Raw genomic sequence first — 54847 nt, forward strand, 5'->3', positions numbered from 1 at the left:
CAGCCCGGTCCCGGTCTTCGACTCCACCCGCATCCACGCCGAGCGCGCGGTGGACGGCGAGGCGCTGCCCGAGCGGCGCCCGCTGGTAGACGGCGGCGCGGATCAGCGGATGGCGGAAACGGATCGTGGTGCCGTCGGCGTCGCCGCGCAGCACCAGGCCGGCCCGCTCGGCCGGGGACAGGTCCTCGGCGGCCGCCCCCAGCGCGGCGGCGGCGCGCAGGATCACGGCCAGCTCACCGGTCCCGTCGGCCGCCGCCACCAGCAGCAGGCTCTGGCAGGCCTCCGGCATCCGGCTGACCTGGCCGTGGAAGGCCAGTTGCAGACGGCCGGTGAGGGGCAGCGCCCCCGGCGCGAACGCGCTGCCGCCCTCGGCGGCCAGGGCGAGCGGCAGCTCCAGCAGGGCCAGCGGGTTGCCGCCGGCCTCGGCGAGCAGGCGGTAGCGCACGGCGGGCGCGAGCGGGTGCCGGTCGAGCAGGGCCGCGGCCGCCTCCGGAGCCAGCCCGGACAGGCGCAGCTCCGCGAGGCCGGGGGCGGGGAAGGACCCCTCGCCGTCCCGGGCGGCGAAGACCATGACCACGCCCTCGGCGTGCAGGCGCCGGGCGGCGAACAGCAGCGCGTCGCGCGAGGCCCGGTCGAGCCACTGCGCGTCGTCGACGAGGCACAGCAGCCCCGTGCCCTCCGCGTGCTCCGCCAGCAGGGAGAGCACCGCCAGCCCCACCAGCATCGGCTCGGAGCCGGCCGCGGGCCCGAGCCCGAAGGCCGCCTCCAGGGCCTCGCGCTGCGGGCCGGGCAGCGCGGCGAGGGACCCGAGCGCCGGGCGCAGCAGCAGCTGCAGCCCCGAGAACGGCAGCTCCGCCTCGGACTCGATCCCCGTGCCGCGCAGCAGCCGCAGGTCGCCGGCCTCCGCCGCGGCGTGGTCGAGCAACGCCGTCTTGCCGATGCCCGGCTCACCGCGCAGCACCAGCGACGCGCTGGTGCCCGCCCGGGCCCCCGCCAGCAGCCCGGCGAGCGCGTCCTGTTCGGGCTTCCTGCCGTACAACTCCCCCGCGTCCATGATCCGATCCTGGCATCCGTCCGGGGATGCCGGGCACGGGCCCGTACCGTCCCTCCTTCTCGTCCCGCAGCGGCCCGCCGCTTCCGGCCCGGCGGGTTCAGCGGGCGAGCAGGTCCCGCAGCGCCCCGGCGACCACGCCGGGTGCCTCCTCGGCCATGAAGTGGCCGCAGGTGACGGTCGAGTGCCGCAGGTCCGGCGCCCAGGCGCGCCACAGCGCCGCCGCGTCGTAGCCGAGCGCGGCGCCCCAGTCCCGCTGGAGCACGGTGACCGGCATGCGCAGCCGGTTCCCGGCCTCCCGGTCCGCGCGGTCGTGGACGGCGTCGACCCCCGCGGAGGCCCGGTAGTCGGCGACGATCGAGGGGACCGCGGCCCGGCAGGCGTCCAGGTAGGCGGCGCGCACGCCGGCGGGGATCGCCGCCGCGTCACCGCACCACAGGTCCAGGAAATGGCCGAAGAAGTCGTCGGCGACCGCGGTGATCATCCGCTCGGGCAGGCCCGGGGGCTGGGCCATCAGATACAGGTGGAAGCCGACCGCTGCGGCGGTGCCGCGCATCACCTCCCACATGTCCAGGGTCGGCAGCACGTCGAGGCAGGCCAGGTGGGTGACCGCGTCCGGATGGTCGAGCCCGGCGCGGAAGGCCACCAGGGCGCCGCGGTCGTGCCCGGCCAGCGCGAAGCGCCCGTGCCCCAGCTCGCGGGCGAGCGCGACGACGTCGGCGGCCATGGTGCGCTTGGCGTAGGCGGTGCCGTCGGGGTCGGCGGGCTTGTCGCTGGCGCCGTAGCCGCGCAGGTCAGGGCAGATCACGGTGTGGTCGGCCGCGAGGTCGGCGGCGACGTGCCGCCACATCAGGTGGGTCTGCGGGAAGCCGTGCAGCAGCACGATCGGGCTGCCCGAGCCCGCGACGGCCGTGTGCAGGTGCACGCCGTCGGCGACGGGGACGCGCCGGTGGTCGAAGCCGGGGATGGCAGGCGTCATGGTGGTGTGCTCTCTTCCGTGGCTGCGGGGGCGTCCGGGCCCGGTGCCCGGATCACCCCTAGGCTGCCGGGCACCGATGAGCATCCGATCAGCGCGTACCGTTGCCGGGGGGCGGCGCGCCCCGGGCAGAGGCGGTCGCAACGCCGGGGAAGGACGGTCGGAGCGGGAGTGGAAGTCGCATTCGGGGTGCTGGGGCCGGTGTCGGCCTGGGACGGCGCCGGGGACACGATCGTCCTGAAGGGGCCGCGGCACCGTGCGGTGCTGGCCCGGCTGCTCGTCGCCCGCCGCCGCGTCGTCCCGGTCACCCGCCTGGCCGAGGACCTGTGGGAGGACCCGCCGCCGGGCGCGGTGGGCGCGGTCCGCACCTTCGTGGCGGCGCTGCGCCGCGCCCTGGAGCCGGAGCGTCCGCCCCGCGCCCCGGCCCGGCTGCTGGTCACCGAGGGGCCGGGGTACGCGCTGCGCGCCGAACCGGGCGCGGTGGACGCCTGGCGCTTCGAGCAGGCGGTGGCCGACGCCGCGGCGCTCCCGCCCGGGCGGGAGCTCGCCCGGCTGACCGAGGCGCTGGGGTGGTGGCGGGGCCCCGCCTACGCCGAGTTCACCGCCGAGGAGTGGATCCGCGCGGAGCGCTCCCGCCTGGCCGAGCTGCGGCTGCACGCCGTCGAGCGGCTGGCCGGGGCCCGCTTGGCCCTGGGCCGGGCCGCCGAGGCGGTGGCGGACCTGGACGCGCACGTGGCCGGGCACCCCTGGCGCGAGGACGCCTGGCGCCTGCTGGCGCTCGCGCTGTACCGGGCCGGCCGCCAGGGCGACGCGCTCGCGGTGCTGCGCCGGGCGCGCGCCCTCCTGGCCGAGCAGTTGGGCGTGGACCCGGGCCCGGTGCTGCGCCGCCTGGAGGCCGACATCCTGCGCCACGCGCCCGGCCTCGACCCCGGGCCCGCGCCCGCCGAGAGCGCGGCCCGGGTGTGGGCGCAGAGCGCCGCCGCCTACGACCGCGCCGTGCCGTACGGTGCCCGGGCCCGGCTGGAGTCGGCGGTGGACCTGCTGCGCACCCTCGCGGTGACCGGGGGCGGCGGGCTCCAGGACGCCCGGCGGCACCGCGTGGCGGCCGTCGCGGCGGCCGAGGAGCTGGGCGATCCGGAGCTGACCGCCCGCGTGATCGGCGCCTACGACGTCCCGGCGATCTGGACCCGTCTCGACGACCCTCCGCAGGCGGCGCGGATCGTCGCGGCGGCCGAGCGCGCCCTGGCCGCCCTGCCGTCCCGCACGCCCGAGGCGGTCCGGGCCCGGCTGCTGGCCACGATCGCGGTGGAGTCGCGCGGCACCCGCGCGGCGCGCGGCGCCGAGGCGGCCCGGGAGGCCGAGCGGATCGCCCGCCGCCTGGACGACCCCGCGCTGCTGGCCTTCGCGCTCAACGGGGTGTTCATGCAGAGCTTCCACCGCACGGGCCTGGCCCCGCGCCGCGACGCCGTCGGCGCCGAGCTGGTCGACCTGTCCGCCCGGCACGGCCTGGTCGTCTTCGAGGCGCTCGGGCACCTCGTCCGGTTGCAGGCCCGCAGCGCGCTGGCGGACTTCGCGGGGGCCGACGCGCACGCGGCCGCCGCCGACCGGCTGGCCGAGCGCCACGAGCTGCCGCTGCTGGGCGTGTTCACCCGCTGGTACCGGGCGCTGCGGCTGGACGCGGCGCAGGGCGCGCCGTACGGCGAGGCGGAGGCGGCCTACCGGGAGGCCGCCGCACACCTGGACGGCGCCGGCATGCCCGGGCTGGAGCACGGTCTGCCGGCGCTGGCGCTGCTGTGCCTGCGGCTGCGGCACGCGCCGCCCGGCCGGACCGGCGGGGGAGCCGGCCGGGGGAGCGGTCCCGCCGTCCGGAGCGCCCTCCGCGACACCCTCCGCGACACCCGCGGCGGCACCGGCTGGGGCACCGGCTGGGGCACCGGCGCCGACGCCGACTGGGGACCGTACGAGCCCTGGGCCCGTCCCCTGGTGCTGCTGGCCGGGGGCCGGGCCGCCGAGGCCGCGACGGCGCTGCGCGCGGTCCCCGACCCGGCCCCCGGCCTGCTCGCGGAGGCCCTGTGGTGCCTGGCCGCGCGGGCGGCCGTGGCCGTCGGCGACCGCCGGGTCATGGCGCGCGCCCGCGCCGCGCTCGCCCCCGAGGCGGCGGAGCTGGACGGGGCCGGCAGCGCCCTGCTCCCCGCCGGCCCCGTCTCCGCCCATCTCGCCGCCCTCGACGCCGCCCTCGCCGGTCCGGAAGGACCGTGAGGGCGGGGACGCGGCGGCTCACCCGGCGGGCCGGAGCGCGCGCCCCGGCTCATCCCGCGTACTCGGGGCTCATCGCGGCGGCGATGGCCAGGTGGGGGGCCGCCGCCTCCGCCTTGCCCTGTCTCTGCAACGTGCGTCCGAGCAGGTGGCGGGCGTACGAGTCGTCGGGCGCCTCGGCGACCAGGGGCTCCAGCGCGGCGGCGGCCCGGCCGAGCTGCGCGGAGGCGTAGTAGGCGCGGGCGGCGAGCAGGCGGATGCCGCGGTCCTCGCCGTGCTCGTCCAGCAGGGGGCGGAGCAGGGTGAGGGCGCCCAGCGGGTCGCGCCGGTCCAGCAGCGACTCGGCGTGCCGGAACCGCTCGACCTCCTCGGCGCCGCCGGCCAGCGCCTCGGCGGCGCCGGGGAACCCGGCCCCGTCCGCGGCGCGCTCCAGCACCCGAGGGTCGCTGATGTCGAGGGCGTCGATGAAGTAGGCGCGCAGGACGCCTTCGACCACCGCGTCCTGCAGGGCGGAGCCGCCGCGCTCGTAGGCGAGGGCCGCCAGGCGGTGCGCGTCGCGGCTGCCGGCCCGCCAGGCGGCGCCCCAGCGGGGGCCGAGCCCCTCGGCGGCGGCGATCTCGGCGATGCGCGCCCTGTTCTCCCGGGGGGACAGGCCCGGCGCGCAGGCGCGCAGCACCTCGTCGGCCCGCGGGTCGCGGAGCAGGTCCTCCATGGGGGTGCCGGGCACGGGCGCGGTGGGATCCATCAGGAAGGGCCGCCGGGACACGGGCCGGCGCGTGTGCCCGCACGCCGTCCCGGCCCGTGCCGCCGCGGGGCGCGTGCCCCTGCGGGCCGGATCGGCCCGGGCCCGCCTACAGCGCGGAGGCCGGCACGAAGGTGTAGCCGAGCCTCTTGATGCCGTCGACCGTCTCCAGCAGCCACTTCGTGCCCAGGTACGGGTGGTAGAAGAAGCTGGCCACGCCGTCGCGGACCACCAGGTTGGCCTCGGCCGCCTCGGCCAGGTCGCCCGGGAGCACCGACGGGTGGTTGTTGTAGCCCTTGGGGATCAGGTTGCCGATGTTCTCCGGGACCACCTTGGAGCCGTAGACGTCGGTGACGGTGTACGGGAAGAACTGCCCGGCCATGTGCTCGTACCGCACGGCCGTGCCGGACAGGGTGCCGGCGAAGTAGAGGCTGCGCTCGTAGCGGGCGGCGAACCCGGCCCGGCGCACGGCCTCGTAGTCGACGGCCGAGCCGGCGTAGTGCGGGAACTCGAAGTACCTCGGCACCGGCAGGCCGGCCCGCCGGAACTCCGTCTTCATCCTGCCGATCCGGTCCGCGGCCCAGGCCGGGGAGTCCTCGGCCACGGGGCCGTCGTAGCGGACGTAGTTCTGCTCGTCGACGTGGGCGGTGTAGAACTCGAAGTCGTCGCCGCTGGTGCCGTTGTAGGGGTTGGGGGCGTCGGTGTACTGGTGGGTGTAGCCGTGGGCGATCATCGTGCCGCCGTTGGCGAGCATGTACTTGATCGCCGCGACCACCAGGGGCCGCTGCCGGAGCGTGACGGTCGTGCCCGGCTCCTTGTAGACGGTGTAGACGCCGAAGGAGTAGGGGATCCTGCGCTTCTTCAGCTCCCGGGCGATCTTCAGCAGCTCGGCGGGGTCGGCGTTGGGGCCGATGTCCTCCAGGCGGACCAGGGCCCGGTGCCGTTCCTCGGTGCCCGGGGCGAGCACGTCGAACAGCAGGTCGGAGAAGGCCAGGTAGCGGTCGGTCGCCGTGGTGTAGGCGAAGGGGATCTCGCCGATGTAGGTGAGGTTGCGCGAGCGCAGCGCCCACGGGAACGTCGTGCCGTCGTCGCGCACCGCGGTGGCCAGCACCTCGGCCTTGCTCCGGTCGACGGCGGAGTAGTCCATCACGCCGGAGGCGTTGCGGGTGTCGCGGGTGACCTTGCGGTCCTTGTAGACGACCGTGCCGACGGCGCTGAAGTCGAACTGCCGCCACATCCAGCCGTAGTCGGCGGCGAAGGCGGGGGTGGAGGCGGTGAGCTGCCAGATGTTGTGGTTCATCCAGACCACCGGGCGCTCGGCGGAGCGCACGTCGGCCAGGAACGCCTCGGGCAGCGGCTCGTCGTAGGTGGAGCCGACGTAGACGACCGCGGTGAAGCCGTCCATCCTGCCGGCGGTGTACTCCCCGACCGGCAGCGCGGTGTAGGAGCCGAAGTGACCGGTGAGGTTGGCGGCCTGGGCGCCGTACAGCTCGCCCAGCCAGCCCCACGGGCCGGTGGTGTCGTACAGCACGAGCGTGGAGCGGCCGGTGCCGGCCTGCCCGCCGGTGAACCCCCCGGCCGCGGCGGCCGTCGAGGGCCGTGCCGCGGCGGAGGCGGCGGGCGGGGCCGCGGCGGCCGCCTGCGGGCCGAGACCGGTGACCAGCAGGAGGACGGCCGACAGGAGCACCGGCAGGGAGGACAGGGCGGCCCTGCGGCGGGACGGGACGGGCATACGGGAGGACCCCCACGACGGAAGTGAGCGGTGCCTGCGCCGGCACCGCGTGACTGGTCTGCGGGTCCGGTCTCGCCACTTGCTCCCCGGAACGGCTAGGCGGCCGAATTCCTACGTGCGCCGTGCGGCGCCGTTGAGGTCGTCCCGGATCATCACTCACCCTATGGATCGCACGGTATATGCCCCTACCTGCGATTTCTCCCCCAGGGTAACTTTCCGTCACCAAAGGAGCAAGTCGATCAGCGGATCCTTCACGGAGCGCGACGCGGGGTGCGGAGCGCGGCCCGCACCCGCGCTACATCGCGGAGGCCGGCACGAAGGTGTAGCCGAGCTTCTCGATGCCGTCGATGATCTCGATGAGCCGCCCGGTGCCCAGGTACGGGTGGTAGAAGAAGCTGGCCACGCCGTCGCGGACCACCAGGTTGGCCTCGGCCGCCTCGGCCAGGTCGCCCGGGAGCACCGACGGGTGGTTGTTGTAGCCCTTGGGGATCAGGTTGCCGATGTTCTCCGGGACCACCTTGGAGCCGTAGACGTCGGTGACGGTGTACGGGAAGAACTGCCCGGCCGCGTGCTCGTACCGCACGGCCGTGCCGGACAGGGTGCCCGCGAAGTACATGCCGCGCTCGTAGCGGACGGCGAAGCGCGAGCGGACCGCGCGGTAGTCCTCGGCGGACCCGGCGTAGTGCGGGAACTCGAAGATCGTCGGCACCGGCAGGCCGGCCGCGCGGAACTCCCGCGCCGCGGCGTCGAGCCGGCCCTGCGCCCAGGCGAAGGAGTCCCCGGCGACGGGACCGTCGTAGACGACGTAGTCGTCGTCGTCGACGTGCGTGGCGTAGAACTCGAAGTCGTCGCCGCTGGCGCCGTTGTAGGGGTTGGGGGCGTCGGTGTACTGGTGGGTGTAGCCATGCATGATCATCGTGCCGCCGCCCGCGAGCATGTACTCGATCGCCGCCACGACCTCCGGCCGGTCCCGCAGGCGGATCTCCACGCCGTTCTCCGGCTCCTTGTGCACCGGGTAGACGCCGAAGGAGTAGGGGATCCCGCGCTTCTTCAGCTCGGTGGCGATCGCCATCAGGTCCCCGGGGTCGGCGGCGGGGCCGATGTCCTCCAGGCGGACCAGGGCCCGGTGCCGCTCGGCCGTCTCCGGGGCGAGCGCGTCGAACAGCAGGTCGCAGAAGGCCAGGTAGCGGTCGGTGGCCGTGGTGTAGGCGAAGGGCATCTCGCCGACGTAGGTGAGGTTGCGCGAGCGCACCGCCCAGGGCAGGCGGGTGCCGTCGGCCCGCACGGCGGTGGCCGGCACCTCGGCCCTGCCCTCGTCGAGCACGGAGTAGGCCATCACCCCGGAGGGGTTGGATGCGTCCCGGGTGAGGGTGCGGCCCTTGTAGACGACCGTGCCGATCTCGCCCTCGTCGTAGCGGTACGGCATCCAGCCGTAGTCGGCGGCGAAGGTGGGGCTGGAGGCGGCCAGCCGCCAGATGTTGTGCCCGAGCCAGACCACCGGCCGCTCGGCGGAGCGCACGTCGGCCAGGAACGCCTCGGGCAGCGGCTCGTCGTAGGTGGAGCCGACGTAGACGACCGCGGTGAAGCCGTCCATCGTCCCGGCGGTGTACTCCCCGACCGGCAGCGCGGTGTAGGAGCCGAAGTGGCCGGCGAGGTTGGCGGCCTGGGTCGCGTACAGCTCCGCGGTGTGCGCCCACTCGCCGGTGGTGTCGTACAGCACGAGCGTGGAGCGGCCGGTGCCGGCCGGCCCGCCGGTGCGGCCCCCGGCCGGGCCGCTCTCCTGGGCGACGGCCACCGGCTGCCCGATCGGGCCGGCGAGCACCAGCAGCGCGGCGGACAGCGCCGCCAGCAGCAGCGGGACCACCGCGTGGGCGCGGAGGAAGATGCGTGACGATCGTGACGGTGCGGTCATGTCCATCCCGGTACGGAGCGGCGGTCGGGTCGGGGATCCGGGCCGCGCGGAGCGGCCGGGGCGGGCCGGGGATCCGGGCCGTGAGAGGCGGATCAGGGGTCCGGGCCGGGCGGGGCGGCCGGAGGCCGGTCAGGTGCGGGCGGTCTTGAGCCAGGTCTGGCGGCCGGAGGCGGCGCGTCCCACCGCCCACCAGCCCGCGGCGAACCACTGGTAGCCGTAGAGCACGAACGCGTGCCCCAGCAGCAGGCAGCGGAGCAGGCCGAGCTCGCGGTCGCGCCGCCAGTAGACGTAGCCGTAGACCAGGCCGACGCCGAACGACAGCGCGTACCAGACGGCGAACACGGCCGGGGAGACCACGCTCCCACCCGCCCGGACCGAGGCCAGGACCAGGGCCAGGCCGGAGGCGAGGAACGCCGGCGGCAGCAGCGAGGTCAGCAGCAGGAACCACGGGCTGAGCAGGTGGTAGACCAGGTCCGGCGCGGCCTTGGCCGGCGCGCGGCGCACCACGAGCGGCAGCAGCCTGCCGGCCTGCAGGTGGCCCTGGAACCAGCGCGAGCGCTGCCGCACCAGCCGCCTGGGCGACAGGACCGCCTGCTGGTGCACGGCGGTGGTGGGGCAGAAGCGGTTGCGCCGGCCGGTGGCGAGCATGCGCACGCCCAGGTCGAGGTCCTCCGTCAGGCAGTCGCTCCACGGGTCGGCGCCCAGCGCGGTGAGCGCGCTCAGCCGCATGAACTGGCCGTTGCCGCCGAGGCCGACGCTGTCCAGGTGGCGGCGGCCGTTCTGGAAGACGTCGGTGTAGACGACGAACTCCATGTCCTGCAGCCGGGCCAGCAGGCCGGCGTGCCGGTTGTACATCCGCACCCCGATCTGGACCGCGCCCGTGGCGGGGTCGGCGAAGTACGGCGTGACCTCGGCGAGCGCGTCGGTGTCCAGGCGCCCGTCGGCGTCGAGCACGCACACGACGACCTGGTCGGGGTCGCGGCCGGCCAGCAGGCCGGAGCCGAGCAGGTGGGCCAGGCCGGCGTTGAGGGCGGCGCCCTTGCCGCGGCGGGCCTCCGGCAGGGTGCGCCGCAGCAGCCAGATGCGCTCGTCCTCGGCGGCGGCGGCCCGGACGATGTCGGGGGTGGCGTCGGAGGAGGCGTCGTCGACGACCAGCACCGCGAGGTCGCCGGGCAGGGCGCGCAGCCGCTGCAGGCTGGCGGCGAGCACCTTCTCCTCGTCCAGGCAGGCCATGAGGAAGACGAAGAACGGCGCCGGCGCGGCGGGCGCGGCGGGGCGGCGCACACCCCGCGACAGCAGGAACATCACGCCGGTGTAGCCGAGCCCGAGCACGATGACCGCGGAGCTCAGCCACAGCAGGACGCTCGCCGCGGTCATCGCAGCGCCTCCGCACCGGCGCGGGTGCCGTCGGGGGTGACGGCGGCGTGCCGGGCGGCCGGCAGCGCGCGGCGCCGGCGGACGGCGTCGGCGCCGCGCAGCACGGCACCGGCGGCCAGCAGGGCGGTCATGACCAGCAGGAAGATCCCGAAGCCCGCGCCGGTGACCATGAGCAGGGCGCGGGCCGCGTCCACGGCGGCCGGCAGGACGGCGCCGGAGGTCCCGGCGGCCTGTTCGCCGGAGGGCAGGGCGGTCCAGGCGGCGGAGACCGCGCCCATCCCGGCCCCGGTGAACGCCAGGGCGCTGCCGGAGTACATCTCAGGCACCTCCGGCGGTCGCGCGGAGGGCGGAGGCGGGGCGCGGGGCGCGCGAGGGCGGCGCGGGGCGGGCGGGCATACGAGACTCCACGGCGGACGAACCCGGACGCCTCCGCGAGGAGGGAGGCGTCAGACGACTGACGGGTTCGGTCTCGCCATTGGCTCCCCGGAACGGCTAGGCGGCCGAATTCCTACGTGCGCCCGCAGGCGTCGTTGAGGCCGTCCCGGATCATCGCGTACCCGATGAACGCCGCAGGTATATGCCCCTACCTGCGGCTTCCCGGTCACACTAACTCTGCGTCACCAAAATCGCAAACCGGGCTCAAAAAATATCACGTAGCGTGATGAACACGCAGAGTGACAGATGGTGATCACTCGGAGCGTGGAGACGCGGCCGGGCAGGCCCGCCGCGGCCCGGCCGGAGGCACCACCGCAGGGCCGCCCGCGGCCCCCGAACACGCCGAGGTCCATGAGCCGGTCAGGCGTCCGTGCATGGCAGGCGGCCGGGGAGGCCGGTGAGGCGTTCGATGCGCAGCACCGTCTCGTCCGCCGTCGGCGACGGCTCACCGGTGACGAAGTCGACGCCGCGGTCCAGCCAGATGCCGGTGAGCCCGGCGAGGGCGGCCGCGTCCACGTCGCTTTCCAGCATGCCGCCCACGTTGACCGCCTGCGCGGGATCCGCCCGCATCCACCGGCAGGCCGCGGCGTAGGCGGCGGGCTTGGCCACCCCGAGCTCGGTCGGGGTCAGGACGGCGTCGAAGTACCCCAGGAGGCCGAAGCGGGTGAGCCTGGCGCGCTGCTGCCCGGGGTCCCCGTTGGCGAGAACGACCGGACGCGGCCGTCGGGGAAGCCGCTCCAGGGCCTGCAGGCAGGGCCGGAAGCGTCCACCACAGCGCCGCCGGCTCCTCCGGTGAAGCCGTCGCGTTCGGCGCGGCCCGGACGATCCGGCCGATCGCTTCCCGGACCGCGCTTCGATGGTCGACCAGAGCGCCGTCCAGATCGAAGAAGGTCACATCCGCCATGGAGTGATCCTCCCCGGCGCCCGCCCTCCCCGGCCGGCCGCGACCCCAGGGCGTGGACCACGCTCCCTCCTCGGCTCGGCGAGTCCCCGCCGAGTGCGCGAGAAGGCCCCGGCGGGCGTCAGGCGGCCAGGCGGTGCACGCCGGCCGCGGAGCCCCTGGCCTTGAGCGTCATCACGAAGGCCAGCACCTTGGCGACCGCGCCGTACATCTCGGCCGGGATCTCCTGGCCGATGTCGCAGGCCTTGTGCAGCGCACGGGCCAGCGGGACGTCCTGCACCATCGGCACGCGGTTCTCGGCGGCGATCTCGCGGATCTTCGCCGCGACGGCGCCGGCGCCCTTGGCGACCACGCGGGGCGCGCCCTTGGCCGGGTCGTAGCGCAGCGCCACCGCGACGTGGGTCGGGTTGACCAGGACCACGTCGGCGGTGGGCACGTCGGCCATCATGCGGTTGCGGGCCATCGCCTGCTGGCGGGCGCGGATCTGCCCCTTGACGTGCGGGTCGCCCTCGGAGCGCTTGTGCTCCTCCTTGACCTCCTGCTTGGTCATCTTCAGCTGCTTGCCGATGCGGCGGCGCGCCATCGCGTAGTCGGCGGCGGCCAGCGCCAGGCCGGCGGCGCCCGCCCAGCGCAGCAGCGACATGATGGCGTCGCCGGTGCTCGACAGCAGCACGCCCAGCGGCAGGGAACCGGAGGCCATCAGGACCGGGATCAGGTCGCGCACGGACATGTAGGCGATGCCGGTCAGCACCGCGGTCTTCAGCAGCGCCTTGGCGCTCTCCCACAGCGCCTGGCCGCCGAACATGCGCTTGATGCCCTGCAGCGGGTTGAGCCGCTTGAGCTGCGGCTTGAACAGCTTGCTGGCCGGCTTCAGACCGCCCTGGAACGCCGCGGCGGCGAGCGTCACGACGATGGTGGCCGCCGCGATCGGCGCGATCGCCAGCAGGGCGTCGCCGAGGCCGGCGATGAGGATCCTCAGGCCCACGGCCGGGTCGGGGTTCTCGACGACCTCGCCCACGCGGAGCATCATGTCCTCCGCGGCCCCGACCGCGTTCTCCAGCACCATCGGCAGGAGCAGGCCCGCCGCCAGCATCGACGCCCACGACCCGAAGTCCGGCGTCCGGGCGATCTGCCCTTCCTTCTGCGCGTCCTTCTTCTTCTTCGCTGTGGGCTGCTCGGTCTTCTCGCCGCCGCCGCTCATCCGTTCGCCAGTCCCGTCATCATGCGCACCGCGCGGTCGGTCAGCCCGTCGATCACACCGGGCAGCACCGAGATGGCGATGCCGGCCAGGGCCATGGTGAGGAAGATCTTGACCGGGAAGCCGATCGCGAAGATGTTCATCGCCGGGGCCGCCTTGCTGAGCAGGCCGAGCGCGGCGTCGGCGACGAACAGCACCGCGATGAGCGGCCCGGCGACCTGCAGCGCCGAGACGAACATCTCGGTCAGGCCGTCGGTGACCAGGTTGCTGAGGGTCTCCAGGGACAGGGTGCCGTCCAGCGGGAGCAGCCGGTACGTCTGGGTGAAGCCCAGCAGCACGAACTGGTAGCCGCCGCTGACCAGCAGCAGGGTGGTGCAGAGCAGCCCGTAGAACTTGCCGAACACCGAGTTGGCGGAGCCCGTCGCGGGGTCGAAGGCGGTGGCCAGGGAGAAACCGCCGAAGATGTCGATGAGGTCGCCCGCGGCCTGCACGGCGGCGAACACCAGCGCGGTGAGGAACCCGAAGGCGACACCCGCGACGACCTGCTCGACGGAGGCGACCAGCACGCCGGCGCCGGAGAGCTCGGGCAGGTCCCCGGCCAGCCGGGGGGCCAGCGGCAGCGCGATCGCCAGCGCCAGCAGCGCCTTGACCGCACCGGGGATCGCCCGGTTGCTGAACGGCGGGCTGACCAGCAGCCAGGCCGCCGAGCGGACCGAGGCCAGCAGCAGCGCCATCAGCATGTCCTGCGACAGCAACCCCTCCATCGGCTCAGCCGCCGTGGATGAGCTGCGGGACCTGGTCGAACAGCTGGGTGGTGAAGGCCACGGTCTCGTGCAGCATCCAGTTGCCGCTGAAGATCAGCGCCACCGCCACCCCGGCCGCCTTGGGCACGAAGGAGAGCGTGACCTCCTGGATCTGCGTCACCGACTGGAACAGCGAGATCAGGAAGCCGATGAGCAGCGCGGTCACCAAGATGGGGGCGCCCAGCTTGACGGCCAGCGTCATGGCCTGCGTGCCGATGTGCAGGACCTGGGTGTCGGTCACGGTCGTCGGATCCCTTGTCTACGCGGACGGCTACTGGTAACTGCCGACCAGGGACGTCACGATGAGTCCCCAGCCGTTGACGAGCACGAAGAGCAGGAGCTTGAAGGGCATCGCCACCGTGACCGGTGGGAGCATCATCATGCCCATCGACATCAGGGCCGCCGAGATGACCAGATCGATGATGAGGAACGGCACGTAGATGACGAAGCCGATGATGAACGCGGCCCGCAGCTCCGACAGCACGAACGCCGGGATGAGCGTGGTCATCGGCACCGCGTCGGCGTTGGCCGGCTTCGGCTGGTCGGCGATCTTGGTGAAGAGCGCCAGGTCGTCCTTGCGGGTGTGCTCGGTCAGGAACTCCCGGATCGGCGGGGTCGCGGCCTCGACGGCCTGCGAGACGCTCTTCTCACCCTTGAGGTAGGGCTGGACCGCCTTGTCGTTCACGTCCGAGGCGACCGGGCCCATGATGAACAGGCTGATGAAGATCGCCAGGCCGGCCAGGACCTGGTTCGGCGGGACGTTCGACAGGCCCAGGGCGTTGCGGGTGATGCTCAGCACCACGAAGATCTTGGTGAAGCTGGTGCAGAGCAGCAGGATCGCCGGCGCCACCGACAGCACCGTCAGCCCCAGCAGCAGGACGACCGACTGGCTGGGCTTGCCGCCCACCCCGTTGATGTCCACCGTGACCGAGTCCTCACCGGGACCGGTCGGGCCCTCGGGACCGGACGGGCCGGGCGTGGGCGCGGCCAGCGGGGCGAGCGCGAGCGCCCGCGCGGCGGAGGCCGTACCGGCCGGGACCGCGGAGACCTCGCCGGCGACCGCGGTGGCGGAGACCGGGGCGGTGGCGGGCCGCGCCGGCCCGGTGGCCGCCGAGGCCGCCGACGCGCCGAGCACGAGCGTGCCGGCCACGGCCAGGCCGGTCACGGCCAGGCTGAGGATGCGCTTCATGAGTTGCGAGCCGTCCGTTCGCGCAGGAGTTCCAGGGCGGTCTTCCAGGTCTGGGGCGACAGCGCCGACCCGGCCAGGGTGCCGGGGGCGGCCGGGCCGCCGCCGTCCGCGCCGGCCTTCACGCCCGCCTTCACAGCGGGCCTCGCGCCGGGCCGCAGGGCGGCCAGCGAGCGGGGCAGCGAGCCGATCCCCGGGCGGGGGCCCTGCCCGGCCGCCCCGCCGTCAACCGGAGAGGAGTCGGCTGACGGGAGGGCGACCGGCAGGGAGACGGGGACACGCTCCTCGGCCTGCTCGCCGTAGCGCTCCACCGCCGCCAGGTCCGCCTCCGCCAGGAGGGTGACCTGGCCGTCGGTCACGCCGAGCACCAGGGCCCGGTCGGTGACCCGGACGACCGCGACGGAGGAGTTGCGCGACAGCTGCTGGCGGGCCAGCACGCTGAGCACCCCGGCGCCCCGCCCCGACAGCGGCTTGCGCGCCATCTTCGACAGCCCCCACACCAGGAGCAGGACGACCAGGAGGGAGAAGGTGATCCTCAGAACGGTCTCGATCATTGCGGAGTGCTGCTCCTACGTCGGGACGGTCGCGGACGGCGGACGGGCGGCGCGGTTACTGCCGGTCCCCGGTGGGCGGGAGGATCTCGGTGACCCGGATGCCGAAGTTCTCGTCGATCACCACGACCTCGCCGCGGGCGATCAGGCGGCCGTTGACCAGCAGGTCGGCGGAGCTGCCCGCGGCGCGGTCCAGCTCCACCACCGCGCCCGGCGCCAGCGACAGCAGCTCGCGCACCGTCATCCGGGTCCGGCCGAGCTCGGCGGTGACGTCCATCTCCACGTCGTGCAGCAGGTCGAAGCGGGCCTTGGGGTTGGCCGCGGGCCGGGCGGAGGCGGGGGCCGGCCACGGGGCCGCCACCATCGCCAGCACCACCCGCACGACGCCCTCCTCCAGCAGCGGCACGAAGACCGCCTCGCCGCGGGTGGCGAGCGCGCCGAGGCCGACCTCCGGCTCGGCGGCCTGGGCCGGCTCCAGCACGACGGGGCCGAGCTTGCGGGCGGCCGCCTCCAGGGCGGGCTGCACGGCCTTGGTCAGGTCCAGCTCGCCGAGCGGGCTGTTGCGCAGGGCGTCGACCAGGTCCTGGCCGACGACGACGGCGACCTCGCCCTGGGTGGTGCCCGAGAAGCGGGCGCACACGGCCTGGCCCGCGGGCAGGTCCTGCGGGACGGAGAAGACGGGCACGCCGACCTCGAGGACGTCACCGGCCGGCAGCAGGGCCAGCGCGGCCTCGGCCGCCGACAGGGCGATTTCCACGCGGGGGGCGACGGTGATCGTGGTGGTCATCAGTGGGCTTCCGTTTCGTTCTGCGGCGTGGGCACGACGAGGCAGGCCAGGCGCGGGCCCTGGCTGCCGGGCACTGCGTGGGCGAAGGTGATGTCCGCGGACGTCACCGCGAGCGGCGCCGTCACGGGGTGGCCGAGCGGCACGACGTCACCCGGCTGCAGGGTGACGATCTGATCGGGGTGGAGCTTGATCGGGTTGAAGCGGACCGCCACCTCGATGGGCGTGGCGCCGAGCGCGGCGGCCATGTTGCGGTGGGCCTCCTCGCGGGCGGCGCGCTGGCCCGAGCTGAGCGTGACGTCGTTGTCGTTGCCCTGCAGCTTGGGGAAGATCGAGGCGAACGGCATGCAGACGGTGGCCAGGCACTCCTCGCTGCCGACCCGCATGTCGAACGAGGCGACGATGACGGCGTCGGCGGGCGCGGCCGCCTGCACGAACTGCGGGTTGTAGTCGATGACGCCCAGCTGGGGGCGGATCTCCGTGATCGACTCGAACGCGTAGTGCATCTCCTCCAGGACCCGGCTGAGCAGGTCGCGCAGGAGCGGGGTCTCCATGTCGGTCAGCGGGCGCTCGGGCTGCGGGCCGCCGGGGCCGCCCAGCATGTGGTCGATGCTGGCCATCGCGGTGGACAGCGAGAACTCCATGATCGCGGTGCCGGGCAGCGGCTCCAGGTCGACCGTGGCGACGATCGTCGGGTTGGACAGCGCCGAGATGTACTCGTCGTAGGTGAGCTGCTGGATCGAGACGAGCGAGACCTGCGACACGACGCGCAGGCTCGTGGTGAGCAGCGTGGTGAACTGCCGGGCGAACGTCTCGTAGGCGAGCTGGAGCGTGCGGACGTGCTCACGGGAGAGCTTGATGGGACGCCGGAAGTCGTAGGGCTGCGGCTCGGATGCCTTCGTCCGGCGGGACATCCGGCCGAGCAGACGGGGCGTTGATGCCGAAGGCTGCGACTGACTCACAGAATCCCCATCGGCCGCCCCCCGACCCGTATGAGGAAATGCCGGAAATCGGGTTCACCCCGTTACGGAGGCCCCGTCCCCGCGGGATCCGCGCCTGCGCGCTCCCCGCCGCTATCCGTGCCTGCGGCCGCCCTCCGGCGGCCCTGCGCTCACCTTGCTTCCGTGCTCTCCCCCCGCCCCGAGGCGGGTCCGGCGGTCCCTCGCCGGGGTACGGCGGGCACCCGGTGGGGCACCCGCAGGTCTTCCTCCACGGCCGGCCCGCCCCGCGGGCACGCCCGGCCGGTCCCCGCCCGGCGGCGCCACCCGCCGGGCGGCGCCGCCGGATCCCGGGGGCGGCGGTACGGCGGACGCCTACTGCATCACGAACTCGCGGAAGTAGATGTCCATGATCTCGCCCTCGTAGGCTTCCTCGATCTTCTTCAGCAGCTCCTGCTTGGCGAGGTTGCGCGCCTTGCCCGAGGACAGCTCGTCCATCGGCCGGTTGCTGAACTGGTCGATCGCCAGGTCCAGGGCCTTGCTGCCGTCGGGGGCCTCGGCGACCTCGGCGGTCGCCTGCAGCGCCAGCCCGAGCTTCAGGAAGTGCCCGTCGGCGAGGTTGATCGTGACGGCGTCGAGGGCGGCCACCGCGCCGGGCTCCGGCGCGGGCTCCTCCTCCGCGCCGCCCCCGGAGAACAGCAGGAAGTAGGCCGCCGCCGCGGCGACGACCAGCAGCAGCGCGCCTCCGGCGATGACGATCAGCTTCTTCTTCGGCTTCTTGCCGCCGTCCTTCGCCTCCTCGGCTTTCGGCGCGGCCTGCAGCTTCGCGGTGGCCATGGTCTGCGTCTCCTGTGGTCGGGGTGTGTCGGTTGTCGTCGGTTGTCGGAAGGCCGGCGGACGCCGGCCGGAGGGTCAGCCGTCGCCCGCCTCGCCCGCCGCCGACGGCAGCAGGGCCTTGGTCTGGGCCGGGAGGTCGGACAGGACGACCACCTCGACCCGGCGGTTCAGCGTCACCGACCGGGGGTCGGTGTCGGCGTACAGCGGGCGCTGGTCGGCGTAGCCGGCGGCGTTCAGCCGGCTCTCCGGGATGCCCTTGGCCGCCAGCCGCCGCACCACCGTGGAGGCGCGCGCGGTCGACAGCTCCCAGTTCGACGGGTACGGGCCCGACCGCACCGGCAGCCAGTTGGTGTGCCCGTCGACCTCGACGGCGTTCTTCTCGCCGCGCAGCGCCGGCGCGATCGAGTCGACGATCTTCCGGCCGTCGCGGAGCAGCTCGGCGCTGTTGTTGTCGAACACGACCGAACTGGTGACGACGGTGACGACCAGGCCGCGCTCGTCGATGCGGAAGTTCACGCCGTCGGCGACGCCGCTCTTGCGCAGCGCCTCCTGGATCTCCTTCTTGATCCGCTCGAACTTCTCGACCTCCTCCTCGGCGGCACGGGCGCGGGCCGAGGCCTGGGCGCGCTCGATCGCGGCGAGGGCCTGGCGGGCCTGCTGCTCGGCCTCGCCGGAGGCCTCCTCGCCCTTGCCCACCACCGACGACAGGTCCAGCGGGGCGGGCTCCGCGCCGCCGGCGTCGCCGGCCAGCGCCGTGCCCTGCGCGGTGAAGGTCACCGTGGGCTGGCCGAAGGCCATCGACAGGCTCGACTTGAGCGCGTTGAACTTGTTCTGGTCGACCTGGCTCATCGCGAACAGCACGATGAACAGCGCCATGAGCACGGTGAGCATGTCGCCGTAGGTGACCAGCCAGCGCTCGTCGGCGTGGCCGCCCTCGTCGTGGTCACCGCCGTGTTTCTTGCGGCGGCGGTGCACCTTGGTGCTCATCAGGCGGCCTTCTTCTCGCTGCTGAGCTCGCCGGGCGGGAGCAGGCTCTTGAGCTTCTGCGAGACCAGGCGCGGGTTGGTGCCCGCCTGGATGTTCGCGATGCCCTCGATCGTGAGCTCCATCTGCGCGCACTCCAACTCACTGAGGCGCTTGAGGCGGTTGCCGATGGGCAGCCAGATCACGTTGGCGCTGGCCACGCCCCACAGGGTGGCGACGAACGCGGCGCCGATCATGTGGCCGAGCTTCTCGGGCTCGCTGAGGTTCTCCAGCACGTGCACGAGGCTGACGACGGTGCCGATGATGCCGATCGTGGGGGCGTAACCGCCCATGTCGGTGAAGATCTTCACGCCGGACTTGTCCTCCCGGCGCTTGGCGTCGACCTCGGCCTCCAGGATCTCCCGGAGCTCCTCGGGGTCGGTGCCGTCGATGGCCAGCTCCAGGCCGCGGCGGAGGAAGGGGTCCTCGACCTCCTTGACCGCGTCCTCCAGGGCCAGCAGGCCCTCGCGGCGGGCGCGCTCCGACAGCTTCACGATCGAGTCGACCAGCTCGGTGCTCGCCGCGGGCTTGGCGGTGAAGGCCCGCTTGATCTGGCCGAACATGCCGGTGGTGTCGCGCAGGACGCCGCCGGCCATCGCCACGCCGAAGGTGCCGCCGAAGACGAGGATCATCGGGGCGATCAGCATGATCGACATCGGGTTGGAGCCCTCGAGGATCATCATCACGAAGATGGAGACGACCGCGATGCCGATGCCCGCCAGGGTTGCCGGATCCATTTAGCGCTCCTGCCGGTGGAGACGGACGACGCGCTGCTGCTCGGCACCGGCGGCGCCCGTGGTGGGGGGACGGTGCGTGCCCGAGGAGACCATGATCTCCGCGTCGGCGATCAGTTCCGCGCGGTACCGGCGCACCAGCGCCATGAACTCGCTGAGGGACTCGGCGATGATGTACTTGGTCCCGTCCACGAGAGTGATCACCGTGTCGGGGGTCTGGTCGGCCCGCTCGATCAGGTCGGGGTTGAGCGCGAACTCCGGGCCGTTCAGGCGCGTGAGAAGGATCACCGAGGTACGTCCTTGGGTCGTCAGCGGTCGACGGGCGGTGGGCCGCGTTACTCCCCTTCCATCGGCCGTATCCCGCCCCGCCTGAGGAAACCTCCGGGACCAAGGTCCTCCTTTCGGAGGGCGGCCCGGGCGCGTCCAGGGGCAGGACCTCCGTGTCCGGGTACGGCGCGGGGCCGGGAGCGCGCCGCATGCGCTCCCGGCCCCTGGCGGGTCGTTCACCGGCCGGACGGCCGGTCGTCCGCCGTCAGACGCGGAACCGCCCGACCAGCGCGTTGAGGTGCGCGGAGTTCTGCGCCAGTTCCTCCGACGCCCGCCGCACCTCGCCGATGCTGCCCACCGTCGCGTGCGCGGTGGCGGCGATCTCCTAGACGCTCTGGGCGATGGCGGTCGCGCCGGAGGCGGCCTCGGAGATGTTGCCCGCCATGCCGTCGGTGGTGCTGCTCTGCTCCTCCACCGCGCTGGCGATGCTGCCCTGGTGGTCGTTGACCTCGCCGATCACCAGGGCGGTCGTGGAGATCGACGCGACGGCCGCGGCCACGTCGGCCTGGATGGCGGTGATGCGCGCGGTGATGTCCTCGGTGGCCTTGGCGGTCTCCTGGGCCAGGTCCTTGACCTCGGAGGCGACCACGGCGAAGCCCTTGCCGGCGTCCCCGGCCCGGGCGGCCTCGATGGTGGCGTTGAGCGCGAGCAGGTTGGTCTGCTCGGCGATCGAGTTGATCATCGCGACGACGCTGCTGACGGCCTCGGACGACTCGCCCAGCCGGGTGATGGCGGTGCCGGCCTCGGCGGCGCGGGTCACCGCGGTGTGGCCGGCGGTGCTGGCCTCGGCGGCGCTGCGGGAGATCTCGCGGATGGAGGCGCCCATCTCCTCGCTGGCGGTGGCCACCGTCTGCACGTTGGTCGAGACCTGCTCGGCGGCGGCCGCGGCGTTGGTGGCCTGGGTCGAGGCCTTGTCGGTCTGCTGGCCGATCTCCGTGCTGATGGCCGACAGCTCCTGCGCCGCGGCGGAGGAGGAGGCGGCCGACTCGTTGATCTGGCGGACCAGGTTGGCGATGTTGCCGACGAACTGGTTGAACAGCTTGCCCAGGGTGCCGATCTCGTCGCGGCGGGACTCGTCGACCCGCTGGGTCAGGTCGCCGTCGCCGTCGGCGATCTCGCGCAGGCGCCGCGCCAGCGCGTCGACGGGCCGGGTGATGCTGCGGGTCAGCGTCCAGCCCATGCCCAGCAGCACGACCGCGGCCAGCGAGGTGCCGAACAGCACGACGTTCTTGGTCGTCGACGCGGTGGAGTCCGCCTCGGCGGCCCGTACGGTCAGCAGGCTCTCCTCGGCCTGGTGCATCTCGGTCAGGGTGGCGCGGATCTCGTCCATGACCGCCTTGCCCTTGTCGGACAGCACGACGGCGCGGGCGGCCTCGAAGCCCTCGGCGCGGCGCAGGTCGATGGTCTGCTGCATCTCGGTGAACTTGGCGTCGATCAGCGAGCGCAGCGAGGCGATGCGCTTCTGCTGGGCGGCGTTGTCGGCGGTGAGGGTCGCGGTCTCGTCCAGTAGCGTGCCGACGCGGTCCTTGGCCTCGGTGTAGGGGGCCAGGTAGGTGTCCTCACCCGTGATCAGGTAGCCGCGCTGGCCGGTCTCGCCGTCCTTGAGCGTCGACAGCACGCCGTCGAGCTTGTTGAGGACCTCGTGGGTGTGCGCCACCCACTTCTCGTTGTCGACGAGGTCGATGGTGTTGTCGTAGGAGACGGCGCCGATGACGCCCATCATGGCCAGGGCGGCCGCGAATCCGGCCACCAGGCGTCGTCCGATGGTCCAGTTCCAGCGCTGCGGGCCGTCGGCGGTCGCTCCCGTCGCCTGGTCGGGCTTGTCGTTCATCAGGCGTCCCCTCCATTGCGGCCGTGGTCGTCATCCGATCCATCGGCCGCGAAATGGATTACTTAGTTTCCTTCCCGTCGGAACCCCTTACGGCGTGGAAAGGAAACCGAGGCTCCCGGTGCCCGTCCCGGGCGGCGGACACGCCTTCCGGCCCACCCGTTCCGCCCCTGCTCCACGGCCGTCTCCTGCGTCCTCCGCCGGACGCCTCCAGGGAGCCGCCGTCTGTCACCGTGCGCACCTGGATTCCGCATCCTCACCGGCATACGATGATTCCTATGAGGATTTCCAAGACCTATACCGTGGACGAAGATATCGTGGCGGCCGTGGAAACCGAAGCGAGGCAGAACGGCACCAGTGCCAGCGAACTCGTCAACACCCTGCTGCAGCGAGGCCTGCGGGCGCGGCGTTTCGCACGCATCGCCGCCCGCCACAATCACCATCTGGACCCCGCCTACCTCGACGCGGCCCTCGCCGAGCGCGAGCAGACCCGCACGGCATGACCGGCCCCGTCCCCAGATTCGGCGACGTCTGGACGATCAAGCACAGCCTGGTCCTGCCGCCGGAGCCCCGCCTGATCGTCTCCGCTGACGACTTCAACGAGGAGTTCCACGTCGTCCTCACGGCTCGCATCAAGGACGTGGACCTTCCGGAGGACGAGCTCACCGAGCCGATCCGCGGGTACGGTGCCGCGCTGCTGTACATGGTGGAGTGGCTGCCGCGCACATCCCTGCACGAGCTGGTCGCCGCCGTCCCCGCCAGCCGTCATGAACTTCTCGGGCGACGTGTGCGCGTGCCCTTCGGCCCCTGAGCCGAGCCGGTCCGCCGTTTCCAGGAGACGGGACACCGTGTCCCGGACGCGTGACAGCCATGGGGGCGCCGGGGCAAGGTGACGGAATGACCGTGGAGATCTCGATCAGCCTGTCCGGCGAGGTGTACCAGGAGGCCAGGGCGGCCGCGGCGCAGCAGGCATGACGCTGTCCGCGTGGTTCGCCGGCCTCGCCCGGGAGCGGCTCGGCACCGACCGCCGTTCCCGTGCCGCCCTCGCCGAGGCGATCGCACGCGACCGGGCCGCCGATCCCGAGGGCGATGCCCGGATGACCGCCGAGCTGCGGCGGATGCGCGAGGCCCGGCCCGCCGCCCGGCGCAAGGCCGCCGAGGTCCGCTCCCGAAACCGGCCGTGGCCCCGCGTCGGCCGGCACCGTGCGGCACGGGCGTGCAGGAGCGGGACACGGAAGGGCCCGGGCACGACCGTCGTCGTGCCCGGGCCCTTCCCGGGTGGGGCCGCCGGAGGGCGGGACCCCGTTAGCGCTTGAGGTTGACCAGGTCGTTCAGCAGCTCGTCGGAGGTGCTGATGACCTTGGTGTTGGCCTGGAAGCCGCGCTGGGCGATGATCAGGTTGGTGAACTCCTGGCCCAGGTCGACGTTGGACATCTCCAGCGCGCCGGACTGCAGCGCGCCGAAGCCGCCGGTGCCCGCGGTGCCGATGGCGACGGCGCCGGAGTTCACGGTGGCGCGGTAGGTCGAGTTGCCGGCCTTCTCCAGACCGCCGGGGTTCACGAAGTTCGCCATGGCGATCTGGGCGAACGTCCGCTTGGTGCCGTCGGCGAGCACGCCGACGAAGGAGCCGTCGGGGGAGACCGTGTAGGACTCGACGTCGGCCGGGAGCGTGACGGGCACGGGGGCGCCGGTGGGCGGGACGGGCACGTCGCCGGTCGCGGCGTTCCAGCCGAGCACGAAGTTGCCGTCGGCGGTGACCAGGGCGCCGCTGGCGTCGAAGTTGAACGCGCCGGCCCGGGTGTAGAGCTGCTCGTTGCCGTTCTGCACCGCGAAGAAGCCGTCGCCCTGGATCATCATGTCGAGGCTGCGGCTGGTGGTCTGCGCGGCGCCCTGGCCGAAGTTGGTCTGGATGCCGGCCAGGCGCACGCCGAGGCCGATCTGGGCGGGGTTGGTGCCGCCCGCGGCGCCGGCCTGCGGGGCGCCCGCGCCCTGCAGCATCTGGCTGAGGGTGTCCTGGAAGAGGGTCTGGGAGCCCTTGAAGCCGGTGGTGTTGACGTTGGCGATGTTGTTGCCGGTGACGTCCATCATGTTCTGGTGGACGCGCAGGCCGCTGATGCCGGAGTAGAGGGAGCGCAGCATGTCACTTTCCTTCGGTGGGTTCGGTGCCGGACTCGCCGGCGTTGCGGACTTCCTTGACCGAGGACAGCGGTACATCCGTGTTCCCGACCCGCACGGTCGGGGTGCTGCCGAGGGAGGCGGAGGTGACCACACCGACGGCGTCCATGCCGTCTGGTCCGGTGTAGCCGACGGTCTTGCCGACGAGGCCGGCGGCCGACAGGCGGAGCTGGGCCGCCAGCAGGTCTCCCTGCTGCTTGACGAGCTCCTCCATCTTCTCCACCTCGGTGAACTGCGCGGTCTGCGTCATGAAGGCGGAGGTGTCGGTGGGCTTGCTCGGGTCCTGGTAGCGCATCTGCGCCACCAGGAGCTGCAGGAACGTGTCCTTGTCGAAGCTGGCGTTCGACGTGCCGGACACGCTGGTCGCGGTGGTGGCGGCGCCGCTGCCGGCGGCGCCGCTCACGGGGTTGGTCACGTGCGGGTTCCTTCTCCGAGGCGGTTCTACAGGCGGACGTTGAGCAGCCGGGAGCCGGGCCGGTCGGCCGGGAGGTCGGCGGCGGGGGCTCCCTGGTAGGCGTCTCCGACGCGGCCGGGGCCGGCGGGGGCGGATCCCTGGTGCCCCTGCTGGGGGAGGTTCTGGCGCGGCTCGCCGTACGGGCCGGTCCCGTCGCCGGGGGCCTCGCGCTGCAGGTCGAGCGTGCAGGCGGCGAAGCCGCCGTCCTCCAGCTCCTGGCGGAGTGCGGGCAGCGCCGAGCGCAGCGTGTCGTAGGCGGCGTCGTTCGCCCCGGCGAGCTGCAGGTGCACGGTGCCGTTGCGCAGTTCGGCGACGATGCTGACCGGGCCGAGGTCGACCGGGTTGAGGTGGACGGTGAGCCGGTGCACGCCGTCGGGGTCCCGCCGCAGCGGCAGCACGTGGACGGCGATCTGGGAGGCGGGCGGGGCGGGCTGCTGGGCGGGGGCGGCGACGCGCTCCGTCCCGGCGGGCTGCGTGGTCGCGGTGACCTGCGGTACGGCCTGCGCGTCGGCGGCCGCCGGGTCGTCGGTCTCGGCGGGGGCGGCGGTGCCGGACTGCCGGGAGCCGGTCTCGCCGCCGGTTCCGCCCGTGCCGGTGCCCGGGGCGCCGGCGGCCGGGGGCTGGCCCGCGGTGCCCTGCGGTTCCTGCGTGCCCGCCGGGGCGGCGGTCTCGGGGGTCGTTCCGGAGGCGGGGTCCGCGGTGGGGGCGGCGGTCGCGGTCCGCGCGTCCGCGGCGGGGGCGGTCTCCGCGGCGGCCGGGGCGGTGAGGCCCGCGGTGCCGGCCGTACCGGCCGGAAGCGCCGCGGCCGGTACGGCCGGGTCCTGCGCCGGTGCGAGCGGCAGGCCCTGCGGGGCGGGCGGCGTCTGCACCGGCTGTCCCTGGGCGCCCGCCAGTCCTGTCGGGCCCGTCGGGCCCGTCGGGCCCGTCGGGCCATCGGCCTGTGCCTGGGCGGCGGTTCCCGCCGCGGCCTGCGGCAGGCCCGGCGCGCCGGCCGGCGGCTGGGCGGCCAGGAGGGCCTGGGCGGTGAGCGGGGCGCCTGCCGCGGCCGGCGGCGCCTGGCCCGGGGCGGCGGTGCCGGAGGGGGCGCCGGAGCCGGGCGGGGTGGTCTGCGGCAGTGCGGCTCCGCCCGCGAGCAGGGCGAGGAGGGCGGCGAAGGCGTCGCCGGTCCCGCTCTGACCCGCCTGACCGTCGCCGGCGCCGGAGGGGGCCGACGTGGCGGACGGGCTCCCCGCGAGGGGGATCGAAGGCACAGTCAAGATCGTCTCTCCTGCTATCCGATGCCGTTCAGAGCCGACTGGATCACGTAGGCCTGGGCGGGGTCGAACAGGCCGTTGCCCACTCCATCGGCAGCCGCGGGCGAGAGCTGCGGCAAACCGGCCGACATCCCGGAACTCGTCAGGCCCGTGCCGTACCCGGTCTGGATCAGGGCCAGCGCGGCCAGCAGCTCGGCGCTCACACCGGTCCCGGCCGGCGTGCCCGCCGGTGAGGTGAGGCCGGCCGCCGGGAGGGCGGAGGCCGTGACCGGCCGGGCGGCCGGGGTCTCGGTGCCGGACGCCGTGGTGGACGCGGCGGCGGTGGCGGGCGCGGTGGACGCGGCGGCGGTGGCGGGCGCGGTGGACGCGGCGGCGGTGGCGGGCGCGGTGGCGCCGGCGCCCGCCGCCTCGTCGCTCAGGATGCGGCGGATGTCGGTCGGCGCGCGGTAGTAGTCGTCCAGGTCGACGATCTTGACGACGTCGCCGGTGCGGGGGGCGTGCAGCATCTTGCCGTCGCCGACGTAGATGCCGATGTGCGTCGCGGGGGAGCCGAAGGTCAGCAGGTCGCCGGGCTGCGCCTGCTTCAGGCTCGGGATGCTGCGGCCCTCGTTCTGCTGGTCCTGGGAGACGCGCGGCAGGGAGATGCCCAGCTTCTTGTAGACGAGCTGGACCAGGCCGGAGCAGTCCAGGCCCTTGCCCGGGTCGGTGCCGCCCCACAGGTACGGCACGCCGAGGTACTTGCGGGCCTGCGCGACGACGTCCCGGCCGGTGACCGCGGCGTCGACGGCGCCGGTGTCGGCGGCCTGGACGCCCTGGGTCGCGGCGGGGGACCGCACGGCGGCGGGCTGGGCGGTGGGCTGGGCGGCGGCGGGCTGGGCGGCGGGGGACCGCCGGGCCGTCTCCAGCGCCGCGGCGAAGTCCGCGGCCGAGGACGGGGAGGCGGCGGTGGTCGCGGGGGCGGCGGCGGTGCCGAACATCGCGTCCAGCTGGCCGATCCGCGCCACGGTGTCGGTGATGCTCATCGTCCGTCCTTCCCGCCGGCGGTCCGGCTGCCCGGGGAGAGGTCGTCCACGGTGCGCTGGTCGGCGTCCAGCTCGGCCTTGCGCGCGGCGGCCTGGTGGCGTTCGGCGAGCTTCTCCACCATCCGGCGGCGCTGCGAGGCGGCGCTCCAGGTGTCCACGCTGGCGGTGACCCGCCGGGAGGCCTCCTCGGCCTGCTGGCGCCGGAGCGCCAGCTCCCCGGCCAGCGCGCGCCGGGCGGCCATCGCGGCGACGAACGCGGCCGCGTCGGACGGGGCCGGCTCGATCATGCGGCCCTGGAGCTCGGCGTTCTTGTCCTCCGCGCGCCGGGCCGCGGCTCCGGCCTCGGCGCGGGCGCTCATCACCCGGCCCTTGGCGGCGTCCCGGCGCGCCCGGCGGGCGCGCGGGACGGCCGACAGCCGGAAACGTGGGCTCATCGGTCCTCCTCGTGGTCGGGGTTCCGTCGGGGACTGCGGCGCCGCGGGGCGGGCGCTCCGTGCGGGGGCGCCGCGCCGGCGGGCGCCTGCCGGTGCGCGGCGGCGCACCGCGGCGTGCGGCGGCGCCCGGGATCACGACGCGGGGGCCTGCCCCCCGGCCAGCAGGGCCTGCAGCGACTCCCACGCCTGCTCGGCGGTGGTCTGCTCGTCCATGTCCTGGCGCAGGAACGCCTCGATGCGCGGCCACAGCGCGCGGGCCAGGTCGGCGTCGGGGTTGGTGCCCGGCACGTACGCGCCGATCTCCACCAGTTCGCGGATGTCGCGGTGGGCGGCCATGAGGCGGCGCAGCGCGGTGGCGCCGGCGCGCTGCTCGCGGCTGGTCACCGCGCCGGCGACGCGGGAGACCGACTCCAGCACGTCGATCGTGGGGAAGTGCCCGGCGGTGGCCAGGCGGCGGTCGAGCACGACGTGGCCGTCGAGGATCGAGCGCGCCGCGTCGGCGATCGGCTCGTTGTGGTCGTCACCGTCGACGAGCACCGTGTACAGGCCGGTGATGCTGCCGTCCACGCCCGGTCCGGCCCGCTCCAGCAGCCGGGGGAGCATCGCGAACACCGACGGCGGGTAGCCGCGGGTGGCCGGGGGCTCGCCCGCCGACAGGCCGACCTCGCGCTGCGCCATGGCGGCCCGGGTGAGGCTGTCCATCAGCAGCAGGACGTCGCGGCCCTGGTCGCGGAACCACTCGGCGATCCGCGTGGCCGTGAAGCAGGCGCGCAGGCGGACCATCGGCGGCTGGTCGGAGGTGGCCACCACCACGACGGAGCGGGCCAGGCCCTCCGGTCCCAGGTCGTTCTCGATGAACTCGCGGACCTCGCGGCCGCGTTCGCCGACCAGCGCCACGACGGTGATCTCCGCCTCGGTGCCGCGGGTGATCATCGACATGAGGCTGGACTTGCCGACGCCGGAGCCGGCGAAGATGCCCAGGCGCTGCCCGCGCCCGGCGGTGATCAGGGTGTCCATGGCCCGCACGCCCAGCGGCATCGGCTGGTTGATGCGGCGCCGCCGCAGGGCGGGCGGCGGCTCGTTCTCCACCGGGACCATCTCCAGGCCGGCGAGGGAGGGGCCGTCGTCGAGCGGGCGGCCGAGGCCGTCCAGGATGCGGCCGCGCAGCGCGTCGCCGACCGCGACGCGCAGCGCGTCACCGGTGGGCATGACCGGGCTGCCGACCCCGATGCCGGTCAGGGTGCCCAGCGGCAGGCAGCTGAGCCGATCCCCGTCGAGCGCGACCACCTCGGCCGGTACGGCGCCGCGGCCGGTGCCGAGCATGACCAGGTCGCCGACCTTGCCGGGCACGCCCTCCACGGTGACCGAGAGGCCGACCACGGCGGAGACCCGGCCGGCGAGCACGGGCCGGGCGGCGCGGGCGACGGCGGCGAGGCGGGAGTCGAGCAGGGGGATCACAGGCCCAGGGCCTCCTTGACGCGGTCCATGGCGGTGGAAAGGCGGGCGTCGACGGCGGTGGCGTCGCTCTCGGCGACGGCGTCGCCGGGCTTCAGCCGGGCGTCGACGACCATGGTCACGCTCCGGCCGTCGACCTCGAAGGTGTTCTGTCCCGCGCCGACCATGGCGGCGTGGTCGGCGGGGCTCAGGCGGACGAGCACGGGGCGGTTGCCGGGCACCAGCTCCAGCGCGCGGGCCAGGGCCTCGCGGCCGGGCTCGGGGCTGTGGGCGACCTCGCGGCCGAGCACCGCCTCGGCGATGGCGTAGGCGGTGCCCACCACGAGGTCCTCCAGCTCGGCGGCGCCCGGGGCGGTCTGCTGCTCCAGCCGGGAGGCCGAGGCGGCGATCGCCGACAGGGCGCTCTCCAGCCGGGCCAGCTTGCGGGCCTCGGTCCGGGCGACGCGCTCGGCCTCGTCCCGGACCTCGGCCGCGGCGGCCCGGCGGGCCTCCTCGCGGCCCTGCGCCCAGCCCTCGGCGTAGCCGGTGGCCCGCGCCTCGGCCCGGGCCCGCTCCAGGATCTCGGCCGGCACGTTCGCCACCGTGCTGAAGTCGGTGACGAACCGGGCGGCGCTGACGGTGCGGGCGTCCGCGCCGCGCAGCACCGCCTCAGGCGACGAACTCATCCTCGTCCCCTCTGCGGATCACGATCTGGCCGGACTCCTCCAGGGCCCGGATCGCGTGCACGATCTTGGCCTGGGCCTCCTCGACGGTGCGCAGCCGCACCGGGCCGAGCAGCTCGATCTCCTCCAGGAGGTTGGCGGCGGCCCGCTCGGACAGGTTCCGCGTGATCTTGTTGAGCACGTCCTGGCCGACGCCCTTGAGGGCGGTCGCGAGGTCGGCGGTCTCGACCTGCCGGACCACGAGCTGCACGGCGCGGTCGTCGAGGTGCACGATGTCCTCGAACATGAACATCCTGCTGCGCACCTCCTCGGCGAGTTCGGGGCTGCGTCCCTCCAGCCCCTCGAGGATGAGGCGCTCGGTGACGCGGTCGGCACGGTTGATGATGTCGACCAGCGGTTGCAGACCGCCCACGGCGGAGAGGTCGGACGGTTGCAGAACCGACGAGAGCTTGCGCTCCAGCAGGCCCTCCACCTGGCGGATGATGTCGGGCGAGGTGCGGTCCATCACCGCGATCCGGTGCGCCACGTCGGCCTGCAGGGCCGGGTTGAGGCCCGACAGGATCTGCGAGGCCAGGTGCGCCGGCAGGTGCGCCAGCACCAGCGCGATGAGCTGCGGGTGCTCGTCCTGGACGAAGCCCAGCACCTGGCGGGGGTCGGCCCGCTGCAGGAAGCTGAAGGGCATGTCGACCAGCGACGCCGACAGGCGCTCGACGATCTGGCTGGCCCGCTCGCGGCCCAGCGTCGCCTCCAGCACCTCCCGGGCGAAGTCCATGCCGCCCTGGCCGGCGTAGCGGTAGGCGGTCGCCAGGTCGCGGAACTCCGTCAGGATGTCCACCGCGTCCTGGGGGTCGATGGCGCCCAGCCGCACGATCTCGGCGGTCAGCTCCTCGACCTCGGGCTCGCGCAGCTGCGCGAGCACCTTCGCCGAGTCCTCCTTGCCCATCTGGACCAGGAGCACGGCGGCCTTGCGCAGGCCGCTCATGGTCTCGGCCATCGCCATCAGCTCCTCCTGTCGGCGAGCCAGCCGCGCAGCAGCTGGGCCACTTCCTCGGGCTGCCGGTCCACCAGACCGGAGATCTCGTCGCGCAGCTCCTCGCGCCTGCCGTCGGACTCGGCCGGGGCGGGCGCGGGCTCACCGGTGCCGGCGGGCAGGGCCTCGCGCTCGGCGGCCTCCAGCTCGGCCTGGGCGCGCACCCGCTCCAGCTCGGCCTGGAGCGCCTCGATCTGCTCCAGCTCCTTCTTGCTCAGCTGCGTGCGGCGCTTCTTGCGCCGGCCGCGCAGCAGGGCGATGAGGAACAGCAGCCCGATGCCCAGGGCCAGCGCGCCGGTCTTGACGAGTTCCATCGTGCGGGTGTCCTGCTCGGCCTTCTGCGCCGCGGCGAGGTCCGCCGCCGCCTGCTCGGCCGCGCTGTCGTCGAACGGCATCGCCGAGACGGCGATGGTGTCGCCGCGCTGGGCGTCGATGCCGGCGGCCGACGAGACGATGCGCTGGATCTCCGCGGTGTCCACCCCGGCGGCGGCCTGGCCGTCGACCAGGACGGCGACGTCGAGCTTGCGGACCTTGCCGGGGGCGGTCTTGCGGGTCTCGGTGACCAGGCCGACGGCGTTGTCGCGGGTCTCGGTGGTCGACTTGTAGTCGTTGCCGGCCGCGCCCGTCGGCACCTGGATGTTGTCCGGGCCGAGGACGCCTCCGGTGGGGGTGCCGCCCCCGGTGTAGGTCTCCTCCTTGGTCGTCTGCGACAGCGGAGGCAGGTTCGGGTCGCTGACGTACTGCTGGCTGGTGGTCTCGGTCTGGTCGAAGTCGAGGTCGGCGGTGACCTTGACGACGGCCTTGTCCGGTCCGAGGACCTGGGTCAGCATCTGCTGGATGGAGCCGCCCATCCGCTGCTCGAACGACTGGGTCTGCTGCTCGCGCTCGTCGCCGGCGCCGGTGAGCGCCTGCTCGCCGGCGGCGGACAGCACCTTGCCGGTGGAGTCGGCCAGGGTGACGTCGGCCGGGCTCATGCCCTCCACGCTGGAGCTGACGAGGTTCACCACGGCCTTGACCTGGCTGTTGTTCAGCGGCTTGTCGGGGGTGGTGCCCACCAGGACCGAGGCGGTCGGCTTGGCGGCGTCGTCGGCGAAGACGTCCTTCTGCGGGATCGCCAGGTGCACGCTGGCCGAGGTCACGCCCTCGATCGACTTGATCGTGTTGGCGAGCTCGCCCTCCAGCGCGCGCTGGTAGCCGACGTGCTGCATGAAGTCGGAGGTGGTGACCCCCTGCTTGTCCAGCAGGGCGTAGCCGCCGCCGTCGGCCTGGGTCGGCAGGCCCTGGCCGCTCATCTTCAGCCGCAGCTCGTAGACCTGCTCCTGCGGCACCTGGATCGTGGCGCCGCCGTCGGTGAGCTGGTACGGCACGCCGTCGGCGGTGAGCTGCTCGACGATCGCGCTGCCGTCGGCACCCGACAGGTTGGAGTACAGCGTGCCGTACACGGGCTTGGACGACCACTGCATGAAGAAGAACCCGCCGACGGCGAGGGCGGCCACCAGGGAGATGGTGACGGCCTTCTGCCCGGTGCTGAACGAGGCGAACGAGGCCCGCGCCTTGCGGAGGGCGGCCAGTACGCGTTCCTGCATCAGCCCTGCAACCTCATGATCTCAGTGAAAGCGGCGACGGCCTTGTCGCGGATGGCGACGGTCATCTGGGTGGCGAGGGCGGCCTCGGTGCTGGCCGCCATGTAGTCGTGCGCGTCCTGCAGGTCGCCGGTGGCGGCCTGGACGGCCAGCGCGTCGGCGTTCGCCTGGGTCTGCTGCAGCGTGTCGACGCCCTGGGTGAGCAGGTTGCCGAAGACCTCGGCGGCGTTGCCCGGGGAGGCCGCCTCGACGCCTGCGGGGGCGGTGATGCGCAGGGGGCCCGCGACGGGGCCGATCGGCTGGATGCTCATGAGTTCCTCCCGAGCTGGAGCGCGGCCTGGTAGGCGTCGTAGGCGCGGTCGACGACGGAGAGGTTGGCCTGGTAGCCGCGCTGCGCCATCATCAGCTGGCTCATCTGGGAGCCGAGGTCGATGTCGGGGTAGCGCACGTACCCGTTCTCGTCGGCGAGCGGGTGGTCGGGCTCGTGGACGAGGCGCCCCTCGGCGCTGCCCAGTTCGATGCCGCCGACCTGGACGCCGCCGTTGCCCGACCCGTAGTCGACGGCCTGGGCGATCACGAACCGCTCGCGGAACGCCTCGCCGGCGGTGGTGGTGGCGTTGTTGAGGTTGGAGATGTTGTCGGAGACGGCGTCCAGCCACTTGCGGTAGACGGTCACACCGGTGCTGGCGATGCCGATGGCGCGGAAGGGTCCCCCGCTCATGGTCACGCACCTCCCCTGATGACGGAACGGAGCAGGCTGTACTTGGAGTCGAGGGCCTTGAGCATCGTCTGGTAGCGCAGGACCGTGTCCATGTGCGTGAGGGTCTCGTGGTCGAGGTTGACGTTGTTGCCGTTCTCCCGCGTGGGCTCCAGGGAGCGGGCGACCTCCGGGGTCACCTCCTGCGGGGACGTGCCGTCCTCGACGGCGGTGCGCAGGGCGTCTTCGAACTGGACGCGGCCGGCGAGGAACCGGGGGGTCTCCACGTTCGCGATGTTGTCCGCGATGACGCGCTGGCGCTGGGCCAGGCCCTTCAGGGCCACGCGTACCGCGCTGGACGCGACGTCGTCGAGCACGAGGGAACTCCGTTTCGCTTCACTACGGCCGCCGATCCATGGCGTAACGGGTCGAGCACTCCCTGCTCGTAGAGGCTCATCGGACGGTGCCCGTACGTCCTGAGGATTTATCCGGATGCGATCCGGGAGGCAGGCCCTCCGGTTCCGCGCGACTCCTCAGGTCGGGCCCGTCCGCTCCGATGGGCACGGTGCCCCCGTCCCGTTCCCGCGCCGGTCCGGCGCCAGGAGGAGAGCCCACGATGAGCGACGGCATCGCCGCGATCCAGGCGCGTGTGACCGCGCTGCAGAGTCGGCTCGCGGAGCTGGGGTCCGCCGGCGGCTCCTCCGGCCGGCAGTTCGCGGCCCGGCTCGCCGACGCGCGGGCGCAGCAGCCGGGCGGTACGGCCGCCGCCCCGGCGGTCCCGGCCGCCCCGGCGGCCCCGGCGGCCCCGGCCGTGTCCGCCTCCGGCGCCGCCTCCGCCCCGGCCTCCGCCGGCACCGCCGCGGCGCGGGAGCCGTCGAAGGTCCTGGGCGGCGGCGACCGCATCACCGGCACCCTGCGCGCCGCGATCGAGGAGGTCGACCGGAGGTTCGGGGGCTTCTCCGCGATCGGCGCCTGGCGGGCCGACGGCGGCGTGCCCGGCAGCGACCACCCCACCGGCAAGGCCGCGGACTTCATGATCACTTCGGGCGGGAAGATGCCCTCCGCCGCCAGGCTCAAGGAGGGCTGGGAGATCGCCAACTACCTCAAGGACAACGCCGACCGCCTCGGCGTCAAGTACGTGATCTTCGCCCAGCACATCTGGAACCCCTCCCGGGCCGGCGAGGGCTGGCGCCTGATGGAGGACCGCGGGGGCGTGACCGCCAACCACTTCGACCACGTGCACCTGTCGGTCGAGCGCTGACCCCGGGGCCGGTTCCCCTGCGGCCCCGGCGCACACCGGTCCCGGCCGGGCCCTCGGTTCCCCCGGCCGGGACCGCGCCCCGTCCCACCGGGTACGCCCCCGTGGGGCGGGGCGCCCACTCCCCACCGCCGCACCGGCGGCCGCCGACTCCCCTCCGCCGCACCGGCGGCCGCCGAACACGAAGGAGCAGGACATGCCGACCACCGCGTGCCGCGCGCGCAGGATGACGGGCGCGCTCGTCGCCCTCGCCGGGCTGCTCGCCCTGCTCGCCGTACCGGCCGGGGCGGCCGCCGGCCTGCCCGACCGGCGGGCCATGTGGCTCTGGCAGCGCGCCGACACCGCCGCGGTGGACTGGGCCGCGGCCAACGGCGTGCGGGAGGTCTTCGTCTACGTCCCGCCGCAGCTCACCAGGAGCGAGCTGAACCGGCTCCAGCGCCTCGCCAGGCGCGCCGGCGCCACCGGGGTCCGGCTGTCGGCCCTGGGCGGCGAGCCCGAGTGGACCTTCGACCACGCCGCAGCCCTGGCCTGGCAGCGCGCCGCGATGGGCGCCGGGCTGTTCCACACCGCCCACGTCGACGTCGAGCCGTACCAGCTGGAGCGCTGGCGCACCGACCAGGCGGGCACGGCCGCGGCGTTCCTGAGCCTGCTGGCGAAGCTGCGCGACGCCGACCCCCGGCCCCTCGAGGCCGACGTGCCGTTCTGGTACGGCACCGTCACCACCGCCGGCGGCGGCACCCTGGCCGACGAGGTGCTGGCCCGCGTCGACGCGGTCACCGTCATGAGCTACCGCGACCGGGCCACCGGGCCCGGGTCGATCATGGAGGTCGGCACGGACATGCTGGTCCGCGGCCACCGCGCGAACCGCCCGGTACGGCTGGGCGCCGAGACGCTCCGCCTGGCCGACTGCGCGTACTGCACCTTCCACGAGGAGGGCCGCCGCGCGCTGACCGGCGCCCTCGCGGCGGTCGACTCCGCCGGCGCCTCCTACCCCGCCTACGCCGGCATCGCCGTCCACGACTACGGCTCCTGGACCGCCCTGCGCCCCTGACGCGGCACACGCCACGGGCCCGCCGGTACGACCGGCGGGCCCGTGGCGTGTCGGGATGTGCGTCGCGGCGTACGCCGCGCCGATGTCAGAGCGCGGGCTCGTCCGCGACCGGGTCGGTCTCGGGAGCGGGCTCGTCCGCGACCGGGTCGGTCTCGGGAGCGGGCTCCTCCGCGACCGGGTCGGTCTCGGGAGCGGGCTCGGGCTCGGCCACCGGCTCGGGGCTGGTGGCGTTGACGTGCGCGGCGAACAGACCGGCGGCGGTCTTGACGCCGTTGACGGTGACCTTGTCCCCGGCGGCCAGCGCGTCCAGGGTCACCTTGGCGTCGTCCTTGGTGACCTTGGTGGTTGCCTGCACCCGGAAGACGGACTCGGTGCCGGCGACGAGCTTGGACCCGCTGGTCACCGCCACCGTGACGGTGCCGGCGGCGGGGTCCACCGCGGTGACGGCGCCGACCGCGGCGAAGGGCAGGACGGCCTTGGCGGCCTCGGCGGCCTTCTTCGCGGCGGCGGCCTTGGCGGCCGCGGCCTTGGCTGCGGCGGCCTTCTTCGCGGCGGCGGCCTTGGCTGCGGCGGCCGCCTTCTTCGCCGCGGCGGCCTGCTTGGCGGCCGCGGCCTTGGCCGAGGTGGTCTTGGCGGGCTTCTTCGGGGCGGCGTTCGCGGCGCCGGCGCTCACCGGCACGCTCACGGTCACGGCGGCGGCCACGGCCAGGGCGGCCCAGCTCTTCTTCATGTTCGACACTGCGTACTCCTACGGTCACCGGCAGCGATGGTGATCTCTCCATCGGCCGGCGCAGGCCTCACTGAAGGGAAAACCGGAAGAATTCCCGGCGGGCCGCTCAGAAGCGAGTGGCGCATCCGTTCCATCCGACCGGGCCTCCGCCCGCGAGCATGATGCGCCACGTCGACCGGCAGCTGATCGAGCACGGCTTCCCGGCGGCCACGGGTGAGTGACTTCAGCCCCACCCCGCACGTCCTCGACGTCAGCATCCTGACCGACGTCGCCCGCGGCGACGGCGACCTCAGCCGAGGACGGGCAGGCCGAGGACGCCCAGGCAGGGGTCGAGGAGGCGCTCCAGGAGCGCGGCGTCGAGCAGGTCGGCGACGGTGAGGGCGTGCACGGCGCCGCTGAGGAGGTTCCACACCCCGCCCGCGCGGTCGGCGACCGGGATCCCGGCGGCGTCGACCGCCTGGACGAGCTCGAACTGCGCGGTCGCCGCGGCCCGGATGCGGTCGGACATGTGGACCGCCCACGAGGCCTCGTGCACGGCCTGCGACCAGGAGGAGGAGTCCAGGCGGGTGCGGTCGCTGAGGACGGTCAGGCGCTCCAGGTCGGCGGCGCCGAGCGTCGCGACGCGCCGGCACAGCCCCGTGACGGCCTCGTGCTGGGGGCCGGTGTCCGCCGGGCGGTCGGGCAGCTCGCGCGTGGCGGCCAGCCAGGCGAGGGCCAGCCGGCGGCGGGTGTCGGCGGGCAGCAGCTCGCGCAGGTAGGTCGCCATCACCGCGTCGCAGACGACCGCGGTGGCGCGGGCGGCGGTGTCGTCCTGGGTGCGCGCGCCCCCGCCGTCCCGCCACGTCCAGCCGAGCACGTCGTGCCGCACGCAGTGCAGCAGCGCGTCGGGGGTGCCGATGGGCGCCCGCTCCAGCAGGGCGAGGGCCCCCTCGTCGTCCTGCTGGGAGAGGCTGCGCACGGTGGGGCGCAGGATGGTGGCGCCGTGGACGTCCTGCCACAGCTGGGCGCGGATCCCGTCGTCGGGCAGCCGCCGGGCCAGCGCCGGCAGGTCCCCCTCCTCGAGGCGGAGGGCGCGGGAAAGCACTGCGGCGGTCGCCGCTCCGCCGTCCAGCCGCGTGAGGTCGAAACCGAGGACTGGGGCGCTGACCAGGGAATACATAAAGCATTTTTACACCTGAGAATGGCGCTTAACCCAATCGATCACGCATTTTATTACCAAAAGTCACTGTGCGCTTTCAGTGCAACACTTTTAGTTGATAAAACCGGTCTTTTACGTGGTGAATGCCGGAGGGCCGCCCACGGTGATCCGTGGGCGCCCCTCGTACGGCCTGCGCTCCCGGCCGGGCGGCGGCGTCCCCACGGGGCGCCGGAGGCCGGCCGCGAGCGCGGGCGGTCAGTAGCGGAAGCCGGAGACCAGCTGGTGCAGCCGGTTCGACAGCTCGGCCAGGTCGGTCGCGGCCCGCCGGCTCTCGGTCACGCCCCCGGCCGTCACCTGCGCCGCGTCGGCCAGCGCCGCGATGTTCTCCGCGATGTCGGAGCTGCCCTTGGCGGCCTCCCCGACGTTGCGGTTCATCTCGTTGGTGGTGGCCGACTGCTCCTCCACCGCGCTGGCGATGGTCAGCTGGTAGTCGTTGATCTGCCCGATGATCTCGCTGATCTCGGCGATCGCCGCCACCGCGCTCTCGGTGTCGACCTGGATGGCCTCCACCCGCTTGGAGATGTCCTCGGTCGCCTTGGCGGTCTCCTGGGCCAGGTCCTTGACCTCGCCGGCCACGACCGCGAAGCCCTTGCCGGCGTCGCCGGCGCGCGCGGCCTCGATGGTGGCGTTGAGCGCCAGCAGGTTCGTCTGCTCGGCGATCGAGGTGATCGTCTTGATGACGGAGCCGATCTCGGCGCTGGAGGCGCCCAGCTTGGCGACGGTCTCGTTGGTCGACTCGGCCACCGTGACCGCCCGCGAGGCGACCTTGGCGCCCTCGTTGGCGTTGTGCGCGATCTCCCTGATGGAGGCGCCCATCTCCTCGCTGCCCGCCGCGACGGTCTGCACGTTCTGCGAGACCTGCTCGGCGGCCGCGGCGACGTTCCCGGCCTGCATGGACGCCTCGTCGGCCGAGGCGGCGATCCGGTCGCTGACCGCGGCCAGCTCACCGGAGCTCGCCGTCAGCGTGTCGGCGTTCTTGGCCAGGGCCTCCATCGTCTGCCCGATGGCGTCGTTGGCCTGGTTGACCGCCGCCGCCATCCGGCCGACCTCGTCGCGGGAGGCCACCTCGACCCGCCCGGTCAGGTCGCCCCGGGCCGTCGCGTCGAGCGTGCGGGAGACCGCGGCCAGCGGGCGGACGATCAGGCGCGACACGGTGAGCGCCAGCCCCGCCGCGACCAGCAGGCCCGCCGCGAGCAGCACCAGGATCTGGGTCCGGGCGGCGGCGTACTCGTCGGCGGCCGCCGCGGTCGCCTGCTCGGCGTCGGCCTTCTCGAACGCCGACATGCCGTCCATGGCGGCGTTCATCTGGAGGGCGGCCTTGGAGAACCGGTCCAGCACCACCTTGGTGTCGCTGCCGAGGGTGAACCCGGCCGGCGGGGCCTGCCCGAAGAGCACGACGTCGCGCAGGGTCTGGTACTCCGCCCAGCCCTCCTCGAAGGAGGCCGTCTGCTCCTTGGCCTCCGGGGCGTCGGGCAGGGCGGCCGAGTACTCCTCGAACGTCGCGGTCACCTCGTCGGCGAAACCGAGCATCTGCTGCTTCAGGCCGGCCCTGATGTCGGGCTCGGTGATGGCCACGAAGGCAGTGGTCGCGTTGAACATGTCGGCCATGTTCCCGCGCAGGTCGCCGAGGTCGGCCAGCCGCTCGATGTTGCCCTGCTTCATCGCGCGCAGGTCATCGTTGAGCCCGCTCATGCGGGCCAGCGCCATGCTTCCGGCGCCCGCGCCCACGACGCCCACGACGGCGACGACGGCGAAGATCTTGGTGTTGATACGGCGGTCGGCGAACCACCCCAGCAGACGGTTGCGGCGCACGCTCACGGCGGGGGGTGCGGCTTCCACGGGCGTGACGGTCACATCAGGTCCTTTCCAGTGCAAGACCGAGAGCTGCTGGAACCGGGTCGTCAGACAGCTTCTCCGCCTGCCCATCGGCACCGCGGAGCCCCTCCTGAGGGCATCCGGCGCGCTCCCGGCGGACGGCGCCGTCCGCCGGGAGCGCGCCGGATGCCCTCAGGAGGGGCTCCGCGGTGCCGATGGGCAGGCGGAGAAGCTGTCTGACGACCCGGTTCCAGCAGCTCTCGGTCTTGCACTGGAAAGGACCTGATGTGACCGTCACGCCCGTGGAAGCCGCACCCCCCGCCGTGAGCGTGCGCCGCAACCGTCTGCTGGGGTGGTTCGCCGACCGCCGTATCAACACCAAGATCTTCGCCGTCGTCGCCGTCGTGGGCGTCGTGGGCGCGGGCGCCGGAAGCATGGCGCTGGCCCGCATGAGCGGGCTCAACGATGACCTGCGCGCGATGAAGCAGGGCAACATCGAGCGGCTGGCCGACCTCGGCGACCTGCGCGGGAACATGGCCGACATGTTCAACGCGACCACTGCCTTCGTGGCCATCACCGAGCCCGACATCAGGGCCGGCCTGAAGCAGCAGATGCTCGGTTTCGCCGACGAGGTGACCGCGACGTTCGAGGAGTACTCGGCCGCCCTGCCCGACGCCCCGGAGGCCAAGGAGCAGACGGCCTCCTTCGAGGAGGGCTGGGCGGAGTACCAGACCCTGCGCGACGTCGTGCTCTTCGGGCAGGCCCCGCCGGCCGGGTTCACCCTCGGCAGCGACACCAAGGTGGTGCTGGACCGGTTCTCCAAGGCCGCCCTCCAGATGAACGCCGCCATGGACGGCATGTCGGCGTTCGAGAAGGCCGACGCCGAGCAGGCGACCGCGGCGGCCGCCGACGAGTACGCCGCCGCCCGGACCCAGATCCTGGTGCTGCTCGCGGCGGGCCTGCTGGTCGCGGCGGGGCTGGCGCTCACCGTGTCGCGCCTGATCGTCCGCCCGCTGGCCGCGGTCTCCCGCACGCTCGACGCGACGGCCCGGGGCGACCTGACCGGGCGGGTCGAGGTGGCCTCCCGCGACGAGGTCGGCCGGATGGCGGCGGCGGTCAACCAGGCCAACGACGCCATCGGGCAGACGATGGAGGCCCTGGCCAAGAACGCCGACACGCTGACGGCGAGCTCCGGTGAGCTGGCCGCGGTCAGCGACCGGATCGCCGCCTCGGCCGACGAGGCGTCCATGCAGGCCGGGAACGTCGCCGCGGCCGCCGAGCAGGTCTCGCAGAACGTGCAGACCGTCGCGGCGGGCAGCGAGGAGATGGGCGCCTCCATCAGGGAGATCGCGCACAACGCCAACGAGGGCGCCAAGGTCGCCTCGCGGGCGGTCACGGTGGCCGAGTCGACCAACGAGACCGTCGCCAAGCTGGGCGCCTCCAGCGCCGAGATCGGCTCCGTCATCAAGACGATCACCTCGATCGCCGAGCAGACGAACCTGCTGGCGCTCAACGCCACCATCGAGGCCGCGCGCGCCGGCGACGCCGGCAAGGGCTTCGCGGTCGTGGCCGGCGAGGTCAAGGACCTGGCCCAGGAGACCGCCAAGGCGACCGAGGACATCTCCAAGCGGGTGGAGGCCATCCAGGTCGACACCGAGAGCGCGGTGGCGGCGATCGCCGAGATCAGCGAGATCATCGGGCAGATCAACGACTACCAGCTGACCATCGCCAGCGCGGTGGAGGAGCAGTCGGCCACCACCAACGAGATGAACCGCAACGTCGGGGAGGCCGCCAAGGGCAGCTCCGACATCGCGGAGAACATCGCGGCGCTGGCCGACGCGGCGCAGGTGACGGCCGGGGGCGTGACCGAGAGCCGGCGGGCCGCGACCGACCTGGCCGAGCTGTCGAACCGGCTGCACCAGCTGGTCTCCGGCTTCCGCTACTGACCGCCCGCGCTCGCGGCCGGCCTCCGGCGCCCCGTGGGGACGCCGCCGCCCGGCCGGGAGCGCAGGCCGTACGAGGGGCGCCCACGGATCACCGTGGGCGGCCCTCCGGCATTCACCACGTAAAAGACCGGTTTTATCAACTAAAAGTGTTGCACTGAAAGCGCACAGTGACTTTTGGTAATAAAATGCGTGATCGATTGGGTTAAGCGCCATTCTCAGGTGTAAAAATGCTTTATGTATTCCCTGGTCAGCGCCCCAGTCCTCGGTTTCGACCTCACGCGGCTGGACGGCGGAGCGGCGACCGCCGCAGTGCTTTCCCGCGCCCTCCGCCTCGAGGAGGGGGACCTGCCGGCGCTGGCCCGGCGGCTGCCCGACGACGGGATCCGCGCCCAGCTGTGGCAGGACGTCCACGGCGCCACCATCCTGCGCCCCACCGTGCGCAGCCTCTCCCAGCAGGACGACGAGGGGGCCCTCGCCCTGCTGGAGCGGGCGCCCATCGGCACCCCCGACGCGCTGCTGCACTGCGTGCGGCACGACGTGCTCGGCTGGACGTGGCGGGACGGCGGGGGCGCGCGCACCCAGGACGACACCGCCGCCCGCGCCACCGCGGTCGTCTGCGACGCGGTGATGGCGACCTACCTGCGCGAGCTGCTGCCCGCCGACACCCGCCGCCGGCTGGCCCTCGCCTGGCTGGCCGCCACGCGCGAGCTGCCCGACCGCCCGGCGGACACCGGCCCCCAGCACGAGGCCGTCACGGGGCTGTGCCGGCGCGTCGCGACGCTCGGCGCCGCCGACCTGGAGCGCCTGACCGTCCTCAGCGACCGCACCCGCCTGGACTCCTCCTCCTGGTCGCAGGCCGTGCACGAGGCCTCGTGGGCGGTCCACATGTCCGACCGCATCCGGGCCGCGGCGACCGCGCAGTTCGAGCTCGTCCAGGCGGTCGACGCCGCCGGGATCCCGGTCGCCGACCGCGCGGGCGGGGTGTGGAACCTCCTCAGCGGCGCCGTGCACGCCCTCACCGTCGCCGACCTGCTCGACGCCGCGCTCCTGGAGCGCCTCCTCGACCCCTGCCTGGGCGTCCTCGGCCTGCCCGTCCTCGGCTGAGGTCGCCGTCGCCGCGGGCGACGTCGGTCAGGATGCTGACGTCGAGGACGTGCGGGGTGGGGCTGAAGTCACTCACCCGTGGCCGCCGGGAAGCCGTGCTCGATCAGCTGCCGGTCGACGTGGCGCATCATGCTCGCGGGCGGAGGCCCGGTCGGATGGAACGGATGCGCCACTCGCTTCTGAGCGGCCCGCCGGGAATTCTTCCGGTTTTCCCTTCAGTGAGGCCTGCGCCGGCCGATGGAGAGATCACCATCGCTGCCGGTGACCGTAGGAGTACGCAGTGTCGAACATGAAGAAGAGCTGGGCCGCCCTGGCCGTGGCCGCCGCCGTGACCGTGAGCGTGCCGGTGAGCGCCGGCGCCGCGAACGCCGCCCCGAAGAAGCCCGCCAAGACCACCTCGGCCAAGGCCGCGGCCGCCAAGCAGGCCGCCGCGGCGAAGAAGGCGGCCGCCGCAGCCAAGGCCGCCGCCGCGAAGAAGGCCGCCGCAGCCAAGGCCGCGGCCGCCAAGGCCGCCGCCGCGAAGAAGGCCGCCGAGGCCGCCAAGGCCGTCCTGCCCTTCGCCGCGGTCGGCGCCGTCACCGCGGTGGACCCCGCCGCCGGCACCGTCACGGTGGCGGTGACCAGCGGGTCCAAGCTCGTCGCCGGCACCGAGTCCGTCTTCCGGGTGCAGGCAACCACCAAGGTCACCAAGGACGACGCCAAGGTGACCCTGGACGCGCTGGCCGCCGGGGACAAGGTCACCGTCAACGGCGTCAAGACCGCCGCCGGTCTGTTCGCCGCGCACGTCAACGCCACCAGCCCCGAGCCGGTGGCCGAGCCCGAGCCCGCTCCCGAGACCGACCCGGTCGCGGAGGAGCCCGCTCCCGAGACCGACCCGGTCGCGGAGGAGCCCGCTCCCGAGACCGACCCGGTCGCGGACGAGCCCGCTCCCGAGACCGACCCGGTCGCGGACGAGCCCGCGCTCTGACATCGGCGCGGCGTACGCCGCGACGCACATCCCGACACGCCACGGGCCCGCCGGTCGTACCGGCGGGCCCGTGGCGTGTGCCGCGTCAGGGGCGCAGGGCGGTCCAGGAGCCGTAGTCGTGGACGGCGATGCCGGCGTAGGCGGGGTAGGAGGCGCCGGCGGAGTCGACCGCCGCGAGGGCGCCGGTCAGCGCGCGGCGGCCCTCCTCGTGGAAGGTGCAGTACGCGCAGTCGGCCAGGCGGAGCGTCTCGGCGCCCAGCCGTACCGGGCGGTTCGCGCGGTGGCCGCGGACCAGCATGTCCGTGCCGACCTCCATGATCGACCCGGGCCCGGTGGCCCGGTCGCGGTAGCTCATGACGGTGACCGCGTCGACGCGGGCCAGCACCTCGTCGGCCAGGGTGCCGCCGCCGGCGGTGGTGACGGTGCCGTACCAGAACGGCACGTCGGCCTCGAGGGGCCGGGGGTCGGCGTCGCGCAGCTTCGCCAGCAGGCTCAGGAACGCCGCGGCCGTGCCCGCCTGGTCGGTGCGCCAGCGCTCCAGCTGGTACGGCTCGACGTCGACGTGGGCGGTGTGGAACAGCCCGGCGCCCATCGCGGCGCGCTGCCAGGCCAGGGCTGCGGCGTGGTCGAAGGTCCACTCGGGCTCGCCGCCCAGGGCCGACAGCCGGACCCCGGTGGCGCCGGCGCGCCTGGCGAGGCGCTGGAGCCGGTTCAGCTCGCTCCTGGTGAGCTGCGGCGGGACGTAGACGAAGACCTCCCGCACGCCGTTGGCCGCGGCCCAGTCCACCGCGGCGGTGTCGGCGCGCTGCCAGAGCCACATGGCCCGCCGGTCGGGCAGGCCGGCGGCCGCCCCGGCCGGTACGGCGAGCAGGGCGAGCAGCCCGGCGAGGGCGACGAGCGCGCCCGTCATCCTGCGCGCGCGGCACGCGGTGGTCGGCATGTCCTGCTCCTTCGTGTTCGGCGGCCGCCGGTGCGGCGGAGGGGAGTCGGCGGCCGCCGGTGCGGCGGTGGGGAGTGGGCGCCCCGCCCCACGGGGGCGTACCCGGTGGGACGGGGCGCGGTCCCGGCCGGGGGAACCGAGGGCCCGGCCGGGACCGGTGTGCGCCGGGGCCGCAGGGGAACCGGCCCCGGGGTCAGCGCTCGACCGACAGGTGCACGTGGTCGAAGTGGTTGGCGGTCACGCCCCCGCGGTCCTCCATCAGGCGCCAGCCCTCGCCGGCCCGGGAGGGGTTCCAGATGTGCTGGGCGAAGATCACGTACTTGACGCCGAGGCGGTCGGCGTTGTCCTTGAGGTAGTTGGCGATCTCCCAGCCCTCCTTGAGCCTGGCGGCGGAGGGCATCTTCCCGCCCGAAGTGATCATGAAGTCCGCGGCCTTGCCGGTGGGGTGGTCGCTGCCGGGCACGCCGCCGTCGGCCCGCCAGGCGCCGATCGCGGAGAAGCCCCCGAACCTCCGGTCGACCTCCTCGATCGCGGCGCGCAGGGTGCCGGTGATGCGGTCGCCGCCGCCCAGGACCTTCGACGGCTCCCGCGCCGCGGCGGTGCCGGCGGAGGCCGGGGCGGAGGCGGCGCCGGAGGCGGACACGGCCGGGGCCGCCGGGGCCGCCGGGGCGGCCGGGACCGCCGGGGCGGCGGCCGTACCGCCCGGCTGCTGCGCCCGCGCGTCGGCGAGCCGGGCCGCGAACTGCCGGCCGGAGGAGCCGCCGGCGGACCCCAGCTCCGCGAGCCGACTCTGCAGCGCGGTCACACGCGCCTGGATCGCGGCGATGCCGTCGCTCATCGTGGGCTCTCCTCCTGGCGCCGGACCGGCGCGGGAACGGGACGGGGGCACCGTGCCCATCGGAGCGGACGGGCCCGACCTGAGGAGTCGCGCGGAACCGGAGGGCCTGCCTCCCGGATCGCATCCGGATAAATCCTCAGGACGTACGGGCACCGTCCGATGAGCCTCTACGAGCAGGGAGTGCTCGACCCGTTACGCCATGGATCGGCGGCCGTAGTGAAGCGAAACGGAGTTCCCTCGTGCTCGACGACGTCGCGTCCAGCGCGGTACGCGTGGCCCTGAAGGGCCTGGCCCAGCGCCAGCGCGTCATCGCGGACAACATCGCGAACGTGGAGACCCCCCGGTTCCTCGCCGGCCGCGTCCAGTTCGAAGACGCCCTGCGCACCGCCGTCGAGGACGGCACGTCCCCGCAGGAGGTGACCCCGGAGGTCGCCCGCTCCCTGGAGCCCACGCGGGAGAACGGCAACAACGTCAACCTCGACCACGAGACCCTCACGCACATGGACACGGTCCTGCGCTACCAGACGATGCTCAAGGCCCTCGACTCCAAGTACAGCCTGCTCCGTTCCGTCATCAGGGGAGGTGCGTGACCATGAGCGGGGGACCCTTCCGCGCCATCGGCATCGCCAGCACCGGTGTGACCGTCTACCGCAAGTGGCTGGACGCCGTCTCCGACAACATCTCCAACCTCAACAACGCCACCACCACCGCCGGCGAGGCGTTCCGCGAGCGGTTCGTGATCGCCCAGGCCGTCGACTACGGGTCGGGCAACGGCGGCGTCCAGGTCGGCGGCATCGAACTGGGCAGCGCCGAGGGGCGCCTCGTCCACGAGCCCGACCACCCGCTCGCCGACGAGAACGGGTACGTGCGCTACCCCGACATCGACCTCGGCTCCCAGATGAGCCAGCTGATGATGGCGCAGCGCGGCTACCAGGCCAACCTCTCCGTCGTCGACCGCGCCTACGACGCCTACCAGGCCGCGCTCCAGCTCGGGAGGAACTCATGAGCATCCAGCCGATCGGCCCCGTCGCGGGCCCCCTGCGCATCACCGCCCCCGCAGGCGTCGAGGCGGCCTCCCCGGGCAACGCCGCCGAGGTCTTCGGCAACCTGCTCACCCAGGGCGTCGACACGCTGCAGCAGACCCAGGCGAACGCCGACGCGCTGGCCGTCCAGGCCGCCACCGGCGACCTGCAGGACGCGCACGACTACATGGCGGCCAGCACCGAGGCCGCCCTCGCCACCCAGATGACCGTCGCCATCCGCGACAAGGCCGTCGCCGCTTTCACTGAGATCATGAGGTTGCAGGGCTGATGCAGGAACGCGTACTGGCCGCCCTCCGCAAGGCGCGGGCCTCGTTCGCCTCGTTCAGCACCGGGCAGAAGGCCGTCACCATCTCCCTGGTGGCCGCCCTCGCCGTCGGCGGGTTCTTCTTCATGCAGTGGTCGTCCAAGCCCGTGTACGGCACGCTGTACTCCAACCTGTCGGGTGCCGACGGCAGCGCGATCGTCGAGCAGCTCACCGCCGACGGCGTGCCGTACCAGCTCACCGACGGCGGCGCCACGATCCAGGTGCCGCAGGAGCAGGTCTACGAGCTGCGGCTGAAGATGAGCGGCCAGGGCCTGCCGACCCAGGCCGACGGCGGCGGCTACGCCCTGCTGGACAAGCAGGGGGTCACCACCTCCGACTTCATGCAGCACGTCGGCTACCAGCGCGCGCTGGAGGGCGAGCTCGCCAACACGATCAAGTCGATCGAGGGCGTGACCTCGGCCAGCGTGCACCTGGCGATCCCGCAGAAGGACGTCTTCGCCGACGACGCCGCCAAGCCGACCGCCTCGGTCCTGGTGGGCACCACCCCCGACAAGCCGCTGAACAACAGCCAGGTCAAGGCCGTGGTGAACCTCGTCAGCTCCAGCGTGGAGGGCATGAGCCCGGCCGACGTCACCCTGGCCGACTCCACCGGCAAGGTGCTGTCCGCCGCCGGCGAGCAGGCGCTCACCGGCGCCGGCGACGAGCGCGAGCAGCAGACCCAGTCGTTCGAGCAGCGGATGGGCGGCTCCATCCAGCAGATGCTGACCCAGGTCCTCGGACCGGACAAGGCCGTCGTCAAGGTCACCGCCGACCTCGACTTCGACCAGACCGAGACCACCAGCCAGCAGTACGTCAGCGACCCGAACCTGCCTCCGCTGTCGCAGACGACCAAGGAGGAGACCTACACCGGGGGCGGCACCCCCACCGGAGGCGTCCTCGGCCCGGACAACATCCAGGTGCCGACGGGCGCGGCCGGCAACGACTACAAGTCGACCACCGAGACCCGCGACAACGCCGTCGGCCTGGTCACCGAGACCCGCAAGACCGCCCCCGGCAAGGTCCGCAAGCTCGACGTCGCCGTCCTGGTCGACGGCCAGGCCGCCGCCGGGGTGGACACCGCGGAGATCCAGCGCATCGTCTCGTCGGCCGCCGGCATCGACGCCCAGCGCGGCGACACCATCGCCGTCTCGGCGATGCCGTTCGACGACAGCGCGGCCGAGCAGGCGGCGGCGGACCTCGCCGCGGCGCAGAAGGCCGAGCAGGACACCCGCACGATGGAACTCGTCAAGACCGGCGCGCTGGCCCTGGGCATCGGGCTGCTGTTCCTCATCGCCCTGCTGCGCGGCCGGCGCAAGAAGCGCCGCACGCAGCTGAGCAAGAAGGAGCTGGAGCAGATCGAGGCGCTCCAGGCCGAGCTGGAGCGGGTGCGCGCCCAGGCCGAGCTGGAGGCCGCCGAGCGCGAGGCCCTGCCCGCCGGCACCGGTGAGCCCGCGCCCGCCCCGGCCGAGTCCGACGGCAGGCGCGAGGAGCTGCGCGACGAGATCTCCGGTCTGGTGGACCGGCAGCCCGAGGAAGTGGCCCAGCTGCTGCGCGGCTGGCTCGCCGACAGGAGGAGCTGATGGCGATGGCCGAGACCATGAGCGGCCTGCGCAAGGCCGCCGTGCTCCTGGTCCAGATGGGCAAGGAGGACTCGGCGAAGGTGCTCGCGCAGCTGCGCGAGCCCGAGGTCGAGGAGCTGACCGCCGAGATCGTGCGGCTGGGCGCCATCGACCCCCAGGACGCGGTGGACATCCTGACGGAGTTCCGCGACCTGGCGACCGCCTACCGCTACGCCGGCCAGGGCGGCATGGACTTCGCCCGGGAGGTGCTGGAGGCGACGCTGGGCCGCGAGCGGGCCAGCCAGATCGTCGAGCGCCTGTCGGCGTCGCTGGTCGACATGCCCTTCAGCTTCCTGCAGCGGGCCGACCCCCGCCAGGTGCTGGGCTTCGTCCAGGACGAGCACCCGCAGCTCATCGCGCTGGTGCTGGCGCACCTGCCGGCGCACCTGGCCTCGCAGATCCTGTCGGGCCTCAACCCGGCCCTGCAGGCCGACGTGGCGCACCGGATCGCGGTGATGGACCGCACCTCGCCCGACATCATCCGCCAGGTGGAGGGCCTGCTGGAGCGCAAGCTCTCGTCGGTTCTGCAACCGTCCGACCTCTCCGCCGTGGGCGGTCTGCAACCGCTGGTCGACATCATCAACCGTGCCGACCGCGTCACCGAGCGCCTCATCCTCGAGGGGCTGGAGGGACGCAGCCCCGAACTCGCCGAGGAGGTGCGCAGCAGGATGTTCATGTTCGAGGACATCGTGCACCTCGACGACCGCGCCGTGCAGCTCGTGGTCCGGCAGGTCGAGACCGCCGACCTCGCGACCGCCCTCAAGGGCGTCGGCCAGGACGTGCTCAACAAGATCACGCGGAACCTGTCCGAGCGGGCCGCCGCCAACCTCCTGGAGGAGATCGAGCTGCTCGGCCCGGTGCGGCTGCGCACCGTCGAGGAGGCCCAGGCCAAGATCGTGCACGCGATCCGGGCCCTGGAGGAGTCCGGCCAGATCGTGATCCGCAGAGGGGACGAGGATGAGTTCGTCGCCTGAGGCGGTGCTGCGCGGCGCGGACGCCCGCACCGTCAGCGCCGCCCGGTTCGTCACCGACTTCAGCACGGTGGCGAACGTGCCGGCCGAGATCCTGGAGCGGGCCCGGGCCGAGGCGCGGGCCACCGGCTACGCCGAGGGCTGGGCGCAGGGCCGCGAGGAGGCCCGCCGGGCCGCCGCGGCCGAGGTCCGGGACGAGGCCGAGCGCGTCGCCCGGACCGAGGCCCGCAAGCTGGCCCGGCTGGAGAGCGCCCTGTCGGCGATCGCCGCCTCGGCCTCCCGGCTGGAGCAGCAGACCGCCCCGGGCGCCGCCGAGCTGGAGGACCTCGTGGTGGGCACCGCCTACGCCATCGCCGAGGCGGTGCTCGGCCGCGAGGTCGCCCACAGCCCCGAGCCCGGCCGCGAGGCCCTGGCCCGCGCGCTGGAGCTGGTGCCCGGCAACCGCCCCGTGCTCGTCCGCCTGAGCCCCGCCGACCACGCCGCCATGGTCGGCGCGGGACAGAACACCTTCGAGGTCGACGGCCGGAGCGTGACCATGGTCGTCGACGCCCGGCTGAAGCCCGGCGACGCCGTCGCCGAGAGCGACGCCACCGCCGTCGACGCCCGCCTTTCCACCGCCATGGACCGCGTCAAGGAGGCCCTGGGCCTGTGATCCCCCTGCTCGACTCCCGCCTCGCCGCCGTCGCCCGCGCCGCCCGGCCCGTGCTCGCCGGCCGGGTCTCCGCCGTGGTCGGCCTCTCGGTCACCGTGGAGGGCGTGCCCGGCAAGGTCGGCGACCTGGTCATGCTCGGCACCGGCCGCGGCGCCGTACCGGCCGAGGTGGTCGCGCTCGACGGGGATCGGCTCAGCTGCCTGCCGCTGGGCACCCTGACCGGCATCGGGGTCGGCAGCCCGGTCATGCCCACCGGTGACGCGCTGCGCGTCGCGGTCGGCGACGCGCTGCGCGGCCGCATCCTGGACGGCCTCGGCCGCCCGCTCGACGACGGCCCCTCCCTCGCCGGCCTGGAGATGGTCCCGGTGGAGAACGAGCCGCCGCCCGCCCTGCGGCGGCGCCGCATCAACCAGCCGATGCCGCTGGGCGTGCGGGCCATGGACACCCTGATCACCGCCGGGCGCGGGCAGCGCCTGGGCATCTTCGCCGGCTCCGGCGTCGGCAAGTCCAGCCTCATGTCGATGATCACCCGCGGCACCGAGGCGGAGATCACCGTCGTGGCGCTGGTCGGCGAACGCGGCCGCGAGGTCCGCGAGTTCATCGAGAACGACCTGGGACCGGAGGGCCTGGCCCGCTCCGTCGTGGTGGTGGCCACCTCCGACCAGCCGCCGATGGTCCGCCTGCGCGCCTGCTTCACGGCCACGCGGATCGCCGAGTGGTTCCGCGACCAGGGCCGCGACGTCCTGCTGCTGATGGACAGCCTCACCCGGGCCGCCATGGCGCAGCGCGAGGTCGGCCTGTCGGCGGGCGAGCCCCCGGCCACCCGCGGCTACCCGCCGTCGGTGTTCGCGATGCTCCCCCGGCTGCTGGAGCGGGCCGGACCGGGCGTGGACGGCAGCATCACCGGCCTGTACACGGTGCTCGTCGACGGTGACGACCACAACGAGCCGATCGCCGACGCGGCGCGCTCGATCCTCGACGGCCACGTCGTGCTCGACCGCCGCCTGGCCACCGCCGGGCACTTCCCCACGATCGACGTGCTGGAGTCGGTCTCCCGCGTCGCCGGCGCGGTGACCAGCCGCGAGCAGCGCGCCGGCGCCACCGCGCTGCGCCGCCTCATGGCCGCCCACCGCGACATCCGCGAACTGGTGGAGATCGGCGCGTACGTGCCGGGCACCAACCCCGACGCCGACCTGGCCCGCGCGCTGTGGCCGCGCATCGAGGCGTTCCTGCGCCAGGACATGGACGAGCAGACCACCGCCGAGCAGGCGTGGGAGTCGCTGCAGGCCCTGCTGGCCGGGGGGCAGGCCCCCGCGTCGTGATCCCGGGCGCCGCCGCACGCCGCGGTGCGCCGCCGCGCACCGGCAGGCGCCCGCCGGCGCGGCGCCCCCGCACGGAGCGCCCGCCCCGCGGCGCCGCAGTCCCCGACGGAACCCCGACCACGAGGAGGACCGATGAGCCCACGTTTCCGGCTGTCGGCCGTCCCGCGCGCCCGCCGGGCGCGCCGGGACGCCGCCAAGGGCCGGGTGATGAGCGCCCGCGCCGAGGCCGGAGCCGCGGCCCGGCGCGCGGAGGACAAGAACGCCGAGCTCCAGGGCCGCATGATCGAGCCGGCCCCGTCCGACGCGGCCGCGTTCGTCGCCGCGATGGCCGCCCGGCGCGCGCTGGCCGGGGAGCTGGCGCTCCGGCGCCAGCAGGCCGAGGAGGCCTCCCGGCGGGTCACCGCCAGCGTGGACACCTGGAGCGCCGCCTCGCAGCGCCGCCGGATGGTGGAGAAGCTCGCCGAACGCCACCAGGCCGCCGCGCGCAAGGCCGAGCTGGACGCCGACCAGCGCACCGTGGACGACCTCTCCCCGGGCAGCCGGACCGCCGGCGGGAAGGACGGACGATGAGCATCACCGACACCGTGGCGCGGATCGGCCAGCTGGACGCGATGTTCGGCACCGCCGCCGCCCCCGCGACCACCGCCGCCTCCCCGTCCTCGGCCGCGGACTTCGCCGCGGCGCTGGAGACGGCCCGGCGGTCCCCCGCCGCCCAGCCCGCCGCCGCCCAGCCCACCGCCCAGCCCGCCGCCGTGCGGTCCCCCGCCGCGACCCAGGGCGTCCAGGCCGCCGACACCGGCGCCGTCGACGCCGCGGTCACCGGCCGGGACGTCGTCGCGCAGGCCCGCAAGTACCTCGGCGTGCCGTACCTGTGGGGCGGCACCGACCCGGGCAAGGGCCTGGACTGCTCCGGCCTGGTCCAGCTCGTCTACAAGAAGCTGGGCATCTCCCTGCCGCGCGTCTCCCAGGACCAGCAGAACGAGGGCCGCAGCATCCCGAGCCTGAAGCAGGCGCAGCCCGGCGACCTGCTGACCTTCGGCTCCCCCGCGACGCACATCGGCATCTACGTCGGCGACGGCAAGATGCTGCACGCCCCCCGCACCGGCGACGTCGTCAAGATCGTCGACCTGGACGACTACTACCGCGCGCCGACCGACATCCGCCGCATCCTGAGCGACGAGGCGGCGGGCGCCGGCGCCACCGCGCCCGCCACCGCCGCCGCGTCCACCGCGCCCGCCACCGCCGCCGCGTCCACCACGGCGTCCGGCACCGAGACCCCGGCCGCCCGGCCGGTCACGGCCTCCGCCCTCCCGGCGGCCGGCCTCACCTCACCGGCGGGCACGCCGGCCGGGACCGGTGTGAGCGCCGAGCTGCTGGCCGCGCTGGCCCTGATCCAGACCGGGTACGGCACGGGCCTGACGAGTTCCGGGATGTCGGCCGGTTTGCCGCAGCTCTCGCCCGCGGCTGCCGATGGAGTGGGCAACGGCCTGTTCGACCCCGCCCAGGCCTACGTGATCCAGTCGGCTCTGAACGGCATCGGATAGCAGGAGAGACGATCTTGACTGTGCCTTCGATCCCCCTCGCGGGGAGCCCGTCCGCCACGTCGGCCCCCTCCGGCGCCGGCGACGGTCAGGCGGGTCAGAGCGGGACCGGCGACGCCTTCGCCGCCCTCCTCGCCCTGCTCGCGGGCGGAGCCGCACTGCCGCAGACCACCCCGCCCGGCTCCGGCGCCCCCTCCGGCACCGCCGCCCCGGGCCAGGCGCCGCCGGCCGCGGCAGGCGCCCCGCTCACCGCCCAGGCCCTCCTGGCCGCCCAGCCGCCGGCCGGCGCGCCGGGCCTGCCGCAGGCCGCGGCGGGAACCGCCGCCCAGGCACAGGCCGATGGCCCGACGGGCCCGACGGGCCCGACGGGCCCGACAGGACTGGCGGGCGCCCAGGGACAGCCGGTGCAGACGCCGCCCGCCCCGCAGGGCCTGCCGCTCGCACCGGCGCAGGACCCGGCCGTACCGGCCGCGGCGCTTCCGGCCGGTACGGCCGGCACCGCGGGCCTCACCGCCCCGGCCGCCGCGGAGACCGCCCCCGCCGCGGACGCGCGGACCGCGACCGCCGCCCCCACCGCGGACCCCGCCTCCGGAACGACCCCCGAGACCGCCGCCCCGGCGGGCACGCAGGAACCGCAGGGCACCGCGGGCCAGCCCCCGGCCGCCGGCGCCCCGGGCACCGGCACGGGCGGAACCGGCGGCGAGACCGGCTCCCGGCAGTCCGGCACCGCCGCCCCCGCCGAGACCGACGACCCGGCGGCCGCCGACGCGCAGGCCGTACCGCAGGTCACCGCGACCACGCAGCCCGCCGGGACGGAGCGCGTCGCCGCCCCCGCCCAGCAGCCCGCCCCGCCCGCCTCCCAGATCGCCGTCCACGTGCTGCCGCTGCGGCGGGACCCCGACGGCGTGCACCGGCTCACCGTCCACCTCAACCCGGTCGACCTCGGCCCGGTCAGCATCGTCGCCGAACTGCGCAACGGCACCGTGCACCTGCAGCTCGCCGGGGCGAACGACGCCGCCTACGACACGCTGCGCTCGGCGCTGCCCGCACTCCGCCAGGAGCTGGAGGACGGCGGCTTCGCCGCCTGCACGCTCGACCTGCAGCGCGAGGCCCCCGGCGACGGGACCGGCCCGTACGGCGAGCCGCGCCAGAACCTCCCCCAGCAGGGGCACCAGGGATCCGCCCCCGCCGGCCCCGGCCGCGTCGGAGACGCCTACCAGGGAGCCCCCGCCGCCGACCTCCCGGCCGACCGGCCCGGCTCCCGGCTGCTCAACGTCCGCCTGTAGAACCGCCTCGGAGAAGGAACCCGCACGTGACCAACCCCGTGAGCGGCGCCGCCGGCAGCGGCGCCGCCACCACCGCGACCAGCGTGTCCGGCACGTCGAACGCCAGCTTCGACAAGGACACGTTCCTGCAGCTCCTGGTGGCGCAGATGCGCTACCAGGACCCGAGCAAGCCCACCGACACCTCCGCCTTCATGACGCAGACCGCGCAGTTCACCGAGGTGGAGAAGATGGAGGAGCTCGTCAAGCAGCAGGGAGACCTGCTGGCGGCCCAGCTCCGCCTGTCGGCCGCCGGCCTCGTCGGCAAGACCGTCGGCTACACCGGACCAGACGGCATGGACGCCGTCGGTGTGGTCACCTCCGCCTCCCTCGGCAGCACCCCGACCGTGCGGGTCGGGAACACGGATGTACCGCTGTCCTCGGTCAAGGAAGTCCGCAACGCCGGCGAGTCCGGCACCGAACCCACCGAAGGAAAGTGACATGCTGCGCTCCCTCTACTCCGGCATCAGCGGCCTGCGCGTCCACCAGAACATGATGGACGTCACCGGCAACAACATCGCCAACGTCAACACCACCGGCTTCAAGGGCTCCCAGACCCTCTTCCAGGACACCCTCAGCCAGATGCTGCAGGGCGCGGGCGCCCCGCAGGCCGGCGCCGCGGGCGGCACCAACCCCGCCCAGATCGGCCTCGGCGTGCGCCTGGCCGGCATCCAGACCAACTTCGGCCAGGGCGCCGCGCAGACCACCAGCCGCAGCCTCGACATGATGATCCAGGGCGACGGCTTCTTCGCGGTGCAGAACGGCAACGAGCAGCTCTACACCCGGGCCGGCGCGTTCAACTTCGACGCCAGCGGCGCCCTGGTCACCGCCGACGGCAACTTCGTGCTCGGCTGGAACGCCGCGACCGGCGACGTGCCCGTCCCGCCCACCGGCGCCCCCGTGCCCGTCACGCTCCCGGCCGACGTCGAGTCCTACACGGTCTCCCCCGACGGCTCCTTCGTCGGCGTGCTCGCCGACGGCACCAAGCGGACGTTCGCCCAGATCGCCATGGCGAACTTCGTGAACCCCGGCGGTCTGGAGAAGGCCGGCAACTCGACCTACCGCGCCACCGTGAACTCCGGCGCCGTCGCCATCGGCACCGCGGGCACCGGCGGCTTCGGCGCGCTGCAGTCCGGCGCGCTGGAGATGTCCAACGTCGACCTGGGCCAGGAGTTCACCAACCTGATCATCGCCCAGCGCGGCTTCCAGGCCAACACCAAGGTCATCAGCACCTCCGACGAGCTGCTGAACGACCTGGTCAACCTCAAGCGCTAACGGGGTCCCGCCCTCCGGCGGCCCCACCCGGGAAGGGCCCGGGCACGACGACGGTCGTGCCCGGGCCCTTCCGTGTCCCGCTCCTGCACGCCCGTGCCGCACGGTGCCGGCCGACGCGGGGCCACGGCCGGTTTCGGGAGCGGACCTCGGCGGCCTTGCGCCGGGCGGCGGGCCGGGCCTCGCGCATCCGCCGCAGCTCGGCGGTCATCCGGGCATCGCCCTCGGGATCGGCGGCCCGGTCGCGTGCGATCGCCTCGGCGAGGGCGGCACGGGAACGGCGGTCGGTGCCGAGCCGCTCCCGGGCGAGGCCGGCGAACCACGCGGACAGCGTCATGCCTGCTGCGCCGCGGCCGCCCTGGCCTCCTGGTACACCTCGCCGGACAGGCTGATCGAGATCTCCACGGTCATTCCGTCACCTTGCCCCGGCGCCCCCATGGCTGTCACGCGTCCGGGACACGGTGTCCCGTCTCCTGGAAACGGCGGACCGGCTCGGCTCAGGGGCCGAAGGGCACGCGCACACGTCGCCCGAGAAGTTCATGACGGCTGGCGGGGACGGCGGCGACCAGCTCGTGCAGGGATGTGCGCGGCAGCCACT

General features: G+C 74.2%; 60 protein-coding genes (1 of these 60 cut by a window edge). 21 read left to right on the forward strand and 39 right to left on the reverse strand.

The genetic code is table 11. The features are described from left to right. Window positions 1-1054: AAA family ATPase (locus ABD823_RS22570; RefSeq protein ID WP_344862769.1), on the reverse strand; the 1054-nt coding region annotated here is incomplete at its 3' end. A 97-nt stretch (window positions 1055-1151) separates the two neighbouring features. Continuing rightward, entirely contained in the window at window positions 1152-2030 is an 879-nt protein-coding gene (locus ABD823_RS22575; RefSeq protein ID WP_344862771.1) for an alpha/beta fold hydrolase, read from the reverse strand. 168 nt (window positions 2031-2198) lie between these two features. Between ABD823_RS22575 and ABD823_RS22580 the strand changes: the two genes are divergently transcribed. Next, window positions 2199-4286, forward strand: coding sequence for an AfsR/SARP family transcriptional regulator (locus tag ABD823_RS22580; protein WP_344862773.1), 2088 nt, complete (start codon window positions 2199-2201; stop codon window positions 4284-4286). A gap of 49 nt (window positions 4287-4335) precedes the next feature. Here ABD823_RS22580 and ABD823_RS22585 read toward each other — a convergent pair whose 3' ends face one another. The 18 genes from ABD823_RS22585 to ABD823_RS22670 form a co-directional block, all read right to left on the reverse strand. Continuing rightward, window positions 4336-5010: a tetratricopeptide repeat protein gene (locus tag ABD823_RS22585; RefSeq protein WP_344862775.1), complete on the reverse strand. Its 675-nt coding sequence runs from the start codon at window positions 5008-5010 to the stop codon at window positions 4336-4338. A gap of 124 nt (window positions 5011-5134) precedes the next feature. Further along, complete coding sequence (locus ABD823_RS22590; RefSeq protein WP_344862777.1) at window positions 5135-6757, reverse strand: DUF2334 domain-containing protein; 1623 nt, start codon at window positions 6755-6757, stop codon at window positions 5135-5137. A 295-nt stretch (window positions 6758-7052) separates the two neighbouring features. Then, window positions 7053-8669, reverse strand: coding sequence for a DUF2334 domain-containing protein (locus tag ABD823_RS22595; RefSeq protein WP_344862778.1), 1617 nt, complete (start codon window positions 8667-8669; stop codon window positions 7053-7055). A gap of 129 nt (window positions 8670-8798) precedes the next feature. Beyond that, a complete protein-coding gene (locus ABD823_RS22600) occupies window positions 8799-10046 on the reverse strand; it encodes a glycosyltransferase family 2 protein (RefSeq protein WP_344862780.1) in 1248 nt (415 codons plus the stop codon). Beyond that, entirely contained in the window at window positions 10043-10363 is a 321-nt protein-coding gene (locus ABD823_RS22605; RefSeq protein WP_344862783.1) for a hypothetical protein, read from the reverse strand. The genes ABD823_RS22600 and ABD823_RS22605 overlap by 4 nt, the downstream gene beginning before the upstream one ends. Window positions 10364-10841: 478 nt before the next feature. After that, window positions 10842-11363, reverse strand: a complete 522-nt coding sequence (locus ABD823_RS22610; RefSeq protein ID WP_344862850.1) for an HAD family hydrolase — start codon at window positions 11361-11363, stop codon at window positions 10842-10844. Window positions 11364-11503: 140 nt separating this feature from the next. Next, window positions 11504-12583: an EscU/YscU/HrcU family type III secretion system export apparatus switch protein gene (locus ABD823_RS22615; RefSeq protein WP_344862785.1), complete on the reverse strand. Its 1080-nt coding sequence runs from the start codon at window positions 12581-12583 to the stop codon at window positions 11504-11506. Continuing rightward, window positions 12580-13344 (reverse strand): flagellar biosynthetic protein FliR, encoded by a 765-nt coding sequence (locus tag ABD823_RS22620; RefSeq protein WP_344862787.1) that lies wholly within the window; start codon window positions 13342-13344, stop codon window positions 12580-12582. Before ABD823_RS22620 ends, ABD823_RS22615 begins: the two co-directional genes overlap by 4 nt. A 4-nt stretch (window positions 13345-13348) precedes the next feature. Beyond that, window positions 13349-13624 carry a flagellar biosynthesis protein FliQ gene (gene fliQ, locus ABD823_RS22625; RefSeq protein WP_344862789.1) on the reverse strand — a complete coding sequence of 92 codons (276 nt, stop codon included), beginning with the start codon at window positions 13622-13624 and terminating at the stop codon, window positions 13349-13351. A gap of 30 nt (window positions 13625-13654) precedes the next feature. Continuing rightward, window positions 13655-14572, reverse strand: coding sequence for a flagellar type III secretion system pore protein FliP (gene fliP / locus ABD823_RS22630; RefSeq protein ID WP_344862790.1), 918 nt, complete (start codon window positions 14570-14572; stop codon window positions 13655-13657). Continuing rightward, window positions 14569-15123, reverse strand: a complete 555-nt coding sequence (gene fliO / locus ABD823_RS22635; RefSeq protein WP_344862792.1) for a flagellar biosynthetic protein FliO — start codon at window positions 15121-15123, stop codon at window positions 14569-14571. The genes fliP and fliO overlap by 4 nt, the downstream gene beginning before the upstream one ends. 55 nt (window positions 15124-15178) lie before the next feature. Further along, on the reverse strand, window positions 15179-15907 hold the full coding sequence (fliN, locus tag ABD823_RS22640; RefSeq protein WP_344862793.1) for a flagellar motor switch protein FliN: 729 nt from the start codon (window positions 15905-15907) through the stop codon (window positions 15179-15181). Then, window positions 15907-16818 (reverse strand): flagellar motor switch protein FliM, encoded by a 912-nt coding sequence (locus ABD823_RS22645; RefSeq protein ID WP_344862795.1) that lies wholly within the window; start codon window positions 16816-16818, stop codon window positions 15907-15909. The genes fliN and ABD823_RS22645 overlap by 1 nt, the downstream gene beginning before the upstream one ends. 399 nt (window positions 16819-17217) lie before the next feature. Next, a complete protein-coding gene (locus tag ABD823_RS22650; protein WP_344862797.1) occupies window positions 17218-17679 on the reverse strand; it encodes a flagellar basal body-associated FliL family protein in 462 nt (153 codons plus the stop codon). A 75-nt stretch (window positions 17680-17754) separates the two neighbouring features. After that, entirely contained in the window at window positions 17755-18666 is a 912-nt protein-coding gene (locus ABD823_RS22655; RefSeq protein ID WP_344862799.1) for an OmpA/MotB family protein, read from the reverse strand. Next, window positions 18666-19439 (reverse strand): motility protein A, encoded by a 774-nt coding sequence (locus ABD823_RS22660; protein ID WP_344862801.1) that lies wholly within the window; start codon window positions 19437-19439, stop codon window positions 18666-18668. Before ABD823_RS22660 ends, ABD823_RS22655 begins: the two co-directional genes overlap by 1 nt. Beyond that, the gene (locus tag ABD823_RS22665; protein ID WP_344862803.1) at window positions 19440-19724 is read right to left on the reverse strand and encodes a flagellar FlbD family protein; all 285 of its coding nucleotides are present in this window, start codon (window positions 19722-19724) and stop codon (window positions 19440-19442) included. A 364-nt stretch (window positions 19725-20088) separates the two neighbouring features. Continuing rightward, window positions 20089-21594, reverse strand: a complete 1506-nt coding sequence (locus ABD823_RS22670) for a methyl-accepting chemotaxis protein (RefSeq protein WP_344862805.1) — start codon at window positions 21592-21594, stop codon at window positions 20089-20091. Between the two features lie 275 nt (window positions 21595-21869). Here ABD823_RS22670 and ABD823_RS22675 point away from each other — a divergent pair, with 275 nt between their 5' ends. From ABD823_RS22675 to ABD823_RS22685, 3 genes are all read left to right on the forward strand, one after another. Continuing rightward, window positions 21870-22094 carry a hypothetical protein gene (locus tag ABD823_RS22675; protein ID WP_344862807.1) on the forward strand — a complete coding sequence of 75 codons (225 nt, stop codon included), beginning with the start codon at window positions 21870-21872 and terminating at the stop codon, window positions 22092-22094. Then, complete coding sequence (locus ABD823_RS22680) at window positions 22091-22402, forward strand: RNA-binding protein (RefSeq protein ID WP_344862809.1); 312 nt, start codon at window positions 22091-22093, stop codon at window positions 22400-22402. The genes ABD823_RS22675 and ABD823_RS22680 overlap by 4 nt, the downstream gene beginning before the upstream one ends. 160 nt (window positions 22403-22562) lie before the next feature. Beyond that, a complete protein-coding gene (locus tag ABD823_RS22685; protein WP_344862810.1) occupies window positions 22563-22907 on the forward strand; it encodes a hypothetical protein in 345 nt (114 codons plus the stop codon). Here ABD823_RS22685 and flgF (ABD823_RS22690) read toward each other — a convergent pair. The 12 genes from flgF (ABD823_RS22690) to ABD823_RS22745 all read right to left on the reverse strand — a co-directional run bounded on the left by flgF (ABD823_RS22690) (window position 22897) and on the right by ABD823_RS22745 (window position 32733). Then, on the reverse strand, window positions 22897-23730 hold the full coding sequence (gene flgF, locus ABD823_RS22690) for a flagellar basal-body rod protein FlgF (RefSeq protein ID WP_344862812.1): 834 nt from the start codon (window positions 23728-23730) through the stop codon (window positions 22897-22899). The two genes, ABD823_RS22685 and flgF (ABD823_RS22690), sit on opposite strands and share 11 nt — an antisense overlap. A gap of 1 nt (window position 23731) precedes the next feature. Further along, on the reverse strand, window positions 23732-24181 hold the full coding sequence (locus ABD823_RS22695) for a flagellar hook assembly protein FlgD (protein ID WP_344862814.1): 450 nt from the start codon (window positions 24179-24181) through the stop codon (window positions 23732-23734). Window positions 24182-24207: 26 nt separating this feature from the next. Continuing rightward, a complete protein-coding gene (locus ABD823_RS22700; protein ID WP_344862816.1) occupies window positions 24208-25470 on the reverse strand; it encodes a flagellar hook-length control protein FliK in 1263 nt (420 codons plus the stop codon). A 20-nt stretch (window positions 25471-25490) separates the two neighbouring features. Then, complete coding sequence (locus ABD823_RS22705) at window positions 25491-26495, reverse strand: C40 family peptidase (protein ID WP_344862818.1); 1005 nt, start codon at window positions 26493-26495, stop codon at window positions 25491-25493. Continuing rightward, window positions 26492-26929 carry a flagellar FliJ family protein gene (locus tag ABD823_RS22710; RefSeq protein WP_344862820.1) on the reverse strand — a complete coding sequence of 146 codons (438 nt, stop codon included), beginning with the start codon at window positions 26927-26929 and terminating at the stop codon, window positions 26492-26494. The genes ABD823_RS22705 and ABD823_RS22710 overlap by 4 nt, the downstream gene beginning before the upstream one ends. A gap of 132 nt (window positions 26930-27061) precedes the next feature. After that, the gene (locus ABD823_RS22715) at window positions 27062-28387 is read right to left on the reverse strand and encodes a FliI/YscN family ATPase (RefSeq protein WP_344862822.1); all 1326 of its coding nucleotides are present in this window, start codon (window positions 28385-28387) and stop codon (window positions 27062-27064) included. Continuing rightward, window positions 28384-29049, reverse strand: a complete 666-nt coding sequence (locus ABD823_RS22720; protein ID WP_344862824.1) for a FliH/SctL family protein — start codon at window positions 29047-29049, stop codon at window positions 28384-28386. Before ABD823_RS22720 ends, ABD823_RS22715 begins: the two co-directional genes overlap by 4 nt. After that, window positions 29033-30046 (reverse strand): flagellar motor switch protein FliG, encoded by a 1014-nt coding sequence (gene fliG, locus ABD823_RS22725; protein WP_344862826.1) that lies wholly within the window; start codon window positions 30044-30046, stop codon window positions 29033-29035. Before fliG (ABD823_RS22725) ends, ABD823_RS22720 begins: the two co-directional genes overlap by 17 nt. Next, complete coding sequence (gene fliF / locus ABD823_RS22730; protein WP_344862828.1) at window positions 30046-31662, reverse strand: flagellar basal-body MS-ring/collar protein FliF; 1617 nt, start codon at window positions 31660-31662, stop codon at window positions 30046-30048. The genes fliG (ABD823_RS22725) and fliF (ABD823_RS22730) overlap by 1 nt, the downstream gene beginning before the upstream one ends. Beyond that, entirely contained in the window at window positions 31662-31970 is a 309-nt protein-coding gene (gene fliE / locus ABD823_RS22735; protein WP_344862830.1) for a flagellar hook-basal body complex protein FliE, read from the reverse strand. The genes fliF (ABD823_RS22730) and fliE (ABD823_RS22735) overlap by 1 nt, the downstream gene beginning before the upstream one ends. Further along, complete coding sequence (locus ABD823_RS22740; RefSeq protein ID WP_344862832.1) at window positions 31967-32380, reverse strand: flagellar basal body rod protein FlgC; 414 nt, start codon at window positions 32378-32380, stop codon at window positions 31967-31969. The genes fliE (ABD823_RS22735) and ABD823_RS22740 overlap by 4 nt, the downstream gene beginning before the upstream one ends. A gap of 2 nt (window positions 32381-32382) precedes the next feature. Beyond that, window positions 32383-32733: a flagellar basal body rod protein FlgB gene (locus tag ABD823_RS22745; protein ID WP_344862834.1), complete on the reverse strand. Its 351-nt coding sequence runs from the start codon at window positions 32731-32733 to the stop codon at window positions 32383-32385. 239 nt (window positions 32734-32972) lie between these two features. Here ABD823_RS22745 and ABD823_RS22750 point away from each other — a divergent pair, with 239 nt between their 5' ends. Together ABD823_RS22750 and ABD823_RS22755 are read left to right on the forward strand one after the other, a co-directional pair. Further along, window positions 32973-33617 (forward strand): VldE C-terminal domain-containing protein, encoded by a 645-nt coding sequence (locus ABD823_RS22750; RefSeq protein ID WP_344862836.1) that lies wholly within the window; start codon window positions 32973-32975, stop codon window positions 33615-33617. A gap of 193 nt (window positions 33618-33810) precedes the next feature. Beyond that, window positions 33811-34665, forward strand: coding sequence for a hypothetical protein (locus ABD823_RS22755; protein WP_344862838.1), 855 nt, complete (start codon window positions 33811-33813; stop codon window positions 34663-34665). Window positions 34666-34750: 85 nt separating this feature from the next. Here ABD823_RS22755 and ABD823_RS22760 read toward each other — a convergent pair whose 3' ends face one another. The 3 genes from ABD823_RS22760 to ABD823_RS22770 form a co-directional block, all read right to left on the reverse strand. Beyond that, on the reverse strand, window positions 34751-35404 hold the full coding sequence (locus ABD823_RS22760) for a hypothetical protein (protein WP_344862840.1): 654 nt from the start codon (window positions 35402-35404) through the stop codon (window positions 34751-34753). A 280-nt stretch (window positions 35405-35684) separates the two neighbouring features. Further along, window positions 35685-36554 carry a hypothetical protein gene (locus ABD823_RS22765; protein ID WP_344862842.1) on the reverse strand — a complete coding sequence of 290 codons (870 nt, stop codon included), beginning with the start codon at window positions 36552-36554 and terminating at the stop codon, window positions 35685-35687. Window positions 36555-36788: 234 nt separating this feature from the next. Beyond that, window positions 36789-38432 (reverse strand): methyl-accepting chemotaxis protein, encoded by a 1644-nt coding sequence (locus ABD823_RS22770; protein WP_344862844.1) that lies wholly within the window; start codon window positions 38430-38432, stop codon window positions 36789-36791. Between the two features lie 278 nt (window positions 38433-38710). Here ABD823_RS22770 and ABD823_RS22775 point away from each other — a divergent pair, with 278 nt between their 5' ends. From ABD823_RS22775 to ABD823_RS22785, 3 genes are all read left to right on the forward strand, one after another. Continuing rightward, the gene (locus ABD823_RS22775; RefSeq protein ID WP_344862844.1) at window positions 38711-40354 is read left to right on the forward strand and encodes a methyl-accepting chemotaxis protein; all 1644 of its coding nucleotides are present in this window, start codon (window positions 38711-38713) and stop codon (window positions 40352-40354) included. Window positions 40355-40588: 234 nt separating this feature from the next. Then, entirely contained in the window at window positions 40589-41458 is an 870-nt protein-coding gene (locus tag ABD823_RS22780; protein WP_344862842.1) for a hypothetical protein, read from the forward strand. 280 nt (window positions 41459-41738) lie between these two features. Next, entirely contained in the window at window positions 41739-42425 is a 687-nt protein-coding gene (locus ABD823_RS22785) for a hypothetical protein (RefSeq protein WP_344862846.1), read from the forward strand. Between the two features lie 85 nt (window positions 42426-42510). Here the strand turns inward: ABD823_RS22785 and ABD823_RS22790 are convergent, their stop codons facing one another. After that, window positions 42511-43365, reverse strand: coding sequence for a hypothetical protein (locus ABD823_RS22790; protein WP_344862838.1), 855 nt, complete (start codon window positions 43363-43365; stop codon window positions 42511-42513). Between the two features lie 193 nt (window positions 43366-43558). Next, window positions 43559-44203, reverse strand: coding sequence for a VldE C-terminal domain-containing protein (locus ABD823_RS22795; RefSeq protein ID WP_344862836.1), 645 nt, complete (start codon window positions 44201-44203; stop codon window positions 43559-43561). A 239-nt stretch (window positions 44204-44442) separates the two neighbouring features. On the opposite strand from ABD823_RS22795, the gene ABD823_RS22800 reads away from it, so the two are divergent. The 12 genes from ABD823_RS22800 (at window position 44443) to flgF (ABD823_RS22855) (ending at window position 54252) form a co-directional block, all read left to right on the forward strand. Further along, on the forward strand, window positions 44443-44793 hold the full coding sequence (locus ABD823_RS22800; protein WP_344862834.1) for a flagellar basal body rod protein FlgB: 351 nt from the start codon (window positions 44443-44445) through the stop codon (window positions 44791-44793). A gap of 2 nt (window positions 44794-44795) precedes the next feature. Beyond that, window positions 44796-45209 carry a flagellar basal body rod protein FlgC gene (locus ABD823_RS22805; RefSeq protein ID WP_344862832.1) on the forward strand — a complete coding sequence of 138 codons (414 nt, stop codon included), beginning with the start codon at window positions 44796-44798 and terminating at the stop codon, window positions 45207-45209. Continuing rightward, a complete protein-coding gene (gene fliE / locus ABD823_RS22810; RefSeq protein WP_344862830.1) occupies window positions 45206-45514 on the forward strand; it encodes a flagellar hook-basal body complex protein FliE in 309 nt (102 codons plus the stop codon). Before ABD823_RS22805 ends, fliE (ABD823_RS22810) begins: the two co-directional genes overlap by 4 nt. Continuing rightward, the gene (gene fliF / locus ABD823_RS22815) at window positions 45514-47130 is read left to right on the forward strand and encodes a flagellar basal-body MS-ring/collar protein FliF (RefSeq protein WP_344862828.1); all 1617 of its coding nucleotides are present in this window, start codon (window positions 45514-45516) and stop codon (window positions 47128-47130) included. Before fliE (ABD823_RS22810) ends, fliF (ABD823_RS22815) begins: the two co-directional genes overlap by 1 nt. Continuing rightward, entirely contained in the window at window positions 47130-48143 is a 1014-nt protein-coding gene (gene fliG, locus ABD823_RS22820) for a flagellar motor switch protein FliG (protein ID WP_344862826.1), read from the forward strand. The genes fliF (ABD823_RS22815) and fliG (ABD823_RS22820) overlap by 1 nt, the downstream gene beginning before the upstream one ends. After that, a complete protein-coding gene (locus ABD823_RS22825; protein WP_344862824.1) occupies window positions 48127-48792 on the forward strand; it encodes a FliH/SctL family protein in 666 nt (221 codons plus the stop codon). The genes fliG (ABD823_RS22820) and ABD823_RS22825 overlap by 17 nt, the downstream gene beginning before the upstream one ends. Next, the gene (locus ABD823_RS22830) at window positions 48789-50114 is read left to right on the forward strand and encodes a FliI/YscN family ATPase (protein WP_344862822.1); all 1326 of its coding nucleotides are present in this window, start codon (window positions 48789-48791) and stop codon (window positions 50112-50114) included. Before ABD823_RS22825 ends, ABD823_RS22830 begins: the two co-directional genes overlap by 4 nt. A gap of 132 nt (window positions 50115-50246) precedes the next feature. Further along, window positions 50247-50684 carry a flagellar FliJ family protein gene (locus ABD823_RS22835; RefSeq protein WP_344862820.1) on the forward strand — a complete coding sequence of 146 codons (438 nt, stop codon included), beginning with the start codon at window positions 50247-50249 and terminating at the stop codon, window positions 50682-50684. Then, entirely contained in the window at window positions 50681-51658 is a 978-nt protein-coding gene (locus tag ABD823_RS22840; RefSeq protein ID WP_344862848.1) for a C40 family peptidase, read from the forward strand. Before ABD823_RS22835 ends, ABD823_RS22840 begins: the two co-directional genes overlap by 4 nt. Window positions 51659-51678: 20 nt before the next feature. Further along, window positions 51679-52941, forward strand: a complete 1263-nt coding sequence (locus ABD823_RS22845; protein WP_344862816.1) for a flagellar hook-length control protein FliK — start codon at window positions 51679-51681, stop codon at window positions 52939-52941. Between the two features lie 26 nt (window positions 52942-52967). After that, window positions 52968-53417 carry a flagellar hook assembly protein FlgD gene (locus tag ABD823_RS22850; protein ID WP_344862814.1) on the forward strand — a complete coding sequence of 150 codons (450 nt, stop codon included), beginning with the start codon at window positions 52968-52970 and terminating at the stop codon, window positions 53415-53417. A 1-nt stretch (window position 53418) separates the two neighbouring features. Then, window positions 53419-54252, forward strand: coding sequence for a flagellar basal-body rod protein FlgF (gene flgF, locus ABD823_RS22855; RefSeq protein ID WP_344862812.1), 834 nt, complete (start codon window positions 53419-53421; stop codon window positions 54250-54252). On the opposite strand, the gene ABD823_RS22860 is transcribed toward flgF (ABD823_RS22855), so the two are convergent. Together ABD823_RS22860 and ABD823_RS22865 are read right to left on the reverse strand one after the other, a co-directional pair. Beyond that, complete coding sequence (locus tag ABD823_RS22860) at window positions 54242-54586, reverse strand: hypothetical protein (protein WP_344862810.1); 345 nt, start codon at window positions 54584-54586, stop codon at window positions 54242-54244. The two genes, flgF (ABD823_RS22855) and ABD823_RS22860, sit on opposite strands and share 11 nt — an antisense overlap. Window positions 54587-54746: 160 nt before the next feature. Next, a protein-coding gene (locus ABD823_RS22865; protein WP_344862809.1) for an RNA-binding protein crosses the window boundary here: on the reverse strand, window positions 54747-54847 show its 3' portion. The gene runs 211 nt beyond the window's last position; only the last 101 of its 312 coding nucleotides appear in the window; its start codon lies beyond the right edge, outside the window; its stop codon occupies window positions 54747-54749.

The organism is Planomonospora alba (genome assembly GCF_039534085.1).
Classification (GTDB): domain Bacteria; phylum Actinomycetota; class Actinomycetes; order Streptosporangiales; family Streptosporangiaceae; genus Planomonospora_B; species Planomonospora_B alba.

Coding starts and splice junctions, on each gene's coding strand:
- ABD823_RS22575 (WP_344862771.1), bottom strand. CDS start 2,030: ATGACGCCTGCCATCCCCGGCTTCGACCACCGGCGCGTCCCCGTCGCC.
- ABD823_RS22805 (WP_344862832.1), top strand. CDS start 44,796: ATGAGCGGGGGACCCTTCCGCGCCATCGGCATCGCCAGCACCGGTGTG.
- ABD823_RS22840 (WP_344862848.1), top strand. CDS start 50,681: ATGAGCATCACCGACACCGTGGCGCGGATCGGCCAGCTGGACGCGATG.
- fliF (WP_344862828.1), top strand. CDS start 45,514: ATGCAGGAACGCGTACTGGCCGCCCTCCGCAAGGCGCGGGCCTCGTTC.
- ABD823_RS22615 (WP_344862785.1), bottom strand. CDS start 12,583: ATGAGCGGCGGCGGCGAGAAGACCGAGCAGCCCACAGCGAAGAAGAAG.
- ABD823_RS22795 (WP_344862836.1), bottom strand. CDS start 44,203: ATGAGCGACGGCATCGCCGCGATCCAGGCGCGTGTGACCGCGCTGCAG.
- fliE (WP_344862830.1), top strand. CDS start 45,206: ATGAGCATCCAGCCGATCGGCCCCGTCGCGGGCCCCCTGCGCATCACC.
- ABD823_RS22705 (WP_344862818.1), bottom strand. CDS start 26,495: ATGAGCATCACCGACACCGTGGCGCGGATCGGCCAGCTGGACGCGATG.
- ABD823_RS22790 (WP_344862838.1), bottom strand. CDS start 43,365: ATGCCGACCACCGCGTGCCGCGCGCGCAGGATGACGGGCGCGCTCGTC.
- fliO (WP_344862792.1), bottom strand. CDS start 15,123: ATGATCGAGACCGTTCTGAGGATCACCTTCTCCCTCCTGGTCGTCCTG.
- fliG (WP_344862826.1), top strand. CDS start 47,130: ATGGCGATGGCCGAGACCATGAGCGGCCTGCGCAAGGCCGCCGTGCTC.
- flgF (WP_344862812.1), bottom strand. CDS start 23,730: ATGCTGCGCTCCCTCTACTCCGGCATCAGCGGCCTGCGCGTCCACCAG.
- ABD823_RS22660 (WP_344862801.1), bottom strand. CDS start 19,439: ATGGATCCGGCAACCCTGGCGGGCATCGGCATCGCGGTCGTCTCCATC.
- ABD823_RS22655 (WP_344862799.1), bottom strand. CDS start 18,666: ATGAGCACCAAGGTGCACCGCCGCCGCAAGAAACACGGCGGTGACCAC.
- ABD823_RS22765 (WP_344862842.1), bottom strand. CDS start 36,554: ATGTATTCCCTGGTCAGCGCCCCAGTCCTCGGTTTCGACCTCACGCGG.
- ABD823_RS22780 (WP_344862842.1), top strand. CDS start 40,589: ATGTATTCCCTGGTCAGCGCCCCAGTCCTCGGTTTCGACCTCACGCGG.
- ABD823_RS22605 (WP_344862783.1), bottom strand. CDS start 10,363: ATGTACTCCGGCAGCGCCCTGGCGTTCACCGGGGCCGGGATGGGCGCG.
- ABD823_RS22740 (WP_344862832.1), bottom strand. CDS start 32,380: ATGAGCGGGGGACCCTTCCGCGCCATCGGCATCGCCAGCACCGGTGTG.
- ABD823_RS22720 (WP_344862824.1), bottom strand. CDS start 29,049: ATGAGTTCGTCGCCTGAGGCGGTGCTGCGCGGCGCGGACGCCCGCACC.
- ABD823_RS22755 (WP_344862838.1), top strand. CDS start 33,811: ATGCCGACCACCGCGTGCCGCGCGCGCAGGATGACGGGCGCGCTCGTC.
- ABD823_RS22675 (WP_344862807.1), top strand. CDS start 21,870: ATGAGGATTTCCAAGACCTATACCGTGGACGAAGATATCGTGGCGGCC.
- ABD823_RS22825 (WP_344862824.1), top strand. CDS start 48,127: ATGAGTTCGTCGCCTGAGGCGGTGCTGCGCGGCGCGGACGCCCGCACC.
- ABD823_RS22620 (WP_344862787.1), bottom strand. CDS start 13,344: ATGGAGGGGTTGCTGTCGCAGGACATGCTGATGGCGCTGCTGCTGGCC.
- fliN (WP_344862793.1), bottom strand. CDS start 15,907: ATGACCACCACGATCACCGTCGCCCCCCGCGTGGAAATCGCCCTGTCG.
- ABD823_RS22835 (WP_344862820.1), top strand. CDS start 50,247: ATGAGCCCACGTTTCCGGCTGTCGGCCGTCCCGCGCGCCCGCCGGGCG.
- flgF (WP_344862812.1), top strand. CDS start 53,419: ATGCTGCGCTCCCTCTACTCCGGCATCAGCGGCCTGCGCGTCCACCAG.
- ABD823_RS22860 (WP_344862810.1), bottom strand. CDS start 54,586: ATGACGCTGTCCGCGTGGTTCGCCGGCCTCGCCCGGGAGCGGCTCGGC.
- fliP (WP_344862790.1), bottom strand. CDS start 14,572: ATGAAGCGCATCCTCAGCCTGGCCGTGACCGGCCTGGCCGTGGCCGGC.
- ABD823_RS22595 (WP_344862778.1), bottom strand. CDS start 8,669: ATGACCGCACCGTCACGATCGTCACGCATCTTCCTCCGCGCCCACGCG.
- ABD823_RS22680 (WP_344862809.1), top strand. CDS start 22,091: ATGACCGGCCCCGTCCCCAGATTCGGCGACGTCTGGACGATCAAGCAC.
- fliF (WP_344862828.1), bottom strand. CDS start 31,662: ATGCAGGAACGCGTACTGGCCGCCCTCCGCAAGGCGCGGGCCTCGTTC.
- ABD823_RS22650 (WP_344862797.1), bottom strand. CDS start 17,679: ATGGCCACCGCGAAGCTGCAGGCCGCGCCGAAAGCCGAGGAGGCGAAG.
- ABD823_RS22590 (WP_344862777.1), bottom strand. CDS start 6,757: ATGCCCGTCCCGTCCCGCCGCAGGGCCGCCCTGTCCTCCCTGCCGGTG.
- fliG (WP_344862826.1), bottom strand. CDS start 30,046: ATGGCGATGGCCGAGACCATGAGCGGCCTGCGCAAGGCCGCCGTGCTC.
- ABD823_RS22645 (WP_344862795.1), bottom strand. CDS start 16,818: ATGTCCCGCCGGACGAAGGCATCCGAGCCGCAGCCCTACGACTTCCGG.
- ABD823_RS22710 (WP_344862820.1), bottom strand. CDS start 26,929: ATGAGCCCACGTTTCCGGCTGTCGGCCGTCCCGCGCGCCCGCCGGGCG.
- fliE (WP_344862830.1), bottom strand. CDS start 31,970: ATGAGCATCCAGCCGATCGGCCCCGTCGCGGGCCCCCTGCGCATCACC.
- ABD823_RS22670 (WP_344862805.1), bottom strand. CDS start 21,594: ATGAACGACAAGCCCGACCAGGCGACGGGAGCGACCGCCGACGGCCCG.
- ABD823_RS22685 (WP_344862810.1), top strand. CDS start 22,563: ATGACGCTGTCCGCGTGGTTCGCCGGCCTCGCCCGGGAGCGGCTCGGC.
- ABD823_RS22600 (WP_344862780.1), bottom strand. CDS start 10,046: ATGACCGCGGCGAGCGTCCTGCTGTGGCTGAGCTCCGCGGTCATCGTG.
- ABD823_RS22750 (WP_344862836.1), top strand. CDS start 32,973: ATGAGCGACGGCATCGCCGCGATCCAGGCGCGTGTGACCGCGCTGCAG.